At 35.4% G+C, this 48,127-nt stretch carries 48 protein-coding genes and 3 pseudogenes (1 of these 51 running past the window's edge); 25 read left to right on the top strand and 26 right to left on the bottom strand.

Translation table 11 applies throughout. The features are described 5' to 3' along the window. Positions 1–287: 287 nt before the first annotated feature. Both M5A78_RS12765 and M5A78_RS12760 read left to right on the top strand, forming a co-directional pair. Positions 288–1,331: a sensor histidine kinase gene (locus M5A78_RS12765; protein WP_248735645.1), complete on the top strand. Its 1,044-nt coding sequence runs from the start codon at positions 288–290 to the stop codon at positions 1,329–1,331. Then, a complete protein-coding gene (locus M5A78_RS12760) occupies positions 1,312–1,932 on the top strand; it encodes a response regulator transcription factor (RefSeq protein ID WP_248735644.1) in 621 nt (206 codons plus the stop codon). Before M5A78_RS12765 ends, M5A78_RS12760 begins: the two co-directional genes overlap by 20 nt. Positions 1,933–2,232: 300 nt before the next feature. On the opposite strand, the gene M5A78_RS12755 is transcribed toward M5A78_RS12760, so the two are convergent. Continuing rightward, positions 2,233–3,204, bottom strand: coding sequence for a helix-turn-helix transcriptional regulator (locus M5A78_RS12755; RefSeq protein ID WP_248735643.1), 972 nt, complete (start codon positions 3,202–3,204; stop codon positions 2,233–2,235). Positions 3,205–3,311: 107 nt separating this feature from the next. Between M5A78_RS12755 and M5A78_RS12750 the strand changes: the two genes are divergently transcribed. After that, positions 3,312–4,187: an SDR family oxidoreductase gene (locus M5A78_RS12750; RefSeq protein WP_248735642.1), complete on the top strand. Its 876-nt coding sequence runs from the start codon at positions 3,312–3,314 to the stop codon at positions 4,185–4,187. Positions 4,188–4,288: 101 nt separating this feature from the next. Then, complete coding sequence (locus tag M5A78_RS12745) at positions 4,289–4,471, top strand: hypothetical protein (protein ID WP_248735641.1); 183 nt, start codon at positions 4,289–4,291, stop codon at positions 4,469–4,471. Between the two features lie 48 nt (positions 4,472–4,519). On the opposite strand, the gene M5A78_RS12740 is transcribed toward M5A78_RS12745, so the two are convergent. Together M5A78_RS12740 and M5A78_RS12735 are read right to left on the bottom strand one after the other, a co-directional pair. After that, the gene (locus tag M5A78_RS12740; RefSeq protein ID WP_248735640.1) at positions 4,520–5,497 is read right to left on the bottom strand and encodes a hypothetical protein; all 978 of its coding nucleotides are present in this window, start codon (positions 5,495–5,497) and stop codon (positions 4,520–4,522) included. Further along, complete coding sequence (locus M5A78_RS12735; protein WP_248735639.1) at positions 5,487–6,062, bottom strand: sigma-70 family RNA polymerase sigma factor; 576 nt, start codon at positions 6,060–6,062, stop codon at positions 5,487–5,489. The genes M5A78_RS12740 and M5A78_RS12735 overlap by 11 nt, the downstream gene beginning before the upstream one ends. 205 nt (positions 6,063–6,267) lie before the next feature. Between M5A78_RS12735 and M5A78_RS12730 the strand changes: the two genes are divergently transcribed. The 5 genes from M5A78_RS12730 to M5A78_RS12710 all read left to right on the top strand — a co-directional run bounded on the left by M5A78_RS12730 (position 6,268) and on the right by M5A78_RS12710 (position 10,492). Continuing rightward, positions 6,268–6,882 (top strand): FMN-binding negative transcriptional regulator, encoded by a 615-nt coding sequence (locus M5A78_RS12730; RefSeq protein WP_248735638.1) that lies wholly within the window; start codon positions 6,268–6,270, stop codon positions 6,880–6,882. Positions 6,883–7,041: 159 nt separating this feature from the next. After that, entirely contained in the window at positions 7,042–7,698 is a 657-nt protein-coding gene (locus M5A78_RS12725) for an MOSC domain-containing protein (RefSeq protein ID WP_248735637.1), read from the top strand. Between the two features lie 153 nt (positions 7,699–7,851). Beyond that, entirely contained in the window at positions 7,852–8,526 is a 675-nt protein-coding gene (locus M5A78_RS12720) for a hypothetical protein (RefSeq protein WP_248735636.1), read from the top strand. Positions 8,527–8,999: 473 nt separating this feature from the next. Next, positions 9,000–9,965: a helix-turn-helix transcriptional regulator gene (locus M5A78_RS12715; RefSeq protein ID WP_248735635.1), complete on the top strand. Its 966-nt coding sequence runs from the start codon at positions 9,000–9,002 to the stop codon at positions 9,963–9,965. Positions 9,966–10,039: 74 nt separating this feature from the next. Continuing rightward, the gene (locus tag M5A78_RS12710; RefSeq protein ID WP_248735657.1) at positions 10,040–10,492 is read left to right on the top strand and encodes an SRPBCC domain-containing protein; all 453 of its coding nucleotides are present in this window, start codon (positions 10,040–10,042) and stop codon (positions 10,490–10,492) included. Positions 10,493–11,222: 730 nt separating this feature from the next. Here the strand turns inward: M5A78_RS12710 and M5A78_RS12705 are convergent. The 3 genes from M5A78_RS12705 to M5A78_RS12695 all read right to left on the bottom strand — a co-directional run bounded on the left by M5A78_RS12705 (position 11,223) and on the right by M5A78_RS12695 (position 13,300). Further along, positions 11,223–12,095 carry an IS3 family transposase gene (locus tag M5A78_RS12705; protein WP_248735656.1) on the bottom strand — a complete coding sequence of 291 codons (873 nt, stop codon included), beginning with the start codon at positions 12,093–12,095 and terminating at the stop codon, positions 11,223–11,225. A gap of 11 nt (positions 12,096–12,106) precedes the next feature. Further along, positions 12,107–12,400: a transposase gene (locus tag M5A78_RS12700; RefSeq protein ID WP_248735634.1), complete on the bottom strand. Its 294-nt coding sequence runs from the start codon at positions 12,398–12,400 to the stop codon at positions 12,107–12,109. 273 nt (positions 12,401–12,673) lie between these two features. Further along, positions 12,674–13,300 (bottom strand): NUDIX hydrolase, encoded by a 627-nt coding sequence (locus tag M5A78_RS12695; protein ID WP_248735655.1) that lies wholly within the window; start codon positions 13,298–13,300, stop codon positions 12,674–12,676. Positions 13,301–13,515: 215 nt separating this feature from the next. On the opposite strand from M5A78_RS12695, the gene M5A78_RS12690 reads away from it, so the two are divergent. Continuing rightward, positions 13,516–14,505, top strand: a complete 990-nt coding sequence (locus tag M5A78_RS12690) for a DUF4003 family protein (RefSeq protein WP_248735633.1) — start codon at positions 13,516–13,518, stop codon at positions 14,503–14,505. 65 nt (positions 14,506–14,570) lie between these two features. Here M5A78_RS12690 and M5A78_RS12685 read toward each other — a convergent pair whose 3' ends face one another. Continuing rightward, a complete protein-coding gene (locus tag M5A78_RS12685; protein ID WP_248735632.1) occupies positions 14,571–15,245 on the bottom strand; it encodes a FusB/FusC family EF-G-binding protein in 675 nt (224 codons plus the stop codon). 111 nt (positions 15,246–15,356) lie between these two features. Further along, positions 15,357–15,629 (bottom strand): CD3324 family protein, encoded by a 273-nt coding sequence (locus M5A78_RS12680; protein WP_248735631.1) that lies wholly within the window; start codon positions 15,627–15,629, stop codon positions 15,357–15,359. A gap of 796 nt (positions 15,630–16,425) precedes the next feature. Here M5A78_RS12680 and M5A78_RS12675 point away from each other — a divergent pair. The 6 genes and pseudogenes from M5A78_RS12675 to M5A78_RS24805 all read left to right on the top strand — a co-directional run. Beyond that, entirely contained in the window at positions 16,426–17,259 is an 834-nt protein-coding gene (locus tag M5A78_RS12675; protein WP_248735630.1) for a PRD domain-containing protein, read from the top strand. 118 nt (positions 17,260–17,377) lie between these two features. Further along, positions 17,378–19,279, top strand: coding sequence for a beta-glucoside-specific PTS transporter subunit IIABC (locus tag M5A78_RS12670; protein WP_248735629.1), 1,902 nt, complete (start codon positions 17,378–17,380; stop codon positions 19,277–19,279). Between the two features lie 58 nt (positions 19,280–19,337). Further along, the gene (locus tag M5A78_RS12665) at positions 19,338–20,807 is read left to right on the top strand and encodes a glycoside hydrolase family 1 protein (RefSeq protein ID WP_248735654.1); all 1,470 of its coding nucleotides are present in this window, start codon (positions 19,338–19,340) and stop codon (positions 20,805–20,807) included. Between the two features lie 426 nt (positions 20,808–21,233). After that, positions 21,234–22,106 (top strand): hypothetical protein, encoded by an 873-nt coding sequence (locus tag M5A78_RS12660; protein WP_248735628.1) that lies wholly within the window; start codon positions 21,234–21,236, stop codon positions 22,104–22,106. 126 nt (positions 22,107–22,232) lie between these two features. Continuing rightward, entirely contained in the window at positions 22,233–22,763 is a 531-nt protein-coding gene (locus tag M5A78_RS12655; protein WP_248735627.1) for a GNAT family N-acetyltransferase, read from the top strand. A gap of 152 nt (positions 22,764–22,915) precedes the next feature. After that, a pseudogene (locus M5A78_RS24805) lies at positions 22,916–23,431 on the top strand (GNAT family N-acetyltransferase); the annotation flags it as partial. Between the two features lie 527 nt (positions 23,432–23,958). Here the strand turns inward: M5A78_RS24805 and M5A78_RS12645 are convergent. The 5 genes from M5A78_RS12645 to M5A78_RS12625 form a co-directional block, all read right to left on the bottom strand. Next, positions 23,959–25,818, bottom strand: coding sequence for an acyltransferase family protein (locus tag M5A78_RS12645; protein ID WP_248735625.1), 1,860 nt, complete (start codon positions 25,816–25,818; stop codon positions 23,959–23,961). 540 nt (positions 25,819–26,358) lie between these two features. Further along, positions 26,359–27,057, bottom strand: a complete 699-nt coding sequence (locus M5A78_RS12640; protein ID WP_248735624.1) for a YoaK family protein — start codon at positions 27,055–27,057, stop codon at positions 26,359–26,361. Between the two features lie 278 nt (positions 27,058–27,335). Continuing rightward, positions 27,336–28,217 carry an anti-sigma-V factor rsiV gene (locus M5A78_RS12635; RefSeq protein WP_248735623.1) on the bottom strand — a complete coding sequence of 294 codons (882 nt, stop codon included), beginning with the start codon at positions 28,215–28,217 and terminating at the stop codon, positions 27,336–27,338. A 1-nt stretch (position 28,218) separates the two neighbouring features. Then, positions 28,219–28,725, bottom strand: a complete 507-nt coding sequence (locus tag M5A78_RS12630; RefSeq protein ID WP_248735622.1) for an RNA polymerase sigma factor — start codon at positions 28,723–28,725, stop codon at positions 28,219–28,221. 498 nt (positions 28,726–29,223) lie between these two features. Beyond that, positions 29,224–29,973, bottom strand: coding sequence for a M15 family metallopeptidase (locus M5A78_RS12625; RefSeq protein WP_248735621.1), 750 nt, complete (start codon positions 29,971–29,973; stop codon positions 29,224–29,226). 137 nt (positions 29,974–30,110) lie between these two features. Here M5A78_RS12625 and M5A78_RS12620 point away from each other — a divergent pair, with 137 nt between their 5' ends. Together M5A78_RS12620 and M5A78_RS12615 are read left to right on the top strand one after the other, a co-directional pair. Further along, positions 30,111–30,479, top strand: a complete 369-nt coding sequence (locus M5A78_RS12620) for a FixH family protein (protein WP_248735620.1) — start codon at positions 30,111–30,113, stop codon at positions 30,477–30,479. 365 nt (positions 30,480–30,844) lie between these two features. Then, positions 30,845–31,933, top strand: a complete 1,089-nt coding sequence (locus tag M5A78_RS12615; RefSeq protein WP_248735619.1) for a PrsW family glutamic-type intramembrane protease — start codon at positions 30,845–30,847, stop codon at positions 31,931–31,933. A gap of 145 nt (positions 31,934–32,078) precedes the next feature. Here M5A78_RS12615 and M5A78_RS12610 read toward each other — a convergent pair whose 3' ends face one another. Genes M5A78_RS12610 through M5A78_RS12600 form a run of 3 tightly spaced genes read right to left on the bottom strand, consistent with a single transcriptional unit; the run spans position 32,079 to position 34,392 of the window. Further along, complete coding sequence (locus M5A78_RS12610) at positions 32,079–32,858, bottom strand: ABC transporter permease (RefSeq protein WP_248735618.1); 780 nt, start codon at positions 32,856–32,858, stop codon at positions 32,079–32,081. Between the two features lie 5 nt (positions 32,859–32,863). After that, positions 32,864–33,781, bottom strand: coding sequence for an ABC transporter ATP-binding protein (locus tag M5A78_RS12605; RefSeq protein WP_248735617.1), 918 nt, complete (start codon positions 33,779–33,781; stop codon positions 32,864–32,866). A 2-nt stretch (positions 33,782–33,783) separates the two neighbouring features. Then, entirely contained in the window at positions 33,784–34,392 is a 609-nt protein-coding gene (locus tag M5A78_RS12600; RefSeq protein WP_248735616.1) for a TetR/AcrR family transcriptional regulator, read from the bottom strand. Between the two features lie 1,214 nt (positions 34,393–35,606). On the opposite strand from M5A78_RS12600, the gene M5A78_RS12595 reads away from it, so the two are divergent. Then, the gene (locus tag M5A78_RS12595) at positions 35,607–36,155 is read left to right on the top strand and encodes a GNAT family N-acetyltransferase (protein ID WP_248735653.1); all 549 of its coding nucleotides are present in this window, start codon (positions 35,607–35,609) and stop codon (positions 36,153–36,155) included. 198 nt (positions 36,156–36,353) lie between these two features. Then, complete coding sequence (locus M5A78_RS12590; protein ID WP_179195816.1) at positions 36,354–36,512, top strand: hypothetical protein; 159 nt, start codon at positions 36,354–36,356, stop codon at positions 36,510–36,512. Positions 36,513–37,067: 555 nt separating this feature from the next. Here M5A78_RS12590 and M5A78_RS12585 read toward each other — a convergent pair. Next, on the bottom strand, positions 37,068–38,183 hold the full coding sequence (locus tag M5A78_RS12585; protein WP_248735615.1) for an IS110 family RNA-guided transposase: 1,116 nt from the start codon (positions 38,181–38,183) through the stop codon (positions 37,068–37,070). 812 nt (positions 38,184–38,995) lie between these two features. Here M5A78_RS12585 and M5A78_RS12580 point away from each other — a divergent pair. After that, entirely contained in the window at positions 38,996–39,202 is a 207-nt protein-coding gene (locus tag M5A78_RS12580; protein WP_248735614.1) for a DUF5316 family protein, read from the top strand. 208 nt (positions 39,203–39,410) lie between these two features. Here M5A78_RS12580 and M5A78_RS12575 read toward each other — a convergent pair whose 3' ends face one another. The 4 genes from M5A78_RS12575 to M5A78_RS12560 form a co-directional block, all read right to left on the bottom strand. Further along, a complete protein-coding gene (locus M5A78_RS12575; RefSeq protein ID WP_248735613.1) occupies positions 39,411–40,253 on the bottom strand; it encodes an SDR family oxidoreductase in 843 nt (280 codons plus the stop codon). A gap of 1,105 nt (positions 40,254–41,358) precedes the next feature. After that, entirely contained in the window at positions 41,359–41,499 is a 141-nt protein-coding gene (locus M5A78_RS12570; protein WP_205178539.1) for a YjcZ family sporulation protein, read from the bottom strand. 33 nt (positions 41,500–41,532) lie between these two features. Next, entirely contained in the window at positions 41,533–41,643 is a 111-nt protein-coding gene (locus M5A78_RS12565) for a YjcZ family sporulation protein (RefSeq protein WP_248735612.1), read from the bottom strand. A gap of 283 nt (positions 41,644–41,926) precedes the next feature. Further along, positions 41,927–43,306 (bottom strand): catalase, encoded by a 1,380-nt coding sequence (locus tag M5A78_RS12560; protein ID WP_248735611.1) that lies wholly within the window; start codon positions 43,304–43,306, stop codon positions 41,927–41,929. Between the two features lie 376 nt (positions 43,307–43,682). On the opposite strand from M5A78_RS12560, the gene M5A78_RS12555 reads away from it, so the two are divergent. Continuing rightward, positions 43,683–43,850 (top strand): transposase, encoded by a 168-nt coding sequence (locus tag M5A78_RS12555; protein WP_248735610.1) that lies wholly within the window; start codon positions 43,683–43,685, stop codon positions 43,848–43,850. A 14-nt stretch (positions 43,851–43,864) separates the two neighbouring features. On the opposite strand, the pseudogene M5A78_RS12550 reads toward M5A78_RS12555, so the two are convergent. Then, positions 43,865–44,149 (bottom strand): annotated as a pseudogene (locus M5A78_RS12550) (hypothetical protein); the annotation flags it as partial. Continuing rightward, positions 44,146–44,592 carry a GNAT family N-acetyltransferase gene (locus M5A78_RS12545; RefSeq protein WP_248735609.1) on the bottom strand — a complete coding sequence of 149 codons (447 nt, stop codon included), beginning with the start codon at positions 44,590–44,592 and terminating at the stop codon, positions 44,146–44,148. The gene M5A78_RS12545 and the pseudogene M5A78_RS12550, both read right to left, overlap by 4 nt. Before the next feature lie 125 nt (positions 44,593–44,717). Between M5A78_RS12545 and M5A78_RS12540 the strand changes: the two genes are divergently transcribed. The 3 genes from M5A78_RS12540 to M5A78_RS12530 all read left to right on the top strand — a co-directional run bounded on the left by M5A78_RS12540 (position 44,718) and on the right by M5A78_RS12530 (position 46,493). After that, positions 44,718–45,170: a MarR family winged helix-turn-helix transcriptional regulator gene (locus M5A78_RS12540; RefSeq protein WP_248735608.1), complete on the top strand. Its 453-nt coding sequence runs from the start codon at positions 44,718–44,720 to the stop codon at positions 45,168–45,170. Positions 45,171–45,357: 187 nt separating this feature from the next. Then, on the top strand, positions 45,358–45,876 hold the full coding sequence (locus M5A78_RS12535) for a GNAT family N-acetyltransferase (protein ID WP_248735652.1): 519 nt from the start codon (positions 45,358–45,360) through the stop codon (positions 45,874–45,876). Positions 45,877–46,250: 374 nt separating this feature from the next. After that, positions 46,251–46,493: a hypothetical protein gene (locus M5A78_RS12530; protein ID WP_248735607.1), complete on the top strand. Its 243-nt coding sequence runs from the start codon at positions 46,251–46,253 to the stop codon at positions 46,491–46,493. A 119-nt stretch (positions 46,494–46,612) separates the two neighbouring features. On the opposite strand, the gene M5A78_RS12525 is transcribed toward M5A78_RS12530, so the two are convergent. From M5A78_RS12525 to M5A78_RS12515, 3 genes and pseudogenes are all read right to left on the bottom strand, one after another. Then, a complete protein-coding gene (locus M5A78_RS12525; protein WP_248735606.1) occupies positions 46,613–46,951 on the bottom strand; it encodes a YmaF family protein in 339 nt (112 codons plus the stop codon). 33 nt (positions 46,952–46,984) lie between these two features. Further along, positions 46,985–47,204: pseudogene (locus M5A78_RS12520) on the bottom strand (DUF2935 domain-containing protein); the annotation flags it as partial. 407 nt (positions 47,205–47,611) lie between these two features. After that, on the bottom strand, positions 47,612–48,127 hold the 3' portion of the coding sequence (locus M5A78_RS12515; RefSeq protein WP_248735605.1) for a DUF421 domain-containing protein. The gene runs 192 nt beyond the window's last position; 516 of the gene's 708 nt are visible here — the last part of the coding sequence; the start codon falls outside the window, past its right edge — the gene reads right to left on this strand; it ends in the stop codon at positions 47,612–47,614.

Genomic DNA, 48,127 nt, shown 5'->3' with positions numbered 1-48,127 from the left:
CTTTTAACCCCCATTGTCCCGCACAATGGGGCTAAAAGGGCAGTGGCGTAGTGCCTATGATTGGGCTGCGGTATGTGTTTTTCACTACATGTCGTAATGAACTGGAGAAGCAGTAAGACCTGGAAGCCCCGGCTGATAGGCGGCTTTGATGAAGGTTTAAAAAAGAATCCCCTGGATTTATCCATGGGGAGAAGTCAAAAATAGTTCATCTATATTTCATTTCTTTCGAAAAAAGACAAAAAAAAAAGCGCTACAATAGAAGTAACACATGAGAAAGAGGACGCAAAATGAAATTCCCTGAACATTTCTTTGAAGAAATTATCAACTATGCACCTAATGGGATTATTATTATGGACAAAGATAGAACCATCTATTACATGAATGAGTCTGCAAAATTGATATGCGGATGGAAGATAGGTGATTCAGTTCCTTACTGTTCTTATTGCCAGCAAAGGGAAATAGAGGAAGGAGAGAATCGCTGTATTCTTGCCGTCGAAGATCCAGTACCCTTTTTCCATTCTCATATGGCCGTTTATTCCGGAATAGAAGAAGAGTTTGAAATGTCACTAAAAAAGATGAACAGTAATAATGAAGATTACTATATTCTTGTATTACGGAGCCCAGTGGAAAATGAAATTAGCAAAAAAGCAAAATTTAATGAACTGCTTGTTCAGGAGACCATGCTGGCTCAAGAGGCTGAGCGAAGAAAGATTGCCCGAGAGTTACATGACCACATTGGGCAGAGTGTCTATAGTATATTTCTTGGCCTCGAAGGCATTAAACCATATGTCAACAATAAAACATACGAAAGCCATCTCTCCAAAATGATAACTGGTATGGAAAAAACGTTGAATGATATTAAATGCTTATCCAAAATTCTCAGATCAGAAACCGTAGATCATCTTGGTTTAAAGGATGCACTATATGAAGCAGTCCAAGATTGGGAAGAGCTTTATAAAATCGACATTCAGTTTATTATGGACACAAAAATTAATGATTGCTTTGAAAGAGAGAAGGAATTACATTTTTTTCGAATCATTCAAGAAGGTGTTAACAATGCTGTTCGCCACGGAAAGGCTACTTCTATCTCGATCCATATTAAATCATCCAACCAATATATTTACTTCCACATCCATGATAATGGGGTTGGCTTTGATGTGAAAACAAAGAAAAGTAATGGGCTTGGATTAAAGCATATGTATGAGAGAAGCAAAATGTTGGGAGGAGCTATAAAATGGATCAGCAAAAAAGGTGGTCCAACTAAAGTCGAGGGGTTTGTTTCAATTTATAAAAATGAAGGAGACAGTGAATATGAATCTGCTGATTGTTGATGACCACGAGATTGTCCGGGATGGTCTCGCGATGATTTTGCAGCATGCATATTGTATAGATAGAGTAGAATTTGCTTCTGACGGTTATGAAGCTATCAAACTAGTAGAATCCTTTCCCGCAGATCTAATTCTTCTTGATTTATCCATGCCTGGAGGCTTAGATGGATTTGCGACACTGGAAAAACTGCGCAAGCAGCTGACGGAAGCAAAAATCGTCATCTTTTCAATGTTTGACGATATTGGATTTCAGAAAAAAGCATATAAAATTGGAGCAGATGGGTATTTAATCAAACAATTGAATAGAGGGGACATCATTAGCTCCCTCGATCATATTCTCGCCAGCAATCAGTTGTTTAATAGCATGGTAATCGGAGATAACTGTGAACCTGAATCATTGGCTAAGCTGGATCTTCCTATCTCTAAGCGCGAAAAAGAGGTATTTTTCCTTTCGGTTAGTGGTTATTCACTCAAGGATATCGCGAAAAAACTTAAGATTTCTGTAAAAACAGTTGAAAATCACCGCCAAAAAATTGGAGAAAAACTAGAAACATCCAAGCGCCATGAGTGGGTAGAAATTGCTAAAGAATATCATGTTTTTTAAACGTACTTGATGGCAAGCAGCTCGCCATCAATAAGGATCACTTACATAAACTTCTCCTTTCTTCCAAAGTATTCCTCCTACTATTATACTATTTGTTGGTGCAGTGAACCGTATCACAAATAGTGGAGGTTTCTACTTAAATTTTGGAGTTTTGTCGTTAAGAGGCAGTCTTAAGGAACTTTTCCAGAATAGAAGGAGAGTTTTGTCCTTTTTACCTAGTAGATAATCTATGGACATATTGAAGTAATCAGTCAGGACATCAAGTTTAAATGTTTTCCTACTTTCAGAACCATTCTTAATTTACCTACCATTGTCTTGCTTATAAAAATTCACTAAAGCCTTTGCCATATCATAAATATTTTGCTTTAATGTGTCGGGATGAATGATTCTTATCTGATCTCCAAAACCTAGGATATATTCTTTCGCCTCTTGTTCAGTATCAAAGCACAGATTTGCAGGGATCCATCCATTGTCTAAGGGGGAATCCATTTTTATTAATTGTACAAAGCGTCCAGTAAACTTTATTCTCTGAACGATAGACGGAGATATTTCAACTTCTACATCATATCTTGGCAGACTTTTAATAAACTTTTCAGTTGAGTCCCTCCAATATTGGACCAAATTAAAGCTCTTAGGTCGTGAAAAGCTTTCGTTCGTCAATGTTGCCGACTTCACTCTTGAAGCTCTGTAATTTCGAAAATCCTCGTTGGAGGAAGCTATTAAATACCATCTACTACCCTTAGCCACTAATCCTAAAGGGTCAACAATTCGTTCAACACATTCCCCATCTGCCCGTTCATATTTTATTTGTAGTTTTTTTTCATCCCAAATCGCTTGTTGTAAAATTTTAAATGACTCAATTTTTTCAGTAGACTGTCTCCAGGCATTTATATCAACATGGATTCGGCTCCAAACATCATCGGCGTTTTTATGTAAGGAGCTTGGAATCGAAGCTAGAAGTTTTTGACGCGCTTCTTGCCAATCCTTTGTTAAACCTAAATCGGTAAGCAACTGAAATGATGGGGATATAAATAGAGACTTAATTTCATTGGCTTTTAATCCGGTTAAATTTGTCCGATATTGTTCAAGTAATCGCCAGCCCCCTGATTTTCCTCGGTCTGCTACAACAGGAATACCCGCTGCACTTAATGCTTCCATATCTCGATGAATGGTCCGTTCAGTCACTTCTAATTCTTTGGCCAATGTTTTAGTTGTCAATTTTCCTTTGTTTTGGAGCAATAATAAAATGGAAATCAGTCTGTCCGCGCGCATGTCTTCCCACCTAAATAAAATAATAAAAAAAGATATTCAATATAAGACAAAAGGTGTCATCATTAAATATTATACTAAAGTTATCTTAAAATTGGAGGATGATGTAAATGAAACGTTTAGAAGGAAAAGTAGCCGTAGTTGCCGGAGCAACCAGAGGGGCTGGACGTGGAATTGCGATGATGCTTGGAGAAGCAGGTGCAACGGTTTATGTTACCGGAAGAAGTACTAAAGGAAACTTATCCTCAATGGGAAGAACGGAAACGATAGAAGAAACAGCAGAGCTTGTTACTAGTAAAGGCGGGAAGGGAATAGCTGTCAGGGTAGATCATACGGTTGAAGAAGATGTAAAGGCATTGTTTAAAAAAATTGAGGAAGAACAAAACGGTCAGCTTGATATTCTAGTTAATGATGTATGGGGCGGAGACCCACTGACTGAATGGAACACCCCTTTCTGGGAACATGACTTGGATAATGGGCTACTTATGCAGAGAAGAGCTATCCATTCTCACATCATCACTAGTCATTATGGAGTTCCTCTTATGGTAAGAAATCGGAAGGGTCTCCTTGTTGAAATTACAGATGGCGTGGATTATCAGTATCGTGGGAATTTATTTTATAGCCTAGTGAAAATTTCGACCATACATTTAGCTCAAGCTATGTCTCATGATTTAGCAGATCGTAATATAACAGCAGTTGCGGTTAGTCCGGGATTTTTACGCTCAGAAGCAATGTTAGATTTATTTGGTGTAACTGAAGAAAATTGGCAAGAAGGTGCAAAAAAAGAGCCCCATTTCATTGCTTCGGAAACCCCATTCTTTATCGGAAGAGCCATTGTAGAATTAGCAAGTGATCCAAAAGTACATGAAAAGACGGGTAAAGCACTTAGTTCATGGGAATTATCAAGAGAATACGGATTTAAAGATATTGACGGGAGACAACCTGATTGGGGCAAATATTTCGAAGAGAATGTTTTAAATAAATAACGAAACAAATGCTACGGTTATAAGAAGTAGTCAGAGAAAAGAAATAAAATAGAGGGCTCGTTAAAAGTGGTGGAATTTTCAGATGTAGAGGTTCAATCTGTTTGTGGCGAACAGTGACAGGAACTGTTCGCCATGATTTAATTATTAAAAAGGTGTCCATCCCCATACCATTGACGGATATGGATGGCACTTTAAAGATTAAAAATTGTCAATTGCAAAAGCAGGACTACGCCCCAGCTATCTCTACAGAATTTTTACCTGGCACTCCGACAGCTATCAACTAAACCCAAATGGTAAACAAGCAAGGTAACATCGAGGAAACCTGATTATTACTATTCCACCATCGACATCAACACTTTTTCAAGTTCTTCTTTTGGTAATGTACTATGTGGAATAAACATTCGATAGGAACTTTGACCATTTTTTGCTGGAACAATGACTCTCATTCCCTTAATCTTGTTTCCGAATTTATACTCACCTAAGGTTACACTACATCCGTCAAGGCTGTAATTTGTACGTGTATCATATGATGCACCTTCAAATGAATGGATATTATCTTCAAAGGGAACTAGTTTTTCTTCGACATTTTCAGATAAATGGATAGTAAATGTCCAATAAGCCATAGCTTGGGATTCATCCGCATTACTTTTTTTATAAGTAATATTTATTGTTGGTTTAGGCTTTCCACTTGTAATTTCAGTTCTTACCTCTTCTGTGTCGAATTGATAATTTTTAGGTATATATGTTGGGTATTTAACTGGAAAGCTCATTAACTTTTTTGCTTCATCCACGGTGAACGTGAATTTACTATGAATCTTATTTAAATAAGGTTCTAACTTATAATAAGCTTCATCATATTTTTTCAATTCTTCTGGACTAAGTCGATGTGAAGATCGACCCGTTCGCTTTCCATCAACTACAATTGTTTTTTTGTTTATCGTCATATATTCTTTCCATGCAATAGTGAATTTTTCAAATTCTTCCTTCGTAAAAATTTGATTGGCTACTTCAAACAGTTCATTATATTCTTGGTATTCTGATTCCACAGTACCAAATTGTTCATTAGCTTCGCTTGGGGTTCCGAGTATTTTATCTACCAATGTTGGTCCTGCAAATACCCCTGTTGGCACTAAGACTGCCACTGCAACTAATCCAGCGATAAGACGCTTTTTCATTGGACCTCCCCTTTTCATTTTATCTTGTCGATATGTTCTAAAGGAAGTTGCTACTTTCATTTGTAGCTGTTCCGATGGCTGCATCTTTTCTGCAGCATTCTGCAATTCGTCACGCAGTTGATTTTCAAAATCCATTTATATTACCCGCCCTTCCAATCGGTATGCTTTCCATGTCTTTTTTTAATAGCTTCAGAGCAGTATGTAGACGAGACTTTACTGTACCAATAGGTATCTCAAGTAAAAGCGACATTTCATCTAGGCGATAATCATGAAAATAACGCAAAATCACTACTTCACGATGTTTATAAGACAATGCTTTCACTCTTTCTGTCAACTCACTCTGTAACTCAATCTGCAAGGTCTCTCCATCCACAACATAATCCTGCTTTTGTAGAAAGGTTTTATTTTTTTCCATAATGCGAAATCTGCGCCAAGCTTTTCGTCGCCCTTCCTTAACTTGTCTTACTATTAAACCATGCAACCAAAAGCGGAATGAGCGGTTTTTATCATAAGTGTGCAGCGATTTCCACATTTGAATATAAACTTCATTAACAAGTTCATCGATATCCTGCCTATTACTAACAAAAAATGCTACAGTTCGATACACATCTTTGCAGGTAATTTCATAAATGTGTTCAAAAGCTTCTTGGTCACCTGCAACCATTTGCTCCAACCATTTTTGTAAATCATCTTCCTTCACTCTGGGTCCCCCTTTTTACCGGTAGAAAGCTTTCACCTATATATTCGCTTTATAAGAGAAAAAAGTTCATTTTAATGTAAATTTGTACAAAAATTTTAAATTCATTAGAATGATTGTATCACTTTAATATTTAGCTAAATGTGCAGGATAGTACAAATCGAAGTTTGTTGCTTTCAAAGATAATAATAGAAAATGGGGCGGGAACATGTATATACCTAAACATTTCAAAATGAATGATGAGAAAATGATCTATGACTTTATTGAAAAAAATAGCTTTGCTACGTTGATTTCTCAGCATAATGGAGAACCTTACGCCACTCATTTACCTTTAACTTTAGATAAAGAGAAGGGGTTTTTATACGGCCATTTTGCCCGTCCGAACGGACAGTGGAAGGATATAGAAAATCAGCAGATTCTTGTAATCTTTCAAGGTCCCCATTGCTATATTTCTCCATCATGGTACGAAACAAATAAAGCTGTACCAACGTGGAATTATGTTGCGATTCACGTATATGGTCAAATGGAGATGGTTAAGGAGGGACAGGAAATATTTGATTCGTTAGTAGAGATGGTAAATAAATATGAAAAGCCCGATAGCTCCTATCAATTAAAAGATGTAGATTCCAGCTTCATTGAGGGGATGAGCAGGGGAATCGTAGGCTTGAAGATCAAAATTGAAAGAATAGAAGGAAAAGCAAAATTAAGTCAAAATCATCCGGTTGGTCGACAAGAATTAATTATCAAACAGCTAGAAAATACTTCAGATCAACAAAGTAAACAAATAGCTAATCTGATGAAGAGAAACCTTCCACTGAAGTGATAAAACGCTAGAATTATATATTTTTTATAGTGGGGTCCGGTGAATAAACATTTATAAGCGGGGCACAAGGATCTTCGTTGCGTTTGCGCAGGTATTTAAAAAGAAACATAAATATATGATAATAAAGGACAAAAAAAACTAATGGAGAAGATAGATAAAATGATCAAAAGAGAAATAATTTATTTAAGTAAAGGTTTGCCTAAGAATATGGTTCATAATGGAAAAGATTTTCGATCTGGTATCAGGAAAGAACAAGTGGATGAACTTTTCGTCGGTTTTAACCAAATTGAAGGCGATGAGGTAGCAAATCCGGATTATCATGGTGGACAAGATCGAGTTGTTTGCTTATATCCATATGAACATTATGCCCATTGGGAAAGTATATTTGGAAAAGCATTAACGAAGACAGCATTTGGAGAAAATCTAACAGTATCAAATACGAAAGAAGATCAAGTTTGTATAGGGGATGTCTTTCAAATAGGTGAAGCAGTATTACAAGTCTCTCAAGGTAGATATCCATGTGCTACCATAAATAAGCGAAATAATAATAACCTACTATTAAAAAGCGTTATTGATATGGGGTTTACTGGCTATTTTTTTCGCGTCCTTAAAGAAGGAAAAATATCTTCCCATTCCCAAATAAAGAAGTTGGTCTCTCATCCTAAGCAAGTAACAGTTTCATCTGTTCATCACTTATTCTTCCATGAGCAATCACCAACAAATGAAGCTATTCAGAAAATATTAAATGTAGAGGAACTGGCAGCACAGTGGCGCAGAATTCTCCTTAATTTAAAGGTGAAACATCAGAAAAGGTAACTTTTCAAGCGGCGGTGAACTGACCCCACTGTTTTGGTGAGTGCATAGGTACACCATAAACGCGATTTAAAAATGTTGAAAGAAGCACCAAGAAAAGCCGTCATGGTATGGCTGTCTCGGTAGATCGCGCAACCAATGTTAGGAGAATGAAAGATGAATGCCCAAGTAGATAAAGCAGTTTTAAATAACATAGCTTGGTGTAGAATCATATGCGATACCCACGGAATAATCCAAACTCCAAAAGGACAATTATGGGGATTGCTTTCGAAGGCACCAACTTTTTACCCCGAAGTAATTACGGCAAATAAGAATGCGACGATTGAGGAAGTAAAGTATTTTATTGAAAATGGAGAAGTTTCTAGTATTAAAGATAGCTATGCAAATCTTGACCTCTCACCTTTTGATTTTAAAATACTATTTGAGGCAGAATGGATATATCACGCATCAATTTCAGATTTAGAGTCCATTCAAACAAGATGGCGCGTGATAACAACAGAAAAAGAGTTAGCGCAATGGACGATCACAAGTGACTTGGAAAATATTATAAAACCAGATTTATTAAAACGAGAAGACGTGAAAATGTTTATTCACGAGAAAGCTGATGGAATATCAGGATTTATAGCTAATTTGAGTGACAATGTTGTGGGAATATCCAATGTCTTTTCAGTAGGTTATGAAAATGAAAGTCTGTGGCGAGATATTGCTAAAATAGTATCAACTGAATTTCCAGGTCTATCCATGGTAGGGTATGAGCACAATGGCAATTTAACCGCAGCCCATTTATCTGGGTGGAAGTCGATAGGACCACTCCGTGTATGGATTAAATAGAATAGTTGAGTCTATGAAGTCACCTTGTTAAAAGAATATATAGGGAAATTGAAAGAACTAAATACAATCGGTAGGTATCCGAAAAATAGAGCATGGAGACAATCCCCGAAGTTTTGGCGAACAGCGCCTGTTACTGTTCGCCAGGTTCTTTTCTCGTTTAACCAGTTGCGGACGGGTCCCTGATGCTCTAATTCCCTTGTCTAAAAAAGAAGCGTGTACATTTGAAGATTTAGTTTCCATGTAAAAGTCATTCATACAAATCAAACCACAGCCCCTTTTTTAGAAGTAAGGTTGTTTTAAGAACACTAAAAAAATAGGGAGTAAATCATGCTCTTGATTGAAAAAAATAACCGGATCCTTATAGAAGAAGCATTTAATAATAGTTTGAAGAATAAAAATTTTGCACCTGCACTTATTAAGAATTAAGCGGCGATGAACTGGCCCACGCCTCTGTAGAAGGGATTGAATAACCAATGTCCAAAGCTATCAATATGCTTTCAATACTATGGTTGCTCAAGACAGGAAAGCGAATGACGGCAAAGCAACTTGCGGAAGAATTGGAGATCAATATTCGAACGGTATATCGTTATATTGATGCCTTATGTGCAAGCGGAGTTCCAATCATTTCAGATGCAGGTCATAATGGGGGTTATAGTTTGCTCCATGAATTTACAAAGGCACCACTGTTTTTTGACGTAGATGAGCAAAAAGCGCTCATCCATGCGGCAAGTTTTGCCTCAGAGGCAGGTTATCCCTTTAGCGAGGTTTTGAATGGGGCGGTCACAAAGCTAAAAAAATATACGAACCCAGAACAATTGGATTATATCAATCGTCATTTGACAGGATTTGATGTAATCCAACCTCCGGCAAATTCTGCTTTGGAATCACTTCTCCAAGAAATAGAAGTTTCCGTGGCAGAATGTTTTACACTATTAATGGAGTACCAAAAAGGAAATGAAAGTACCCCCTCATCACGCAGTATTGATCCTTATGGCCTTGTTTATTGGAAGGGCAATTGGTATGTTATCGCATATTGTCACTTGCGCCTTGAAATACGCAGCTTTCGTGTGAATCGGATTGTGAGTATAACTCGAACAGGTGATGAATTTGCTCGTCCAGCCAATTTTTCAGCACGTGCTTTTTTGATAAATGGACTATTGCCAGACTCAGACCAGCCTGAAAAACTGATTTCCATTCATATTGAAGGCCAAGCGCAGGCCCTAGATGACTTATGTCAACATTGGTTATTTGGGCATGCACTTATCAGCCGTTCGAAAAATCATGCTCATTTTAAGATAGATGAGCAATCGATAAATAAGTATGTACCCTACTTTCTTCTTCCATATGGAAAAGCGATAACTATATTAGAACCATTATTTTTAAAAGAGAGAATGGTAATTGTCGCTTCAGAATTAGTGAATCATTATCAAGACTCTTAACTTCACTGACCGTATATGTCAGTGAAGTTTGTTTATGATGTAAAGGAAGAATCATTATTAGGAGGAAATAGATGATGAAGGATCTGAAGTATGTATTTTATATTGGCGGGACTCCAGAGGAAGTATGGCAGGCATTAATTTCAGCGGAAGGAACAAAGCAGATATTTTATGGTAGCGTTATCCGATCAACTTTTCGAGTGGGAGATCTATTGGAATACGTTGGGCCTGGGGCTGATGGTGATGAGACGGTTCATGTTTATGGGAATGTATTAGATTATGTACCAAATCAAGTACTGCGTTTTACCCACTTTGCTGGAAAGTCGTACACGAAAGATGACAACCAGGAATATGAGTCTAGAATTTCCTATTTGCTCGAGCCTGTTGGTGCTTGTACAAAGTTAACCTTTATTCATGACCAATGGCAGGAAGGTGATCCTCATTACGAGAACAGCGATGCGGCATGGTGGATGATACTTAGTAATACAAAAACACTAGTAGAAACAGGCAAAACGCTTGAACTAGGTTAAAGTGGTGTTCCAGCAATTAGCTAATAATTGTCGTGAGTGGGCTCCTTTAAAAAGTAAATGAGTGTTCGTTTTTATTAATCTAAGGGGTTGTTGATTTTGGCAATCCCTTTTCTTACTGTACTGATTCTACGTTTCTTCAGGAAGGAATTATTCTGAGAGAGAAGATGTTAGAAGAAGTCTAAATGTTAATGTATGGGCGGGGTTAATGGTTAATTTCATCGTAGTCGAGTGGATGCTCCTTAATTCAAAACTAAAAGTCAACTGGACAAAAATCAAAGTCACCTGGCTAAAAAGGTCTAAGAGCTTTTCTAAAGGACGAAACTCACTGTCACCTGGCTAAAAATGTCTATAAGATTGCTTCTAAAGGACAAAACACACTGCCAGCTGGCTAAAAATGTCTATAAGAGAGCTTCTAAAGGACAAAACACATTGCCAGCTGTCTAAAAATGTCTATAAGAAAGCTTCTAAAGGACAAAACTCATTGCCAGCTGGCTAAAAATGTCTAAAAGAGAGCTTCTAAAGGACAAAATCCACTGTCACCTGACCCAAAATGTCTAAAAGAAAGCTTCTAAAGGACAAAGCTCATTGCCAGCTGGACTTCTGTCAAGAAAGTAGACACTAAAATTTGAGATTTTTTAAAACAAAACAACTACCGCACTGCGTTTGGTCCAGTGTTAGAAATAGTCAATCGAAAAACATGATTGACTATTTCTAACACTAAATGGCTTGCTTATGAGATTTTTCCCCAATCTAATTTTTGATGAGTCCTCTCAAATTGATTAGGTGAACAGTTCCCTAATGTTGAATGTTTCCTTTTTTCATTGTAGAAGCTGCCTATATAATGATTAATCGCCTTTACAGCTTCTGCCCTAGTGGTAAAACGTCTTCTGTAAATTAAATCTTTCTTGATTGTCGCATGAAAAGACTCAATACAGGCATTATCATAAGGATCGCCTTTTCTACTCATACTAATTTGCATTTTTTGCTCTTTCAAAATATCAATATAATCATGAGAACAATACTGAGAACCACGGTCAGAGTGATGAATTAGCCCTTCACCAGGTCGCCTAGATATAATAGCCATATTCAACGCTTGTATAGATAACTCTTTTTTCATATGCGAAGAAAGACTCCAACCTACAATCTTTCTGGAGAATAAATCCATAACGGATGATAAATAAACCCATCCCTCAAGCGTCCAAATATACGTAATATCAGATACCCAGGCTTGATTAGGTTCTTCTACATTGAATTGACGATTGAGTAAATTAGGATAAGTGTTTAAATCATGTTTAGAATCTGTCGTGACCACAAACCTTTCTTTTGGTGTAGCGGTTAAGCCCATTTCTTTCATCATACGAGCTACTGTTTTTTGTGAAATAGTATATCCCCATTCAACTAAGTCATCATGAACTCTAGGGCTTCCATAAGTCCCATAACTCTCATGAAATGATTTACAAATTTTTTGCTGGATCTCTAGACGGTAAGCATCTTTCTCAGATTGAGGTTTAGATTGATTGTTTAGCCATTTATAATAGCCACTTGATGAAACTTTTAGCACTTTGCACATCACTACAGCGTGTTCATCAGAGTGGGCATGAATAAAGATATAAATTACGCTTGGTTTTTCGTGAAGATGTGCATGGCCTTTTTTAGGATTTCATTTTCCTCTATTAACTGTTGTAGTTCCTTCTCGTGTTGTTTTTTTAATTTTTCAAGCTCTGAAGGTGTAATATAAATCTCACCAGTCTTCTCAGCGTTTATTTTCATTCTGTAAGCTGCCACCCAACGGCTTATCGTTTTAGCTGAAATCTCAAGTTCATAAGCTACATCTGAAGCTTTTCGACCTTCCTCCACAATTAATTTTGAAACATATTCTTTGTACTCTTGAGTATGATGTTTACCCATGTGAACACGTCCTTTTAAATGATGATTGTATTATAAACTAAATCTCATTTTTACGTGTCCACTTTTAAGACTAATCTCATAAGATTGCTTCTAAAGGACAAACTCACTGCCACCTGACCAAAAATGTCTATAAGACTGCTTCTAAAGGACAAAATCCACTGCCACCTGGCAAAAAACGTCTTTAATAGTTATCTTTTTTAGAAACAAGGTTCTGTATTGGCGAACAGTGACAGGTATTTCTCGCAAAGGAATTCACCACAAATCAGCATGACATTATTCATTTAGTTTTTCTTTAATTAATTGGATAATGGTTTCGTAAAATGAAAGCTCGTGCGGGACAAACTGCTTTTTCCCAACCATCTTGTCGATAGCTAGTTTTTCCCCGTTACTATTAATTTCAAATCCCTTCATCTTTATTTCTTGTTTTTCTCCCACCCAAAGGTCAGTAAAGTCAGCAAATTTTACTTTGACGATTCCTGAAACTTCTTCTTTTTGTAAGGTAAATTCATCAAAGGCCAGATTTTTTTTATATAAAAATGTGTGTGCAAGTTCCTTATCAATTAATTTTTCATGGTTGACACAATAATTGATAATACCTAATGGAATTAGCTCAGTAAAAGCAACCTCAATTCCTAATTCTTCTTCAATCTCTCTAATCCCATCCTCTACCGTTTCATTGGCTAATAAATGTCCAGCTGCCGTAATATCGAAAAGATTCGGATGGTCCTTTTTCAGGTCACAGCGAAGCTGAAGGTAAAGGTAATCGATCTCATCCTCACGGCTAACAAACCAGCAGTGGAAGGATTCGTGCCAAAGGCCGAATCGGTGCACTTCTTCCCTTGTTGCCACTCCAATAGGTTTTCGATTACTATCAAATATTTTTAATTGCTCATTTTCCATCATTAGTTCTCCTTGTATATAAGTATTCTATATATATAGATTTTCTATGTATATAGAATAATATATTCATCCTTTTCATGCAACTAGTTTTGCTTGCTAGGGGAGAGCTCTCTTCAAAAGGGATAGAATTCATATGAAAAGCATTATTTTGAAACAATCCTCGACCATACTCCGTATAAAAGAAAAGAACCATAGTGAAAGGTGATGGAAGGAAGATGGAAGAGAGATTAATAAAAGAAAAAATGGAAGCTTACAAGGACATTTACTCTCAGTTGTATTCAGCATTAAAATGGAAAGCAGATAAGCGCACCCTCATGTTGATTGCCGGCATGTATGTATCAACCTCAAAAGAGTTTCACTTAAAAAGGTATCTGGATATTGCCGACTATATTAAAGACAATGTAGGGGCTTTTTCCTATTTAAAATCTACGCAGCGTTTTAGTATCGCTGCAACATTAGATACAACAACGGATGATCCAAAAACAAACTTTCATCGTTTCATTGCCATTTATGAAAAGCTAATTGAAAATGGCTTCAGCCGTAATGCCTATTCCTATATTTCAGCTAGTACTCTATTAAAAGTGAAACCAATACGAATCGATGAAATCATTCAGAAAACAAGGGATATTTACAAAGGGATGAAAAGACACCACTTTTTTCTGACGAATGCTGGTGATTATCCTTTGGCATCCATACTGGCCCAATGTGAAAAAAATTCGGAAGAAATTGTTAGCAATGTGGAGGAGTATTACCAGGTTCTGCAGGAAAAAGGTTTTTCAGCCGGGAATGACCTGCAATTTTTAAGCCACATTCTGGCATTGAATTCAGAATATAGACCAGATGAAAAAGCAGAACATTGCTTGGAAATAAAAGAACTGCTCGACAATTCCAAACAAAAAACCAAGAGAGTCTATTATCCATATATCGGCATGCTTAGCTTTTTAGAAAACAGGGAAAGTGAAATAAATAGCCTCCTTATGATAAATGAAGACTTGAATCGGGATAAACTCTTTAAATGGAACAAAGAGATTAATTTTATGATGAGTGTCCTGTTATTGATGAGTGCAATGACAGCAATAGGAGATGCAGCCAGAACAGGTTTAAGTATTTCGATTGAAACTCTCATCCAAGCCCAGCAAGCGGCAATGACCGCAAGCATCACGGCTGCAACAGTTGCAGCCAGCAGTTCCAACGGTAATACGTAATAATTACTAAATATTTTATTACTAAAAAAGGGGGAAGATTGAATGAATATTGCTGTTAAATATATTCATGCATTCTCTTCCCCTAAAGAGATTTTTAGAAAAGTAGTCAAATAATCAATGTTTGTTATTTTCTTATTGCAGTTGGAGCTGTCGAAGCAGATGAAGTTACCAATTGCTTTGTAGTAATCTGGGTTCTTTGACTTTTTCGCTTTTGTTATCGTTGATATATAAGCAACTTTACCGAAACGTTTACAGAACGAACAGATATTATCCTTGCTTAACAATGTGTATTTACATTCAATCCCGACCATTTTCTCATTTAATTGGTAAACAATAAATTTTTTGTTGGTGCTGATATCCGTCCAGCTTAAGTAGGTTAGTTGCTCGGGAGCGATTTGCGATAAATCAGGTACCTTTAATTTCTTGGTTTTAGGAAACATCTTTTTAATCTGTTGGTCGGTAAGTTTGGGAAAGGGTAGCAGAAAGCTTGATAAATGTTGAATATAGTGGTCAAATTCATAATCCGTTTTCCACTTCATCAGATCCAGAATTTCCATTTGTTCACTAGTCACATTTGGAAAGAGTTCTATGATTTTGGCATTAGCCAGCTCTCTTACTGCAGTAATAACGGTCGGATCAGAGTTCTTTTTGTAGCTATCCTTTATCAATGCCACTTGTTGCTTAATAAAATTAAATTGTTCATTCTTAATGAATTTTCCAGTAATGGTAAGCCACCTCAATACATTTTAGAGTAAGTCCCTTTTTATTTTAGAAAAAATGCTCGATGAATAAAATGGAGAAAATGACTTAGAAACATTTTATACATAAGAAAACACTGATGATTGAAATCATCAGTGCTTTTTATGGGAATAAACAATTTTTTTTATCGTTTCTATTGACAGGAAATGCTCTTCCGCTAATTGATGAATACTATACCCGCTTTTGAAAGCCTTTTTAATAGAGGCATTTCGGTCATCAATTAACTTCCTTCCCCCCGAACAACTGCCCCATTTCCGATAAGTTGTTGCTGGTTTGGGAATGTAGATGGTTTCCCCTTGAACATATTTTTGAATTTCTGCAATCAGCTTTTCAGGTAATAGGTTGTTTGCATTTACATATTTCATAGTTTGCCAGCCCCTTATTTTTAGTTAGATAAATAAGGTGCAAAGCCAGATATTAGAAATGATATAAAAGCTTACCTGGGCGAATTTTTTAGATAAAGGTCCGCCCCATGCAAAGTTTCGCCTTTCCAACACTTGGCTTTGCATGAGTTGCTGCAGTATCTGGCAATCTAGACTGATTCCCCATGAGTAAACACCCCCTAATGTTTGAAAATAGCTGTATTATAATTACCGTATTCAAGTAATGGCTAATACTATTCATTATAAAATATCTTCATCTCGTCTGGCTAGGATTGAAGTTTATTAAAAATAAGTTTTGAGGAAAAACCTTACGAATATAGGTGCTATTATTTGTTTAATCGTTGGCAATGAGGTCATGATTTATTTTTACTTGAATGGGATTACTTATGCTGTTAAGGTATTTAGAAAAATCTAGACAAGGCAATAGTGTGGATTGGGGAGCGGTTCATCAACAATCAATCTTGTTGATCTATTAATCGTAAGAAGATTAGTAAAATTAATAATAATTTATTGACAAGTAAAATATTTAGTTGTAGTCTGTATTTAGATGTAGGAGTGTTACTGATACGATCAGGCACCACCAATTCATTTGTTGTTGGATTTTGATTAAAGTAACGGTCAGTGTAATATTTAGTTGTAGGTTATTTAGATACAGGAGTGTTACTGATACGATCAGGCACCACCAAGTCAAATGTAACAAAAAAAAGATTTACATCTTTTTCTTATTGTTATTTTGATATTGGTGTTTTTTTATGGATTTTTTTGGGAGTGAGACAGGTTGCTTACATTTATAAAATCATTAAACAACAATATCATTTTAGCAAAATCAGAAAAAGATGAAGAGCTTATTGTGTTTGGTACTGGAATTGGTTTCAAGAAAAAGCAGGGAGATTTAATTGATCCAAGTATGGTTACAAAAATTTTTAAACCTGAAAAAAACGTGCATGCTAGTAAATTTTTAGAACAGATTTCACCAAAATTACTAGCAGTAACGGAGAAAATAGTTCGACTTGGGGAGGAAAAACTCCAAAAAAACTTAAACCAATCCATACTGTTTGCTTTAGCTGATCATTTGCAATTCGCAATCGATAGGGATAATGATATTAATAAAGACAATCCACTTCAGTGGGAGGTTCCCTATTTATATTACGAGGAATATGAAGTTGGGAAAATGGTATTAAAGATTATTGAAGAGGATTTGGAATATTCGCTCCCTAAAAATGAGGCTGCTTTTATAGCTTTACATTTTGTAAATGCTCAAATAGACAGTAACTCCATTGAGGATACGATCCAAATCACCAAGCTCATAAAGAATGTTGTTAAAATTATTCAACGTTTATTCGATATAAACTTGGATAAAACAACAATTAGTTATTCGAGGTTTATTACACACTTACGTTATTTTATTGCTCGTCAAAAAATGAATAAACGTGTAGATACTCAGATGGATGAGACGCTTAAGGAAATTATTCAGGAAAGATATATAAAAAGCTATGCTTGTGGTTTGATTATAAAGGACATGGTAGAAAAGGAATTCAATTGGCAAGTTACTAATGATGAAATCGCTTACCTAGTTATTCATATACAAAGAATTGTTCAAGAGAATAAATAGATTATTTTGTTAGGCGTGTTACTTATTTTAGGCATTAACCTAAGCAAATTTGCAACAGTAAATAACTGTGCAAATTTTGCTTAGGTTTTTTTATTAAACATGGAAGAAGGGATGAATCGTGGATAAGCAAAAGTTAGCTGAACTAATTATTAAAGAAGTTGGAGGGAAAGAAAATATTCAACAAAGCTGGCATTGTATTACACGGGTACGTTTTAACGTTGTAAATAATGACAAAGTTAACCTAGACAAAATCAAATCTTTAGATGGGGTTTTGGGAGCGCAATTTAAAAGTGGTCAATTTCAGGTGATTATAGGAAAGGATGTTGCTGATGTTTTTAAGCAAATTAGTCAAGTTTTGGGTAATGAGCTATTGAATCAGAATACGTCTGCTCCTAAACAGAAATTGAATATTATTGAACGTATATTTGATACAATCTCTGGAATTTTCACTCCAATATTACCTGCAATCGTTGGAGCGGGGTTACTCAAAGGAGTATTGGCATTATTCGTAGCTCTTAAAATTTTGTTGGAAACAAATTCCAATTATCAGATTCTATATTTTATTTCCGATGCGCCATTTTATTTTTTACCTTTCTTAATTGCATTTTCTGCTGCTAAAAAATTTAATACAGACCCATCCCTATCTGTTACATTAGCAGGGGTTCTCATGTATCCAAAGATTGTAGAATATGCTGCAGGAGGTAATATACACAGTCTGCCATTTCTTGGGATATCTATCCCGATGAATAACTACGCTTCATCTGTAATACCAATTATTTTAGGAATTTGGCTATTAAGTTATGTTCATAAAGGTGTTGAAAAAATAATTCCTAAATCATTAAGGATTGTTTTCGTACCGTTGTTAACGTTACTCATAACTGCGCCGCTTTTGCTAATGTTCATTGCACCAGTAGGTAACTATGCCGGCATTTATCTAGAAATGTTTTTCTCAGGATTATTCTCATTTGCAGGCCCTATAGCTGGATTATTAATGGGGGGGCTTATGCCATTAATTGTAATAACGGGCATGCATTATGCATTTTTCCCAAGTACATTTGCCAGTTTTGATAAATATGGGTTTGATATTATGCTACTGCCAATGAATTTGGTAGCAAATTTTGCTCAAGCTGGAGCAGTTTTAGGGGTATATTTCAAAACGAAAGATAAAAAAATGAAACAATTATCTCTCTCAACTTTTATACCAGCAATCTTTGGTATTACTGAGCCTGCCATATATGGGGTTACGATGAAATTAAAGAAACCCTTTTATGCTAGTTTAGTTGGTGGTGCTGTTGGTGGAGCGATTTTTGGTACTTTAGTAGTAAAAGCAACTGCTTTCACTATTCCTGGAATTATGTCACTTCCAACTTACATTATAAAAGGGACAAATAATTTCTTATATGCTGTTATAGGTGTAGCTGCAAGTTTGATCGTTTCACTAACCCTAACTTTACTAATGAAGCTTAAGGAAGAAACTAGTGAAAAAATGATAGGAGAAAGTGAACCAGCCATTATAAAAAATTATGATAACACCTCGATTGATAGCATGCCAATCGATAACACACCAATTGATGTGCATGCACCGTTAACAGGGAAAATTATGCCGCTGCAAGAGGTTCCTGATTCAACATTTTCAAATGGTCTTGTTGGCAAAGGGATTGCGATAGTGCCGGAAGATGGTATTGTCTACTCTCCTTTTTCTGGAAAAGTTACAATGATAACTCCTACAAATCATGCTATTGGCATCACTTCAAATAATGGCGTTGAATTATTAATTCATGTTGGGTTAGATACAGTTGCTTTAAATGGAGAAGGATTTGATTTAAACGTACAGATCGGCGAAGAAATTGAAATGGGCGATAAATTATTAGCATTCGATATAGAAAAGATAAAACAAAAAAATATATCATTAATATCCCCAATTATTGTTACCAATTCACCACAGTTTTTAGATATCATTTGTACTTTAGATAATCAAGTAACTGCTTGTGAAAGTAAATTATTAATGTTAATTAGGTGAAAAATTTCTATTTTAGGAATTTGATATATTAACCAATCTAAGGAGGAGCAATGCTATGATGAGAGAATTAAAAAAGGGATTTCCAGAGGACTTTTTATGGGGCGGAGCGACTGCCGCTAACCAAATTGAGGGAGCATTTGATGAGGATGGAAAAGGTTTGTCAACGTCAGATATGGCAGCATATAAAGATCCGTATGCTGGAGAATCTGTAAACAATTTTACCTTTAATGTAAATTCTATTGAACTGGAAGAATATTTGAATAATCCTGATAAGTATTTATTCCCTAAACGTTGGGGCATTGACTTTTTTCACCATTATAAAGAAGATATTGCGTTATTTGCAGAAATGGGGTTTAAGACGTTCCGTTTGTCCATATCATGGCCGCGAATTTTTCCAACTGGTTTGGAGGAAGAACCAAATGAAGCAGGTTTAGCGTTTTATGATAACGTGTTTGACGAGTGTAGAAAATATGGAATAGAACCGTTAGTAACAATGTCTCACTACGAAATGCCAATTACGTTAACGCAAAAATATAACGGATGGGTTAGCAGAGAATTAATTTCATTATTTGAAAAATATGCTCGTACATTATTCAACAGGTATAAAAACAAAGTGAAATATTGGATTACATTTAACGAGATGAATATGAACTTAAATAGTTTATATACTGGTGCCGGTGTGTTAGAAGATAAAGTAGATAATGTAGAAGAGGCTGCATACCAAGCGTCACATTACCAATTTATCGCAAGTGCCTTAGCTGTAAAAGCTGGACATGAAATTATTCCAGATGCAAAAATAGGTTGTATGATCAATCGAATTGAATCCTATGCAAAAACCTGTAAACCAGAAGACCAATTACAGGCACTTAAGGCCGATCAAATCAATACATTTTATCCAGACGTACAAGTACGCGGAGAATATCCTAATTATATGAAAAGGTTCTTTGCTGAAAATAATATAAACATTGAAGTAGAAGAAAGAGATTTTGAGATCCTTAAAGAAGGTACGGTTGACTTTGTAGCATTTAGTTATTATATGTCGCATGTTACAGAGGACAGACCAGATGCAAAAGAGATAGCAGGTAAATTAGATAGCCCGATTAAAAATCCATATTTAGAATTAACTCAATGGGATTGGCCAATTGACCCTATTGCATTGCGAATTTCCCTAAATAAATTGTATGATCGTTATAATATTCCGTTATTTCTAGTTGAAAATGGATTAGGGGCAAAAGACGTTGTGTCAGAGGACGGTAAAATTCATGATCCATACCGTATTGACTACATTAAAAAACACATTATTGAAATGAAAGAAGCTATTAAAGATGGTGTAGAATTAATGGGTTATACAACCTGGGGTTGTATTGACTTAATTAGTTGCGGCACTTCGCAAATGAGTAAACGCTATGGGTTCATTTACGTTGATCAAGATGACAAAGGAAATGGATCATTAAAACGTATTCCAAAAGATTCTTTCTATTGGTACAAAGAAGTAATAGCTTCTAATGGAGAAAATTTAGGCGAATAATCATTCAGGAGACAGTGGACAAGGGTATGGGTTCCATTAACTGTATTGATTGTAAACGAGATTGTGAAGTTTTTAAAGGAACAACTCAAGAACATAATACAGCATAATTATTATGCAAAGGAAAAGAGGATAACTGCAGGGGATTTTCGCCTCAGTCATCCTCTTTTTGATTTGAAACCCCGCGGCTCATTTTGTAGAATAAGCTTTTTAAGAAAATTGAATGGTTTTAAAGGGATTTGTCCCTCCTTTGTAGTAAATAAAATAAGTCCGAAAGAATAATTTGGTGTGTTATTTTGGTTTGCAAAATAATTTAATCAATGGGTTGTTTTGGAAACTCTTTTTTTATTGAATTGTGTGGGGGTTTAATAAGAATAACGAATTTATTCCATATAAAATTTTTAAAAAATTATTCGAGGGAATACATAAATGGAAAAAATAAATGTAATCATTACTAGTCTTGTAGACAAAGGCATCATAAAAAATGATGAAATAGAATTAAAGAAATTAGCAAGTGGTACGACAAATGGAATTTTATATTCTCTTTATAATAATGGGATACCGAAATATGTAATAAAAATGGACCAACCTAAACTGATAACTACAACAGAGAAATTTCTCCAAACTTATAAAGATGTAAAATTATTACCTAATGTACTTTATACAGATGAAAAAAAAGAATTTATTGTATACTCTTATCTTTCTGGAGAGACCCATTTTAATCGTGGTTCTAAATTAAAATGGATGACTATTTTAATTGAGGAATTATTAAATAAATACCAAAAAGTAGACAAAGGCATTCACTGGGGGAGAGTTAATGGAATACAGAGAAATTCATGGGCAGACTTCAATTTAGAGAGTTTGGAATTCGCCCAAAAGAATATAAGCGATTTATTACCAAGTGAGGAACATAAAAAAGTAGAGATATTGGTTAATAAATTGCAGACGTATGAAAATCAAGAAGAGAAATATTATCTTCATGGAGACGCTGGTGTTCATAATTTTGTATATCAGAACAATCAATTAAAAGGGGTTATTGACCCTTCACCTCTAATCGGTCCAAAGATTTATGATTTTACTTATGCATTTTGCTCTTCCCCAGACAGTTTAAATTTAAGCACGCTATTCTCATCATTTTCATTGTTGACCCAAGATACCCCGATTACTAAAGAAAGACTTTTGGATGAGGTTCTCTTTCAGTTATACACACGGATAGGAGTTTGTATTAAAGTTCACCCGCATGACTTAAACAATTATATGAAAGCGTGGAAAGAATGGAAAGAGTACCTTCCTTCCAATTAATTAGAAGTTCTTATTATACGGGGATATAATTAAGGAACGGATAGTATAGTTGAATAGAAATTTAGTTGTTTTTAGATTTTTAAAGTAAAATATACTTATGCAAATTTTAGTTAAGGGAGTGAGAGTATGTTTCCTTTATTAGAAACGGAACGATTAATCTTAAGAGAATTAGTTGAAGATGACGCCCAAGATATTTTAAATTGTTTTTCTAATGCGGAGGTATTACGTTATTACGGACAAAAATCACTAACAAGTTTAGATCAAGTGAAACAAATTATTAGAAATTTTTCGGCGAATTACGATGAAAAACGTGGTATTAAATGGGGAATTGAACAAAAAGAAACATGTAGTATTATTGGAACTATTGGATTTCAAGATTGGTCTCTTGAACATAAAAGAGCAGAAATAAGCTATGCACTTTTTCCTGAAAAATGGGGTAATGGATATGCAAAGGAAGCAGTTAATAAAGTCATTTCTTATGGCTTTGAAGAACTTGGGTTAGAGCGTATTGGAGCAGTTGTTTTTGTTGAAAATAATGCTTCTAATAATTTATTAACAAAATTAGGTTTTATAAAAGAAGGGACTTTGAGAAAATATATGTATCAAAATGATATTCCTTATGATACTAATATTTATTCCTTATTAAAGAAAAACTAATTCTGAAAGGAAAATTTCCTATACAAATAGAAAGAGAAATTTTCAAGTTAAGAGTGTCAGTAGATTTTCTTTAGCAATTCATTACTTGTTCTAATAAGTTTTAAGAATACAATATCAACTAAAATAAATACTATGAGGCTGGTGTATAATCTATGAAAATTCTTGAAACCGATCGGCTTACCCTTCGCCTACAAACTACCGACGATGCAGAGTTTATCCTAGAGCTTATCAATGATCCCTCTTGGTTACAATTTATAGGCGATCGTGGTGTGAAAACGATTGATGATGCACGAAACTACATTTTGAATGGACCTATCCATATGTATGAGCAATTCGGCTTTTGTCTTTATTTGGTCGAGCGAAAAGATGATCAAATCCCAATTGGGATTTGTGGTCTAGTAAAAAGAGACACCTTAGAAGATGTGGATATTGGTTTTGCCTTTCTTCCAAAGTATTGGGCAAAAGGATATGCCTATGAAGCAGCTTCTGCTGTACTAGCATATGGTAAAGATACTTTAGGATTAAATCGAATCGTCGCAATCACAACTCAAGACAATCACGCTTCAGCCAAGTTACTTAAAAAAATAGGGTTACAGTTTGAAAGATTAGTTCAGTTGCCCAATGATCCTGAAGAGCTTAGACTGTTTACATTTAATAGTCGAACAGAAAACCATATAACTAACACATATAAATTATCAGATCAAAAAATAAGTTTAGATCGATTAACTGATGCATTCTTTAATGCATTTACTAACAAAAATGGAAAAGAACCAAATGTTCGTGTACTCAATGATTTATTTATTCCAGAGGGAATAATCATTAAAAATACGGATTCCATTCCCATCATTTACAATCTTCAGCAATTTATCGAGCCACGTGAAAAACTATTAAGAGAAGGGCACTTAACTGATTTCAAAGAAGAAGAAATACACGAAATAACAGAGATTTTCGGTAATATCGCTCACCGTTTCAGCTTATATCGAAAATCAGGAGTGTTGGATGGCGATTCATTCGAGACGTTAGGGATGAAAACGATGCAGTTTATTCAAACTCCAAGTGGTTGGAAGATCAGTTCCGTAGCATGGGATGATGAAAGAAATGGCTTAACCATACCGGAAAGATATCGCAATTAACAATTTAAGCTTCATCACGGTAATTTGCCTTCGTGTAATTCTTCAATTCTTATAGGAACTGTTCATTTGCCAAACGCCTTTGCCACTAGTGCTGCGTAAGCTTTAGCTCCTTTTGCATTTAAGTGGACACCATCTGGTGAAAAATATTCATTATGCCCTGCACTGGCAGCGTACCAATTAACAAGAGTGGTATTCGCAAATTTTGTAGTTACCTCTTTTAGTGCATTGTTGACCACAGTTTCCCATGGTCGTGGGACACGGGTATTGATGAAAATAATTTTTCGGTCATGTCCAATTAATTCAATCATTGATATTAATTGATTTTTATTAAATGGGCCATTGGTGCCTAGTTCGATAATAACCGTATCTCCTAATGTTCCTTCTTGCTTCATTTTTTTGACTACCTGAACTGCTTGAGACATTTGCCGGCCTACTTTCCCGTCAGCATGTAAAGAAGGAAAATATTCAGTTAAAAAGTAGGCAACATCCAGTAATATTGAATCACCAATTGCTGTCACCTTTTCATTTTTTTCGATTGAGGAATCCGTTTGCGGAAGTTTATTTTCACCGTCTGGTTTTGTTAGCTCTTCTTCTTTTGGATGAACAGTAGGGGAAGGAGGTTCCTTTTTTTTCTGTTCTATTTTTAGTTGATTATTAGAACGATCTTCTTTAATTACATCATGCGTTTCCTCTTTTTTATCTGTTTTTGCATTAGTCACATTGTAAATAGCTAAAAATGAGACGAGCATGATTAGCACTCCTCCGCCAAGGACAATCCAACGTCTGAAGATAAAACGATTATGAACCGATTTCTTCGTAGCAATCTTTCTCCACGTTTGTTTCAATCCTCCTTGGCGTAAAGGATTTTCGATGAATTTATAGGATAATGCTGACAAACCAATAATGCATGTTAGTTGGAATAGGACTCTTCCAATCGAAATTCCTGTTGTATTTATGGCCGGACTCGTTAACACAAGGACAGGATAGTGCCACAAATAGATGCCATAAGACCGGTCACCTAACCATTTAAGAGGTTTTACATTCAAAAGTTTACTGATGCTGTTAGCGGGATGAACGAGCACGGCTACAAATAACATAGTAGCAATTGATAATAAAACCATCCCTCCACGGTATAGGAAAGGATCATATTGATTGGTAAGTCTAACCATTAAAAGGATCACGACAAGCGCAATGGTCCCGACTAAATTAAGGACAAGTCGTAAAGGTGATGGTACTTTGGCAGCAAGCTTTTGACTTGGCCAAATAAGAGCAAGTGCAGAACCAATTAATAGAGAAAAAGCTCTTGTATCAGTCCCGTAATAGACTCTACTTGGATCCGATCCGGGCTGATATAATATGGCCATTGTTAATGCTGAAATACTGGCTAAGGTGAGAGTAATAAATAAGATTGAACGTTTAGAGATAAAGCGTAACCCGAATGTAAGCAACAATGGCCAGAAAAGATAATACTGTTCTTCTACTGCTAATGACCAAAAATGAGTTAATAATGATGGTGATTGAAAGCTATCAAAATAGGATTGGTGATGAAAGATGTACCACCAATTACTAATATATAGTAAAGCAGCTAGAGCATCCGCTTGCAATTTTTCTAAAAGATGATGATGAAACAAGTTTACCCAACCAATTGTGATCACTAACATTGCGAGCATGGCTGGAAGTAAGCGTCTAGCACGGCGAATCCAGAAATTTTTTAAATCAATTCTTCTTCGCTGTTCCCACTCTGTCATTATGATATCGGTAATAAGGTAGCCAGACAGCACGAAGAACACGACTACACCTAAAAAACCTCCAGTTGCCCAAGGGAATCCAATATGATAGAAAATGACAGAAAGCACTGCTAAACCTCTGAGACCATCTAATCCTACGATGTAACGTCTGTTTTGTTTTTTAGGGTTAGTCATGGTTCTTTACCAGTAAAACCAATTGCGTATTGTTTGTTTGACATGTATTTTTCAAATTATGTAAGTAGTTCATGATGATTTTTTCCTTTCTATTAAAACATACATGCTTTAATGCATTATGAAAAAAAGACGCACGACATGAAAAAAAAGTTTGAAATAATTTTGTAAGGATATTTTTATTTGAAGATTTAACTGAGCTGAACCAGTAGTTTTTAGTTCTTTACCTAAAAAATCACGAGTATGATGTCATAATGTTCGAAGTACTATATTCCTTTTCTGTGGTTTGTTTTGTGAAATGATTACATATTTTATTGAAGTAAAGGGGGCCAATCCTTAAAAATGAATGATCGCTTCTTTTTGTGCTAACCTAAGCAGATTAGCCGAAGAAGAATGGAGGATCTTTATTGAATTAGAAGGTTTACTAAGTACAAAACCGTTTTAGATAATTATTGGAGGTTTTGTCCATTGAATAACAGAAGTTTTAAATTTCCGAATTCATTCCATTAAGAATGAGGTTACATCAAAGCAACTATTATTATTTCAACGTTTTCGCGTTCTCAAATAGCCTTTATCCTTATGATACAATATAAGAGCAACTGCTAAAATTCCTGATGAAATCCATATTGATGAGTTCCCTATATATGTGGTGGAAAATGTCCCTAACAACGCGCCAAATAAAAAAGAAACAATGATAATGAAAAATTCTTTAAACTGTTTTTTCGCTTCCTGATTATGTTCTATGAAGGCTGAATATGCTGCCTGCGTTGCAGTTCGAAGATTCCCTGTTGTCATTGTTGAATTGTAGTTCCACTTGTCTAGTTTATTAAAAGTAGAGATTTGTAAAGATGATACAAACGAAATACATACGGTTACCACTATGTTAGGTACACCTCTTTGCAACATCCCTACAAAGATTAAAACCATACATTCTAATATAAGAATAGAACGTCTATAACTATGTAATAATTCTCTAAAATGGGGAATCTTAACGATTTCTGATACCAGAACACCTAATATAAAGGCTAAAACAGGCGGGATATAATTTAAAGCACCTACCCATTCCCCATTAGCTGCTCTTACAGCGAATAGTACAATGTTGCCTGTTTGGGCATTGGCAAACACTCCGTCTCTGCTGATGAAAGTATAAGCATCTAAAAAACCTCCAACTAAAGCTAACAAAACACCCAAACGAACAGAGTTTGAAGATAATGAGGGGATTGTGCTTCGTTTATCTTTCATATTATTATCTCCTTGTACCTAATGTTGAAGAAATTCTTTTATCATTAATATTCTGCTTATATGTAAACAGCATTCATATAAAATCTTTCATAGCAGCTAAAGGGTGGTTCTCAAAAAAATAAAAATGAGGAAACCCCAGAGAAAAGTGTCGGTCCCCACATTCTACAATAAATAGTAATAGACTATATTGTAGAATGTGGAGAGACCCTTTTGGGAGATCCTCATTTCTTTTATCCTTGGAAAAAGGTAAGTGTCAAACTGTCTTCTCCTCGTGGATGCTATTTTACATATTCATCGCTAACAAGAATGCCTTTTAGGACATCCGTTGGAATGATGAATTCAACAACACCCATGTAACCAGGAGCCACTTCATATTTGTCAAATCCAATAACCAATTTGTTTTGTTTGTTAATGTAGAAATTTTGATTGGACTGTATTTTTTCAAAAGTGTCTAGTGGATTATCATCTTTTTTATTCGGATTCTTTACCCAGTAAGTTAAGTCAGAGTCTTGTTCCATTTGTGTAATCATTTGCTTTCTAATTTCTTTGCTGATCAAATCTACATAGGCATCACTTTTAAATAGGCTTGGTAAAGTGATGAGTAGTTTATTTTTCTTATCAATCGTGTCAAACTGGAACGTTGTTGATGAGGATCCGACTGTATTAACAGTGTAACGTCCGATGGATAAGAGTTGGTCATTATCTGTTTTTACTTCGTACCCATTAGTTACGCCCAAATGTCCGCCGCCACTTTCTTTTAGATCTTTCATATCAGCCTGGAATTGTTGATAGAGTTCTTTGCTTTCTTTTAGATATTTTTGATTTAACGTCGATTGTAATTCTTTATTATCAAGGTTTTTAATGGCAGGTACTTTAATATCAGCCTGGTACGTTTCCTCATCCACCTTGAATTCTCTAAAGGTTAATACTTTCACCACATTTTTTAGAGCAGGAACCTCTGCCATAGTATTGGCAAATGTCGGACTTGCATTTAATCCTCCAATAAAAAGAGTAGCAGCTGCTGCTAGCCCGATCCCCACTTTTGGCAGGATGCGCTTCTTAGGCTTTTGGTTTAATGCCTTTTTAACAACAAAGTCTAACTGACTAGGGATAGGAATCTCGTTATACTCTTTCATTAAGGCCTCCATTTTTTTATTCATGTTAACATCCTCCTATATAGGAAATATCATTCATTTCTATTCGCAGCATTTTAAGTCCTTTATATAAACGAGTCTTAATCGTGTTTTCTTTTTCATTTAGAACTTCAGCTATTTCATGAATTTTTAGGTCTTCAAAAAATTTAAGAATGATGACAACTCGATATTTATCTGGCAATTCATTGAGTAACCTGGTTAAATCAAGATTTTCATATGTGTCATTCTTTTGGGGGCTAAAAAATTCTAAAATATCATTTTCTACTACCATTTCCTTTTTCTTTTTGCGTAATAAATCTAATGATGTGTTAACTACGATGCGAAAAAACCAACTTTTTAACGCTTGAGGATTTTCTAAGGTATGAATCCCTTTTAGTGCTTTGTGGATTGATTCTTGAATAATATCTAAAGCATCCTCTTCATTTTTAACATAACTATAGGCTAATCGATAAAATTTCTCTTTGTTCTCCAATACAAATTCTGTAAGTAATTCTTGTTGATCTTTTTTATTCATCGTTAGTCACCTCCTTTTGGATTGTAAATAATAGACGCCAATCTATAAAGAAAAAGTTTTTGGTATTTGTAATTACTTCATGATTTTGTGCCGATGGGATTAAATCATGGAAACATTTCTTGGAGGGTCAAAGTTAAAAGGTCGGATATATTTCTAATGGCAACACGTTGGCTAGCTATACCTATGATGTCAGGGTAATACCTGCCATCAGAAAAAGCATGGGAATGCATTTTGAAGATATTTATCTGGCATGTGAGGTTACATAAAGGGAAAATAGTAAATAAATCCCCAAAATTTATAAGTGAGAAATCACCAGACGGGGCAGGTAGAAAAAGGAATAAATAAAAAATCAGCAAAAATATAGAAAAAAGGGGCTGTCCAGAAAGTCGATTTTTCGGCTTTTGGATACCCCTTTTTATGTTGAAGAACGTTGATATAACAATATTCTTGATTTATTAATTTTAGTGAATTTGTCCTTTTCGGACAGCCCCTTTTTATTTATTTTGAAACAGGAGTCACATGTAAATATTCTTCTAGCGTAATACCGCGAGTTTGGATTGCAGTTGAAATATTCCCCACATAACGAAGATGCCAAGGTTCGTATTTATAACCCGTAATGGATTCTTTTCCTTTTGGATAACGAATGATAAATCCATATTTTGCACAATTTTTCTTTAACCAAGTAGCTTCTTTCGTATTAGCAAAACAAGATGTTGCTGCACATTTCCCGTTACTTCCACTAACATCAATGGCTAAACCAGTTTGATGCTCGCTTGTTCCAGGAATGGCGCTATAGGTTCGAGCTTTTTCAAAACCATCTCTTTTTACATAATTGTTAAATAACACTTTCTGAGTACTATAGGAACGATACGCAGATACTCCGCTTAAATATATTCCATCTTTTTTGGCTGCAGCAAACAATCTTTCCAAAGCTTTTGCCGCTTCTTTTCTCATTTTACGCTTTTCTATTTTTTCATTAAATAAAAAAGGTACATTGGGATAGACTAAATCCTTCGGAACATAGGTAACCGGCATATAATACTTTTTATTCACAACTGCCGCTATCGATGCTGGATAAGCAGTCAAGGTAACGGCACTTATCTTCTTTTTAGAAGGGGAATTCGTTACATTCATTTGCTGTATTTTAGATGATTTAGGCTGGATTGATTTGTTTGAATTTTTCGTGCAACCAATCGCATTGATTATTAAAAAGATCATCAGTAATACACGGATACTATTCTTAAACATTAAAATATCCTCCTTTAAATTTTACGTTTATTTTTATCATGTTTTTAAAAAGGAGGTTTATTCTTGAAAAAAATTGTGCTTTTCAAAACAAAGTCATAAAATCGTTAGTAAAAGTAAATTTTGAAAGGTTAGGTAGGATGAAGAGATTAACTGTCTTTGTTGTTAGTATGTTGCTTATTTTTATAGCCGGATGCGGATCGGATCAATTAAAGGTGAATCTTATTACTCCAAAAACATATACTCCTGGTCAAGTTTCGCCGATAAAAATTAAAATTTTTGACGATAAGGGTAAACCAGTAAAAGATGCCAACGTTAGTGTTGAATTCGATATGCAAGGGATGACTATGATACCTGTCTCAATGACAGCAAAAGAAATCGAAGATGGAGTGTATATCGGAAACGCAAATCTGCAAATGGAAGGGGACTATACCGCGGCCATCAAGGTGGACAAAAATGGGGGAAAATACGAACAAGAAAAGCGATTTTCTATAGTTGTTTCACAATAGGAAACCGCAAATTAGGTGAAGAAATTTAAGCTTGTTTAAGCAATCTGATTAATAAGAGTAACAATCGAATGAATTGTCCCAAAGGATTAAGCAACAAATGAAACACGATAATTAGGAAAGGTTTACCGTTAAGTAATTCCAATAACGGTAAACCTTTCTTTTGATTCAATTTCTTGTACTGCTTATTTCATTCTGAAATCCTCCTACAAAATTATGGAAGCGAGCAAATGATTTAGTCATTTTTTATTTTATTTACACAAAGATAATATAACAATTGGATTAAGGGAAAAGTAAAAAGATAAACGGTTAAACAATTTTATTTCATTCATTTTTTGAAGAATGGTACATAAAGAGGGGGATACTAAATGAAATGCCCGGATTGTGATTATGTAAATCAGGATGGGGTAAAATTCTGTATGAATTGCGGCAATAATTTTTTTAGAGGCGAGAATAATGATCAAGATTTAAACAGCCAGTTTTATGAGTTTGCCAATTATGTCGATATGGTACCAAGGTATGAGCGTTCGGTTGAGCCTAAATTTCAAAATGTTTTCTCTCGGGTGTTCCGAAAGCATAGTGAACTTGAGGCGGAACGGCTTTTTATCGTGGGCACTGCGCTTACAACACCGAAAATTGAGGAAGTTAAGGAAACATGGCCGAAACCTTGGCTTTTTGCGAGAGTATTTCTTATTGCACTTATTGCGTTCTTAGGATTGTACTTGGGTGTAAGCTTTTTCAAAAATATTAACTTTATACCGGGTCTTATCATTGTCGGTGCTTTTGCTGTTCCTATTACGACGTTGATATTCTTTTGGGAAATGAATGCTCCTCAGAATATTGCTATTTATAAAATCATTTATGTGGTATTTATTGGCGGGATCCTCTCGATGTTAGTGGCGCTGGTGTTTTATGATATTCTAAAACATAATATAAATCCAATAACGATTGGAATTGTTGAAGAACTGGCTAAAGTTATAACCGTTATCTATTTCGTACGAAACATAAAATACCGGTATATACTTAACGGACTTCTGTTAGGTGCTGCGGTAGGGGCGGGTTTTGCAGCTTTTGAAACTGCTGGTTATGCACTAAGGGCACTTCTATCCGGAAGTTTCCCCAGCCTATATTCCACCATCCTGTTGCGCAGTTTTTTAGCTCCCGGTGGACATGTCGCTTGGGGCGCCTTAACGGGGGCTGCCTATTGCATGGTACAAGGAAACAAGAAATCTGAGCTGAACATGTTGTTCAAGCCAAAATTTGTCCGAATATTTATTCTTGTCGTTTTGATGCATGCTTTATGGGACACACCTTTACCAGGTATCTTTCCGGTCGGACAAATCATTCTGATGGTCTTATCATGGATTGTGGTTTTTCGAATGATACGTAGCGGCTTAAAGGAAATAGCCAATAAGAAGTGGCGGTTGAACAATTATCCATTTGAGCCTACATCATAGTTAAAATTTAATGATAGATACTGTACTATAGTGATCTAATGCCAAGACCCATCTTGAGTATTCCTTTCTTTAACTATCCTGAAAATAATAAATGGTAAAGACGCATTTTTTGCAATAGATATAGGATGAGCTTGCTGACCTTCACTTAAGTTTGATCTGCGAACAGCCACCAGTATACTGTACCAACGAATCCGATGAGACTGGAGATAATTAGGATTGATAAACTGCTCCCTTTCAGGGCGATAACCTCTCCGGTTACTCCGCTGAACAGTGCGGGGATAGCCCATGGAAAGTAGTCACCGTAGCCTGCGGCGGCAATGATTTGCGAAAAAACCACCATTAAGACAACAAAGCCTAGAGGGGCTAAGTATCCTCGGCCATAGCTGGCAAAAAAGGCGACAGGTGTACTCAGGGCTATGGTTAAGAATGTAGTAATAATGAGAACATAAAGGCCATGCATCACAATAGCTGAGGACCATTGTGGCAGCCCGATGATCAGTCCAAGTACGATGCCGATCGTGATAACAAGAAAGCTTAATAAAAGATTCGTGATTAGAATAGTGATAAATTTTGCGATCACAATTATCGCACGGGGATAAGGAAGCGCCAAGAGATCCTTAATAGTACGGTCAGCGTATTCTCTGCCAAACACCCAGCTTGTGACAAATCCAAAGATCAGAATCCCACCAACTGCAATCATTTGTGCCAGTAAGCTTAAATAGGCGGGCCAACTTGCTTCCCCGATAATTTGGGCTTTTGCGCCGATTAAACCAGAGCTAATGGCCAATTCGGGATTTTTTAATACAAACATGAAAAATCCACCAATTAGTGGGGCGATAGAAAAAGCCGCCGTTGTTATCCAAATCATTTTGGACTTGCGAATTTTAAGACTTTCTGCCAGTAATGTTGAGTATAAAAAGTTCAAATCCCTCAGCCTCCATTCTTTCCAATCAATCTTAAAAAATAGGACTCTAAGTTTTCTTCATCAACGATTAATCTTGTTGGTGGACAGCCCTTGTTAACAAGTAAACTAGCAATCTCGTCTGGGTTCAGGATAGCAGTATTATTAGTCGTTTCGATCAATCCATCCTGATTTAGTAGGGGAGAATAGCCTGCAGTTGTAAGAGTTGATACAGCTAAGTTTTTTTCACGAGCATCTAGCAGAAGGCGTCTGTTCAAAAGCTGAGTTAATTTAGTGGTCTCAACTTCTTGAATCAATTGACCGGCATGAATGATCCCTATTTTTGTGGCAATCTTGGCTACTTCACTTAGAAGGTGACTGGAGATAAAAATCGTGACGTCCTTATTGAACGACAGGTCCTGAAGTAGTTCTCTTATCTCGACTATTCCTGCTGGATCTAAGCCATTAACAGGCTCATCTAAAATCAATATTTCTGGATTATGCAAAAGCGCTTTGGCAATTCCTAAACGTTGGGCATTTCCTAAAGAGAGGTTCTTTGCCTTTTTTTGTGCGTACGGTGTTAATTTGAGCAGATCTATCACTCGTGTTACCGTATTAGGGTCTGAAATTAACCGAAGCCTGCGGAAAATATGTAGGTTTTCTGCAACCGTAAGCTCGGGATAAGCATAAGGGGTTTCGACCATGTACCCCACCTTACTCCAAATGCTATAGGTATTAAAGCTGACCTTCTTTCCGCTAATATAACAAGAGCCTTCTGTTGGTCGGATCATTCCAAGTATCATTCGAATGGTTGTCGTTTTGCCTGCACCATTTAAACCAATAAAACCATAAATTTCACCTTTATTTATGCTTAAGGAAACTTGATCTACTGCTTTAAAGTCTTTATACGATTTTGATAATTGATTTGTTTGAATGATATTTCTCATCTTCAACTCTCCTCTTTTACAAGACCCTCAACAATTAAATCGATAAACAATTCCATCGTTTGCTGGTAAACCGTTTCCCCAATTTCCTTTTGATGAATAGTCAGCATGAATAAGGAACGGAGCACTCCTGCAATCACCTCGGGGTTTTCCTCCAGAAGCACGCCTTTCTTCTGCCACTGTTTAATTAAAGGCAATAGGGCAGCTGAATCTTGGTTGAAATGTTCTTCTAATTTTTCTGGTGGCAGCTTTCTTAGTAACGCATCCATATTATTTTCAAAATACAACTGCCGGATCAGCGGATTTGTTTCTATGGTGTTGATGGTTTGAAGAAGTAAGCTCTTGATGGCTTGCTTTGGCTGATGTTCTTTGAATATATCAACACTAAGAAAGTGTTCCTTTATCTGTTCTTCTTCTCTTTCAAGGATTTCGAAATACAATTCTTCTTTGGATTGGTAAAATTTATAAAAGGTGCCAGGCGCAATTCCCACGTTTTTAGTAATTTCATTAATACTGGTTTTTTGAAGTCCAAATTGACGAAATAAAATTCTTCCTTGCTCAAGAAGCGCACCGGTAATCATTTGTTTTTCGTTCTCATTAAAAGCCTTTGGCATCTGAAAATTCTCCTTTTGTGAATGTATGAATAAAAAATATTTTTATTCATACATTATAAGTCTGATTAGAAGTAATGGCAAATTAATAAGGGAGATTTTTGTCATAAAGAGAAATGCTGCATCCGTAAATAACTACACTTTTCTCAAAAAGATGGAAATAATCTTTATAAGTAAATGAAACATTTATGTTAAAGTTATAGTGAAGATTTGAACAATTGTATTTAAACAAATGGATAGGAAAGTGGAAGAATAAATATAAATATTCCCATCATTTAGAGGTAGTTGGAGGGCGTCTGTGGAAAAATTAAAAGATTAAATTGATTACCCCCTTTTTCTAAAGTAGAGCAATTTTTGGATTTGCTCTACCAACATAAATGGAATTGCAGCAAATGCTGTTGATCTTTTTTAAACATGTGATTGAGTAAGGCAATTGCAACATCTATTTACGAATTTATTCCAGGAAGCCGTAGGATAGTGACAGAATAGAAACTTGGAAGAAAGGTAATCTTATGAAAGTTTATTTCGTTCTTACTTTACTAATTATTTCAACTATCCCACTTTTAAATCTTTTTTTTCTGCACGTTTTTAAAAGTGTTTACAGACCAAAAATAATGTTTATTATTCACTTGTCGACGTTCTTAATTCCTCTAATGTTGTTTAGATTTAGCAGAGAATATGCGTTTAAATTTTTTCTCTGCGACGCACTTATACTATTATTTCTGTATATTAGCAATAAACTATACTGTAGCCTTTTTAATACCATACTAGGTAGGATTGTTTATGAAATATTTGAGTCTCCAGTTATTTCAGAGATTTATTTAGTTAAAAATCGTCTCTATTCAAGGACGCTAGAAGGATATGTACTGATAGATATGAAGAATGAAACATACAAGACTTATCCTGACGTTGATAGCTGTGCTGCAAATGATAAAACTGTGTTCAAAAGACTGGTTCTAACAAAGAGAATATAGTTTAACAAGCTTAAAGTAAGTAGCTAGGCAATGGGTTATGTGGGTTTTCTGACATTTTATGTGGAGAAGTGATACCTCATGGATGGCTAACGGGTACTTTACTGTAGGTTAGGGCTGCCTTATTTGGTGGCTCTTTCTTATCGAATTATTGACGTTCTTTTCTTTTTCAACTAAAGGATCAGGATACTTGAAGATAACTGAAGTATGGTGTTGAAGTGAATAGGAGTTAGGAGGAGTTTTGTGGTGCTTAAAGTGGAGATAAGAAGGCCAAGAATTGAGGACATAAAAGAGCTAAATTCATTTTTTAGAACAGTGATTACTGATACGTTTACTAAAGAAGGTTTAGGGGAGAGGTTGAATGATATAAATGATGAAATCAAAGTTAAGGAAAAATACTTAGAAAGTGATATTGAAAGTAATGGTGAGAAACGATATTTTTTGATTGCTTTAAACGGTGATAATATTATTGGTTCAATTGAATATGGCCCAGCAAGCGATCTCATAAGTAATTGTACAAACAACGCTTTCAAAGAGCTAATTGAGGTAGGTAAAGTATTTGTTCATCCTGACTACCAGAGAAATGGGATAGGGAATTTGCTATTGAATACAATGTATTTTACTTTACAGAATAAAGACATAAAAGAATTTTGTTTAGATAGTGGATATATTAGTGCACAAAAAATCTGGAAAAAGAAATTTGGAGACCCTAATTATTTGTTAAAGGATTATTGGGACAAAGGATTTGATCATATGATTTGGAGAATCAAGGTTAGCGATTGGGTATTAGGTTGAGAAGTAGAAAAATAAGTGCTTCTAAAATAAAACGGGAGCATTACTTCAGCAATGGGGTAGTGTTTTTTTTTATTCAACTGATTTGTGAGTTTGTGAAGGATTGTACTTAAACTCCCTCAGTTTTGTTAAAAAATATTGTAAAAAAAAGTTAAATTTGTAATATAATATTAGTAATTCGTTGGTTAGTTTGGAGGTGTTATGATGATTTGGATTTATATATTTACACCTATCATTATATTGGCTGGAATAGCCATTTATTTTGACAAAAAATCTGGGGCGACTTCACCAGATGAAAGAACAGCTGATAAGTTAGAGGAATATCCACCAGAAAATCCTTTCGGACCCAATAATTTTTGACCTTAAAATGATTCAAATACAACTTTTCAAAGACAATGTGAAGGATTGTACTGATATGAACGAAACTGTCAATGCCCCCTACACAATTTGATTTTGGTTTGGGTTTTGGGCAACTCTAAGAAGAGAAGCGTTTTTCGGCTTCTTTTCTTTTTAGTTTGGGTTCAGCCTTTTAAGGCTAGGGAATCTCCTTCTCAGCTTACTGACTGCTCCTCAATCATCAAATTGGCTGTCAAGTGCTTTCCTTGACAGGCAATTTGATGATTGAGATACTTTTTAAAGCTGAGAATAATTAAACTTCTCCTTTCGCATTGATACTAAAAGTTAAGCACACGGCACGAAGGCAAAAATCTCTACTACGGTTAGCACTCTGATATTCGTGGGTTTTCACATTTTATCTTTCCGTATAAAGGAGCTTCCACTAACTTAAAACGTGCGTTAGCCTATTAGGCATAGCACAAGTACAATTCGTGGTTTCTCCTTACCGGTTTTTACCTTTGCCTCCGAGCCCTATGCTCCCACTTTTAAAGAAACTGACCTTCATTTTAGTGGTAATTTTTATTTTACAATGGAGTTACTTTCAATTTCTTGAGTTATTGCCCAAATAAATCCTGCTAATTCTCTTGCAACGGCAGTTAGTGCCTTTCCAGCTGTTTTTCCACGTGATAGTAAACGAAAGTATTTTTTATGGAGGCGATTTTGAGCTTTCCATGAGATCATTTGAACATTGGGTAACTGTCCTTCTTGTCTTTTCTTTAAATCTCCCTTTAAAGCAGGCTTATATCGATAACTCCATGCTGCTTCTACAAGCAAACGTCGAACATGACGGTTTCCTGTTTTTGTAATCTTACCTTGTCTTCTGGTTTCACCACTTGAGCTTTCACTTGGAATTAACCCAACGTAAGACATTAATTTTTGGGGAGAAGCAAACCTTTTAAATGATCCAATCTCAGCCACAAGGCTGGTAGCTGTTATAGTAGCTATTCCCCTTAATGATTGGAGTGCTTGAATCATTGGTGCATGGTATCCTTCAGTTGATTGTAATTTAATTTCTTCCTCTAATCGTTTTACTCTTTGCTCAATTTCTTGCAGATGGTGTAGATACTCTTGAAAAACTATTTTAGATGTAGAACGTTCAAACTTTAAAGTATTTAACCATTCTCGATATCTACGAGTCCATTTTTTTCCTTTGAAAGGCGGGTGAATATCATTTCGTAAAAGGAATTTGGATAATTGATGTTTGGCTCTTAATTCATCTTCCTTGGCATCTTCACGGGCCCGAACTAAATCCCGAAGCGCTTCGTCATCTTCTGTTGGCACATAAACAGGGGTTAATTCGCCTGCACGAAATAACTTTGCTAGTTTAATCGAATCCCTGCGATCAGTTTTAATGCGATCACCTGGTTTCTTAGGGATTAAAGATGGTGCGATCACTTCACATTCAATTCCTTGGCTAAGAAAAAGCCGATATAAACCGTAACCAGTTGGACCAGCTTCATAACACACTCGAAGATTATCTTTTTCTCCAAGATTTTTTACTAACTTTCTAATTGATTCCACCGTGTTAGGAATCATTCCCCAATACCTTGGCTCATCTCGACCTTCATCTGCGATGGCAACGGCAATTTTTTCTTTTGAAACGTCTAAACCTACATATTTTATGGTATCCTTCATAATAACTAGCTCCTTCCGTAATGTAGCTCTGATTTGGTTTGCTTTTTCCAGTAAACAGTGTAACCAAATTAACCTACGGTGTTACGAGTAAGGAGCTAGTTTCGTTCATGATAACTTAAAGTAACGGGGGCGATTGCTCAATAACAGCGGTCGCTTTTTTCCTAACGGTCAGGTGTGCGGCCGAGCCTAGGTCGTATCATATAACGGGTGGGATTCCCGTCGAGTAAGAACTAGCCATTCGCTCGTAGCGAGTCTTGGAGGGCTAAAGGTAACTTTAGTCTTTAAGCGTAGACAGTTAGGTGGCGGGCCGAAAGCCAAATGGTTGAAGGGATTGAGCTCCATAATGTTAGTAAATCGAGAGGGCAGATGCTTTACCTGCAGCAGAAAGCTACATTTTATCCTTCGTTTAAGGCAAGATGGATAAAACCTCTCTGGAGTCAGAGACCTTGGCACGTTACACATTGATATGATACGGCAACTCGGGAGACCCTACCGGTCTTTTCTTGTTAGAAGAGTATGGTGTACAAGCGATAAAAAGTAAGGAAACCAAATGCCGGTGTAGGGAGTCGGATAGCAGAATTAGCAAAATCTGATCCTAAGAGATTAGCAAGATTTTGTGAATGGTAACTAGGAGGAGCCGTGTGCGTTAATAGCGCAAGCACGGTTCTGTGAGGGGGAGGAACACAATCTACCGTAAGGTAGAGAGGTTCCTTTCTACTCGACTTGTTGAATATGAATTTTTGAAATATTAAGCAAAAAGAAACTATTGTATGTAATATAATTGTATATTAATTAGAAAAGGGGGAATAAATATGTTCCAATTTTTTCTGATTATTGGTGCTATAGGAATTTTAATATCTGGTATTTTTATAGGGGCTTGGACTAATGGACAACAACAAAGAGCAAATTTTCATTCTGAGACAGAAGAGCATAGAGGTTTCAGAACCAAGATAGCATTGTATTCTGGTTTGTTAGGAATAATCTCGTTAGGAATTAGTGCAATAATTTATTTCTTTTAACTTGTTCCACGGGGCAGTTGAAGAGAGTATGTCGCAATTGACTTATATTGTGTAGGAAGAAATTAAGGATTTTGAGATGTTAAATAATGGTGGAAGTTAGGAAAAAATAAAACCCTTGAATGACACTAAGATAGATGTGACTCATCCAAAGGTGATGGGTAAATACCCTGTTTGAATACTAATAACTAAGATTATTTTTGTTAAAAATTTAACCGTTTACAAATTCCCCACCATTCACGTGCAGAATTTGCCCCGATATGTAAGATGCATCTTCGGAGGCCAAGAATACATATGCAGGTGCCACTTCAAACGGTTGACCGGCTCGCTTCATAGGAACATTGTCTCCAAATGTGGCAATCTGTTCTGGAGGTAAGGAAGATGGAATTAAAGGAGTCCAAATTGGCCCTGGGGAAACACCATTGACTCGAATCCCTTGTGATGCAAGTGACAATGATAGCGAACGTGTAAAGGAAACAATGGCTCCTTTTGATGCAGAGTAGTCAATTGAATCTTGATCTCCAAGATAGGCACTAATGGATGTTGTATTTATTATAGAGCACCCTGAATTCATGTATGGCAGAGCAGCTTTCGTCAAAATAAACTGCGAAAAAATATTTGTGTGAAAAGTACTTGCTCGTTGATTCGAATCTATATCTAGTAGACTGTTCTTTATGTAAAGTATACCGGCATTATTCACCAAAATGTCAATACGACCAAATTGGTGAATCGTTTGCATTACAGCTTGTTGGCAAGGTTGCTCATACCCTATATCGCCTGGAATGGTAATGCAACGACGTCCGTACTTTTTGACATAGAACTTCGTTTCATTGGCATCGCTGTGTTCATTTAGGTATGAGATTGCAATGTCTGCACCCTCTTTCGCGAAGGCGACCGCTACAGCTCTCCCAATTCCACTATCACCACCAGTAATGAGAGCTACCTTATTCATAAGTTTACCGGCTGGTTTGTAATTGGAGTCATCAAATATAGGTCTGGGTGTCATTAATGATTCAATGCCAGGTTTACTTTGTTGCTGAGGCGGGAAACCCATCACATCCACTCCTCTCGGATTTTCATATTTATGAATGAAATTCTGATATAGGTTATGACTTTCATCAGGAAATTATATCCATTCCAAATAATAATTAGAGGAAGGGAAGAGGTATTTCTTCAAAAAGGAGAAACAAACAGGATATGATAGAGTAAACAACTGGAAAGAGTTAAGGAATCATTTTCTCAAAAAAAATTGACTTTTCAACTTCCGGATTTCAATCCTTGAAGATCCGGCAGTCACAGGCGGCTTTTTTGTTTTTTTAAAGAGGCGGGTTTGCGAAATAAAAGTTTATCCTTTAACGCGTGTTATGACGCATTATTTAGACATTTACTTTTTGGCTGAGTGTTGAGCGGCTGCATGGTACTCCATCAACAACTTGAAATTCGGAAGACTGCATCATTTGGATCTATCAATGTCTTCTTGACCATATCCGGCTTTCCGTAAGCTTAGAGTGATCCAGGAACATTATAGGCATCGGAAGGATATTGAGGATACCAGGGATCATAATAATAAAAATTGTCCATGGGTTTAAAAACACCTCTTCTGCAATTTTTTCCTTACACAAAGACATATTATTCAAAGGGTAGGCATCTGTTCTGAGTGACAACAAAAATCACTGCCACAAGTAGCCGCTGTAATTTAGGTATGGAAAAAAAGTAAACAACATAAATAAATTGAGAAACAAACATTAAAGCGACTTAGAAAATGTTCTTAGTCGCTTGTTAAAGAAATTATTAATTAATTTATTCAACCGTTCTGTTTTGAAGTAAATAGAAGAGGTTCCTTTCTACTCGACTAGTTGAACAAGGATTTTCCACTTCACTAAAGAATTTATACAAAAAGGAAACTAAAAACGCTAGTTAACAGTCGAATACCCTTGTGGTATTAGGTATAGAAATTATAATATAAAATAAGGGCTTAATCTGATGATACTTTATATAAACTGATGCATAAGCTAGAAGTGACCATCAGCCATAGCGCCACAGCGCCACATATTTTACTTCCTCAGTGCTTTATAATGCGTCCGGTGCATTAAAGCCAAATAAAAAAGCCCTATAACAAGGGCTTTTTTATTTGTAAAAATTAGGTTGGATGCTTTTAATTAATAAAAGCAGGTAGCTCCAATGATAATTAATAAAATGAACAAGACAACGATTAAGGCAAAACCTCCGCCATAACCAAAGCCGCCACCGTAACCGTAGCCACCGCAGCCACAGCCACCGAATCCTCCATATCCGAACATAAATTTCCCCTCCTTTTAATGATTATTATTTAATTAATAAATGCCGCCGTATCCTCCGCCCAAAAAGGACGCTCCTATAATAATAAGAAGGATAAACAATACAACTACTAATGCGAAACCTCCACCAGCACCTACACCATCCATTTAATAACCTCCTTTACATCTATTCAATACAAAATATGATAAAATCCAAAAGGTGTCAGGGCTCTTGCGAAATACAATAGCCCAATATCTACTATTCATTACAAGAAACTGCATTATGTAGCGAAAAAAAGACTCCTTAACGCTAAAAGTGCTTAGTTAAATTAAAAATAAAAAATAAAAAGGCTTAACCACCTTGGTTCTTCATATAAACAGATGCATAATCTAGAAAGTAGCCTCTATAGACCATATTTAATCGTAATAATGACGTTTTTTAATCTTCTTATCACTTTTTCATTTCAATCTCAATTCTCTTTGCTAAGTCAGAAGATACTTTATTGAAATACTCCATAACTTTCTTTCTAATATCATCAGATATGACTTTCAAATCACTAGCTAAATTTTCGACAAGATGTTCTTTTTCTATTTGAGTTAACCTCGTATAGAATTCACCAGCCTGCCTAAAATCATCTTGCTTTGTTATAGAAGTTCTTTCTAGTTTGCCTTCAACATATCTTCCATCACCACTTGTAATTTGATTAGCTGGTGTCCAATTTTGCTGTTGGTTAACCGGTAATTTACGAAATTCAGCTCCAATTCTTCTTCTTTGAGAATCACTATAAATATTGGCACGGCCCTGCAGTATTTTATCATCAGATAATTCTGCGCCGTCTAGTAAATTAGAAGTGGAGAAGGCGACTTTTTCTACTTGTTCCATATAATTAGCAGGATTTTTATTTAATACCATTTTGCCTACTGGTATTAGGGGATACTCTTTTTCATCCCATACTTTTGTATCGTCTAAAGGATCATAAGAAAGATTTGCTTCATCCTTTGGGTCCATGAGCTGGACATATAAGCCATATTCCACCGGTTTACCACCCGCAATCGCATCGTATAAATCTTTACCAGCGTAATCAGGATTTTCAGCGGCTAGTCTATTTGCTTCTTCGCGACCAATGTATTGTACACCTTCAAATGGGTACCAATGGTATTTAACGTACTTTCTAATACCTTGAGCATTTCTCCAAACATATGTATTTACACTATGTCCTGGAATGTGGCGAAGACTTTTTACCGTACCAGCATCAGAGTATACACGTACAACAAAATGAATCGATTCAGGCGCTCTTGCTACAAAGCTCCAAAACCTATCAGGATCAATTAAATTATTTTTTGGTGAAGGTAAGAATGCTTTAATAAATTCCGGAAATCGTATCGCATCACGAATAGAAAAGACAGGAATGTGATTACATAAAAGGTCAAAAACGCCTTTATCTGTATAAAATTTTGTAGCAAAACCACGTACATTTCTAGATGTATCAGGTGTTCCTTTTGTACTGACAGCTAACGAAAAGCGAACCATAACAGGAACTTTCTGATTAGAATTTTGTAAAAAGCTCAGTTTTGTATGTTCGGACATCGAATATATCGTTTGAAAATAACCAAAAGCACCAAATCCTTTTACATGAACAGGTCTTTCTAAAATCTTTTCATGAATAAATTCTTGTAAGGTTTCGTGTAGTACACCATCTTGTTCCAGTACAGGTCCCCCAGAGCCAATCGTCTGGGAATGAAGTTTAGCTGGCTCATTGGAGAGGTATCGATTCTCATAATGGCTTTCCTCTAATAAAGTTTGCCTCTGTTTATGATGTTTTTCATTCATTATTATAGCCTCCAAAATATAATTTCCATCAATCGTTACTAAATATGATTTTTAAGGCTCGAATATGTATCTTCTTCTTTTATTTTCAACATTCATTAGAAATATAGTTTCTTAAAGTTAGTAGCATTTTTCAGGGAATTGCAATATAAAGTGAATTTGAACCGATATGTGAACAGACCGCTAGTTAAAGAAAACTCCTATGCAGTGGACCTTTTTGAACAGGTAGAATTATGAAAAGATGAATATGAAGAAGGAAAAGCTTCTTTAAATAGAAACTTATTTTTGTGTGGTAAAAGGAACAGATCTTTTTTAAGCCTTTCAAATAAACGTAAAAGGTTAAGTTACACCCTGAATTTATTTTCAGAACTTAGATTTGGTGAATGAAGCTTTAGATCAAGGACGCAGTCAAGAACAAATCGAACAGCCAGCCCTTAAAAACACACGTTTCTTATGGTTGAAGAATCAGAAAAACCTAAATTCCGAACAACATGAAACCATGTTAAAACTATTACTATTAGTTGAAGTACTGAGCAATTTAATTTGAGGTAGTCCATGACCTTTTTCTATAAATGGCATAAAGTAATTAAGAATCGGACCTCCTAAACAAACGCTAAAAAGAGTCCCAATGCCGATTGGTCTCTTGAAAATGGATGCCATCAGTATGAAGACCATTATGACTTCCCAACTTCCCACTATAAGACCTGTTTTTATTGATGGCCCGACCAAAAGTACATCAAAAGGTGATGTACCAAGGTCTTATTGTATAGGGAAAGAAATACCTAAGGTTAATATCTTGATTCCTAATCCGTAAAAATTAATTTTCGTTTTACTCGACTCTTTTATAATTTTTTTGTAGATAATTCTTTTTTCATTAAAATATGAGGAATTCCATCTTCCATAAATATACTTGATGACGTCTGATAGCCAAGTTTTTTATAAAAACCCTCTGCCTGTGTTTGACCGTGTAATTTTACCTGGGATATTCCTTTTTCCTCTACGATTGCTTCTAACGCTTTAATAATTACTTTTCCAAGACCAAATTTACGGTAAGGCTCTAAGATACAGATTCTTTCCAATTTACCAAACCCATCAACCCATCTTACTCGGCCAGTTCCAACAGGTTGTTCATTATAATAAACCAAAATGTGTTCAGAAAGCTCATTAAGGGTGTCGAACTCATCAAACTCATCTTCCAATGGTACACCTTGTTCTTCAACGAATACTTCTTTTCTAATATGAAAAGCTTTTTTTAAATCATTATCAATTGCTATTCTTTTTGAATTCATTTTTTTCAGTCCTTTTCTAGAATTATTTAAACCGACTAGTCAAAATTAATTTATAGTCATATAATTAAGTTAAAACTTTTTTGTTGCAAATGCAACAAAAATAATTGTATTAAGGAGTTTTATAAATGAAGGAAATTTTACGTGAAATCGGAATGATAGCTAGGTCATTAGACTCTATAAGTAATATTGAATTTAAAGAATTTGACCTTACAAAAGGACAGTATTTGTATCTTGTACGGATATGTGAGAACCCAGGAATCATTCAAGAAAAGTTAGCAGAGATGATAAAGGTAGACCGTACAACTGCAGCCCGAGCAATAAAAAAACTTGAAATTCAAGGGTTCATCGAAAAGAAAGATGATGAAAATAACAAAAAAATTAAAAAACTATTTCCAACTGAGAAAGGTGAAAAAGTTTATCCCTTTTTAAAGAGAGAAGGAGAATATTCCAATATGGTTGCATTATCTGGATTTTCCTCTGAAGAAACAGACATAATATTTAATCTTCTTCAAAGAGTTCGAAAAAATATAGAGGTCGATTGGGAATTTGTAAAAAAGGGAAACAAGAGAGATTACTGATAAAGCTAATAGATTTATCTTTCTTTAACTGCCAGTTAGGTAGAGATAAATTACCTGGGAGTGCTCTGTGGCAGTCTTATACCTGTTTGCTAACGGGACAGGTTTATTTAACAAGCGTCTTTATATAAAAACGGATTTCTTAGTCAAATTCAATCAATCTAAAAATAGTAAGGAGAGAACTATTAGAATGACGATAGTTATTAAAAAGTGCACACTTGAAGATCTACGCATACTTCAAGAAATAAGTTATGAAACATTTGATGATGCATTTGGAGAATTAAATACGCCCGAAAACATGAAAGCGTATTTGGAAAGAGCATTTAATTTAGAGCAATTAGAAAAGGAATTATCTAATGTTTTTTCTTCTTTCTTTTTTATATATTTTAATGAAGAACTCGCTGGTTATTTAAAGGTTAATATCAATGAAGCTCAAACAGACAATATCGTTGATGAGGCTCTTGAAATTGAGAGGATTTATATAAGAAGGCAATATCAAGTACAAGGACTCGGGAAACATCTTATAAATAAAGGCATAGAAATAGCGAAAGAACAGAATAAAAAGAAAGTCTGGTTAGGCGTATGGGAGAAAAATACGGGTGCAATCCAATTTTATCGAAGAATGGGTTTTGTTGAGAGTGGAGCCCATTCCTTTTACATGGGAGATGAAGAACAAACTGATATTGTGATGACTAGAACACTTATATAATTATATGTTCTTGTTAAACTACGAGGTGGAATCATTATCTTTATACCTAAACATTATAATATCGATGATGAAGGAATTATTAATAACTTTTTCCAAAAAATACAGCTTTAGTAAAGAAGCAGTTTAATAAGGGATTTTTAATTAAATGTAATTGAATATCATAATGAACAATTTGAGGAGATATTACTATTGGATTAAAAGAGTTGAAATGATAGTTATTTACTTACTCTTTTTACTGGATATTAATGTTTTTATGACAATTCATATTTAAATTCACAATGTGTTTAATTTTTGTCACATTGATTTAAATGTTTCTATGCTATTCTTAAATTACTATATTTAATTAAACTTATAAAATCCTTGGAGGGTTATTAATGAGCTGTGGTTGTACAACAAGTTTAAAAGATGGGAAAGACATCGTTGACCATGTTAAAAGTAAAGGGAAAGAAAACTTTGCACCAACAGTGGCGCACGAGATTAGATGTGAATGTGGAGAAACATTTACATTAGAAACGGTTATTATGAACTGCCCAAAATGTGAAATGACTTTTGCGGTCACACCTTGTGGATCAGATGATAAAAACAATGTTAAGCTTGCTGGCATAAAATACGCATAATAACTTAATTGTTTACAGAAACAAAGAAGCTAAAGTAAATAGAAATTCAAAAATGGCATATCCATCAAGATTTTGCCCAATTGAATTAAGAGGATTAGGTTGCTACTGCAACCTTTTTTTTATTTATTACCTGGGGCAGGATGATCGACTCCCCTTACAAGATGACTATGACCATCATCCTCTGTTGTATAAAAATCATAATAATGAACATGCATGCCATTTCCTACTGGAATCGCTGGTCCAGAGTATGCCTTATAATGATGAGTATGACCATTCTCGAAGACAACATATCCCTCTGTATAATGAATATGGTTACCATCCTGAGTTTGAATAGGGGGAGATGTAACATCTAAACATTGATGAACATGCCCTGACTCCATGGAGGTATAATCAACGGAACCATGATTATGGTGGGGAACAAACCCATTTGCAAAATCATCTTTTCCGATTTTCGCCATATACTCACCTTCTTCTAAAAATGTTAACAATCAAACTTGATATGCCTTGGTTTCCTGTTGTTCGAAGTAATAATGAAACCTGTCTGTTTGTTGGATGAACTGTATCATTTCGGTTAAACCTCTCACCTAAAAATAATGCATGTTCTTTCATAATTCTAAGCCAAAACCTGTTTTCAGTAAGTGAACGTTCTACAAATAATTGTTCAGTAATGGATTCGGTTCTCGCTGCAAATGTTTCAGGGGCAACTAACATTTGATTGAACTGATCCGTACTTACATGACCATTGGGGGTTATTTTGCATTTTAGCCCTCCTTTAAAATGGCTTTATTACTAATGATATTACTTATTTATTCGAATATGTTTTGGACATGGTCAGATTTCTAATGTAATTAATTTAGAACCAAATTACTACTTTCATATTTTCAATTGGACGAGGAAAAATTTTGATACTTTTCGAGGGTTTAAAAGTTGATATTTCTAATAAAAAATCAATGGCTAGTTTGAAATACATAAAAAAAACGAAAGAGCCAATCCTAACTTGGAATAACCCTTTCACTTTATATTGGTTCTTTTACCGATGTGTAATTGCAACTAGTACGCTGGATTTAATTCCCTAATTGAATTACTGTAATCATTTTACCGTATTCATTGTTTACTAATTAATTATCTCTCCCTGGCTTGTAATAATAAGGATCACTTTTATGTTCGATTATTGCATTATTATCTATAAATAACGTTCCATTTTCTAAATAAGTCGCTAATATTATATTCTCTACTTTTTCCTCCATTTTTTCGAGTTCGTTATATAGCCAATCTCGATCTAATTTCAAATATTTCAAATTATGATAAATAATTTGACTGTCCATTATCAGTGGAATTGGAAGATACGTTTTACTAACCTTTAATTTTAAATCATTAGGTTGTACAGGACGATGTTCTGACTTAGGGATAACGCTTATATTACCAGTTGACTCCATAACCGCAATAGCAATATTTTGAGTATCAATGTACCCTTTTACCCTTAATTGTGACAATAACTCATTCATTGGCATCCTCACCTTTTTCAGTCCTTGTCTATCAATATCGCCATTATGAATTAATACCGTAGGACTTTCATAGAGAAGCCATCTTAATTTGTTATGTAAAGATAATCGGACTAAAATTTTATATAAAAT

Origin of the sequence: Neobacillus rhizosphaerae (genome assembly GCF_937468385.1) — a bacterium.
Taxonomy (GTDB): domain Bacteria; phylum Bacillota; class Bacilli; order Bacillales; family Cytobacillaceae; genus Neobacillus; species Neobacillus rhizosphaerae.
The sequence above is the reverse complement of the archived record's forward strand: the minus strand, read 5'-3'. Positions and strand labels throughout refer to the sequence as shown.

Excerpts from the sequence above, each read along its gene's own strand:
- M5A78_RS12765 (WP_248735645.1), top strand. The coding sequence starts at position 288 with ATGAAATTCCCTGAACATTTCTTTGAAGAAATTATCAACTATGCACCT.
- M5A78_RS12760 (WP_248735644.1), top strand. The coding sequence starts at position 1,312 with ATGAATCTGCTGATTGTTGATGACCACGAGATTGTCCGGGATGGTCTC.
- M5A78_RS12755 (WP_248735643.1), bottom strand. The coding sequence starts at position 3,204 with ATGCGCGCGGACAGACTGATTTCCATTTTATTATTGCTCCAAAACAAA.
- M5A78_RS12750 (WP_248735642.1), top strand. The coding sequence starts at position 3,312 with ATGAAACGTTTAGAAGGAAAAGTAGCCGTAGTTGCCGGAGCAACCAGA.
- M5A78_RS12740 (WP_248735640.1), bottom strand. The coding sequence starts at position 5,497 with ATGGATTTTGAAAATCAACTGCGTGACGAATTGCAGAATGCTGCAGAA.
- M5A78_RS12730 (WP_248735638.1), top strand. The coding sequence starts at position 6,268 with ATGTATATACCTAAACATTTCAAAATGAATGATGAGAAAATGATCTAT.
- M5A78_RS12725 (WP_248735637.1), top strand. The coding sequence starts at position 7,042 with ATGATCAAAAGAGAAATAATTTATTTAAGTAAAGGTTTGCCTAAGAAT.
- M5A78_RS12720 (WP_248735636.1), top strand. The coding sequence starts at position 7,852 with ATGAATGCCCAAGTAGATAAAGCAGTTTTAAATAACATAGCTTGGTGT.
- M5A78_RS12715 (WP_248735635.1), top strand. The coding sequence starts at position 9,000 with ATGTCCAAAGCTATCAATATGCTTTCAATACTATGGTTGCTCAAGACA.
- M5A78_RS12710 (WP_248735657.1), top strand. The coding sequence starts at position 10,040 with ATGAAGGATCTGAAGTATGTATTTTATATTGGCGGGACTCCAGAGGAA.
- M5A78_RS12700 (WP_248735634.1), bottom strand. The coding sequence starts at position 12,400 with ATGGGTAAACATCATACTCAAGAGTACAAAGAATATGTTTCAAAATTA.
- M5A78_RS12695 (WP_248735655.1), bottom strand. The coding sequence starts at position 13,300 with ATGGAAAATGAGCAATTAAAAATATTTGATAGTAATCGAAAACCTATT.
- M5A78_RS12690 (WP_248735633.1), top strand. The coding sequence starts at position 13,516 with ATGGAAGAGAGATTAATAAAAGAAAAAATGGAAGCTTACAAGGACATT.
- M5A78_RS12680 (WP_248735631.1), bottom strand. The coding sequence starts at position 15,629 with ATGAAATATGTAAATGCAAACAACCTATTACCTGAAAAGCTGATTGCA.
- M5A78_RS12665 (WP_248735654.1), top strand. The coding sequence starts at position 19,338 with ATGAGAGAATTAAAAAAGGGATTTCCAGAGGACTTTTTATGGGGCGGA.
- M5A78_RS12660 (WP_248735628.1), top strand. The coding sequence starts at position 21,234 with ATGGAAAAAATAAATGTAATCATTACTAGTCTTGTAGACAAAGGCATC.
- M5A78_RS12655 (WP_248735627.1), top strand. The coding sequence starts at position 22,233 with ATGTTTCCTTTATTAGAAACGGAACGATTAATCTTAAGAGAATTAGTT.
- M5A78_RS12645 (WP_248735625.1), bottom strand. The coding sequence starts at position 25,818 with ATGACTAACCCTAAAAAACAAAACAGACGTTACATCGTAGGATTAGAT.
- M5A78_RS12640 (WP_248735624.1), bottom strand. The coding sequence starts at position 27,057 with ATGAAAGATAAACGAAGCACAATCCCCTCATTATCTTCAAACTCTGTT.
- M5A78_RS12635 (WP_248735623.1), bottom strand. The coding sequence starts at position 28,217 with ATGAATAAAAAAATGGAGGCCTTAATGAAAGAGTATAACGAGATTCCT.
- M5A78_RS12630 (WP_248735622.1), bottom strand. The coding sequence starts at position 28,725 with ATGAATAAAAAAGATCAACAAGAATTACTTACAGAATTTGTATTGGAG.
- M5A78_RS12625 (WP_248735621.1), bottom strand. The coding sequence starts at position 29,973 with ATGTTTAAGAATAGTATCCGTGTATTACTGATGATCTTTTTAATAATC.
- M5A78_RS12620 (WP_248735620.1), top strand. The coding sequence starts at position 30,111 with ATGAAGAGATTAACTGTCTTTGTTGTTAGTATGTTGCTTATTTTTATA.
- M5A78_RS12615 (WP_248735619.1), top strand. The coding sequence starts at position 30,845 with ATGAAATGCCCGGATTGTGATTATGTAAATCAGGATGGGGTAAAATTC.
- M5A78_RS12605 (WP_248735617.1), bottom strand. The coding sequence starts at position 33,781 with ATGAGAAATATCATTCAAACAAATCAATTATCAAAATCGTATAAAGAC.
- M5A78_RS12600 (WP_248735616.1), bottom strand. The coding sequence starts at position 34,392 with ATGCCAAAGGCTTTTAATGAGAACGAAAAACAAATGATTACCGGTGCG.
- M5A78_RS12590 (WP_179195816.1), top strand. The coding sequence starts at position 36,354 with ATGATGATTTGGATTTATATATTTACACCTATCATTATATTGGCTGGA.
- M5A78_RS12585 (WP_248735615.1), bottom strand. The coding sequence starts at position 38,183 with ATGAAGGATACCATAAAATATGTAGGTTTAGACGTTTCAAAAGAAAAA.
- M5A78_RS12580 (WP_248735614.1), top strand. The coding sequence starts at position 38,996 with ATGTTCCAATTTTTTCTGATTATTGGTGCTATAGGAATTTTAATATCT.
- M5A78_RS12575 (WP_248735613.1), bottom strand. The coding sequence starts at position 40,253 with ATGGGTTTCCCGCCTCAGCAACAAAGTAAACCTGGCATTGAATCATTA.
- M5A78_RS12570 (WP_205178539.1), bottom strand. The coding sequence starts at position 41,499 with ATGTTCGGATATGGAGGATTCGGTGGCTGTGGCTGCGGTGGCTACGGT.
- M5A78_RS12565 (WP_248735612.1), bottom strand. The coding sequence starts at position 41,643 with ATGGATGGTGTAGGTGCTGGTGGAGGTTTCGCATTAGTAGTTGTATTG.
- M5A78_RS12560 (WP_248735611.1), bottom strand. The coding sequence starts at position 43,306 with ATGAATGAAAAACATCATAAACAGAGGCAAACTTTATTAGAGGAAAGC.
- M5A78_RS12545 (WP_248735609.1), bottom strand. The coding sequence starts at position 44,592 with ATGAATTCAAAAAGAATAGCAATTGATAATGATTTAAAAAAAGCTTTT.
- M5A78_RS12540 (WP_248735608.1), top strand. The coding sequence starts at position 44,718 with ATGAAGGAAATTTTACGTGAAATCGGAATGATAGCTAGGTCATTAGAC.
- M5A78_RS12535 (WP_248735652.1), top strand. The coding sequence starts at position 45,358 with ATGACGATAGTTATTAAAAAGTGCACACTTGAAGATCTACGCATACTT.
- M5A78_RS12530 (WP_248735607.1), top strand. The coding sequence starts at position 46,251 with ATGAGCTGTGGTTGTACAACAAGTTTAAAAGATGGGAAAGACATCGTT.
- M5A78_RS12525 (WP_248735606.1), bottom strand. The coding sequence starts at position 46,951 with ATGGCGAAAATCGGAAAAGATGATTTTGCAAATGGGTTTGTTCCCCAC.